Here is a 57,222-nt window from a genome sequence, read left to right as displayed (position 1 = left end):
CGCTGATGAGGCCAACGCCCGTGACGAGCTGGCCGCCGCCTGCGAGAACAACGTTCTGAACGACGCAGACATCATTGTCTTCCTGCTTACTACAGGTCTTGTACCAGCCGAGACGCGGGGCGCCGGCAGCAGTAGCCGGGTCGGCGGAGGCCGCTGCATCCTGCGCGAAGGACGATACGGGAGCTGCTGCAGCACCGAGCATCACTGCCAGAACGGACAGGGCTGCCCGCGTTTTGTTTTCAGCCTTGAACATCATAACGAATTCCGTCTCCTGAAATCCCTTAGGGACGACAACGGTGCCATCCTCACCAACAGGGTTGTTCGCAATCCACCTCTTAGAACAATGAGGCAAATGCATGACCCCCCGACTTCGGGTTCCCCTGTTACATTGCGTCGGGCCAGATATCCAGTATTTCTTTGACCTTTTCGGGGTCATCCGAAAGAATTCGGCGCGGATGGTGAACTGCGGTGGCTGCATGATAGTCTTGCGCCGAATCGTGCCGTTCCCTGAAAGGACCTCAACGATGCTTCGGATCGTTCTTCCCGTCATTTTTACACTCGTTGGCAGCGCGGCTCTCGCTGAGCCGGTGCATGGCATCGCGATGCATGGCGTGCCGGCCCTGCCCGCCGATTTCAAGCACTTTCCTTACGTCAATCCCGATGTGAAAAAGGGTGGGAAGATCAGTTATGGCGTCGTCGGGACCTTCGACAGCCTCAATCCCTTCATCTTGAAAAGCATGCGCACGACGGCGCGCGGCATGTGGGATCCGGAGTACGGAAATCTCGTTTTCGAGACGCTGATGCTGCGCTCGCGCGATGAACCCTTCACCCTCTACGGGCTGCTGGCAGAGTCCGTCGAATGGGACGAAGACCGGACGTTTATCCAGTTCAATCTCAATCCAGCCGCCAAATGGTCGGACGGGCAGCCGGTGACGCCCGATGATGTGATTTTCACTCTCAATCTGCTCAAGGAAAAGGGGCGCGTTCCCTTCAGCACGCGATTGAATGCGGTCGAGAAGATGGAGAAGGTGGGCGACCACAGCGTTCGTTTCACCTTCAACGACAAGGCTGATCGCGAATTCCCGATGATTTTGGCCGGCTCCACGCCGATCCTGCCGAAACATGCCATCGATCCAGAGACATTCGATCGTTCGACGCTCACACCTCCCGTGGGATCTGGTCCTTACAAGATCAAGTCTTTGAAGCCCGGCGAGAGCATCACCTTCGAACGCGATCCCAATTACTGGGGCAAGGACATTCCGGCCAAGGTTGGGCTCGACAACTACGATCAGATAACGGTGCAGTATTTCCTGCAGGACACGACCCTGTTCGAGTCTTTCAAGAAGGGTGACATCGATATCTATCCGGACGGAAGTCCCGGCCATTGGGCAAGTGCTTACAATTTCCCGGCAGTGACCTCAGGCAACGTCGTCAAGGATACGTTCGAACCCAAGCTGCCGAGCGGCATGTTCGGCTTCGTCTTCAACACCCGGCGGCCGGTCTTTGCCAACGCGAAGCTTCGCGAGGGGCTGTCGCTGGTCTTCGATTTCGAATGGGCGAACAAGAACCTCTTCTCGAACGCTTATATCCGCACTGAGAGTTTCTGGCAGAACTCGGATCTGTCGAGTTTCGGGGTGCCGGCTGACGAACGCGAGCTGAAGCTTCTCGGCCCGATCAAGGATCGAATCGATCCAGCGATCCTGGATGGCAGCTACAAGCTCCCAGTCACCGACGGATCGGGCCGCGATCGCAATGTCCTGAAGCAGGCAGCCGCGCTCCTCAAGGAAGCAGGGTATACGATCAAGAATGGCAAGATGAGCGACGCCGACGGACGTCCGCTTGCTTTCGAGATCATGACGCAGAACACCGACCAGGAGAAGCTCGCAGTCTCCTATCAGCGTTCACTGCAACTGCTCGGCATTGCCGCGACCATCCGCACGGTGGACGATTCCCAATATCAGAGCCGCACGAGCAGCTTCGACTATGACGTGATCATCAAGTCCTATACGTCGTCCCTCTCGCCGGGCATCGAACAGCTCGGACGTTGGTCTTCCGCGGCCAAGGAGCGCGAAGGCACAGACAATTTCGCCGGAGTTTCCGACCCTGACATCGATACGCTGATCCAGCACATCCTTATGGCCCGGTCGGCTGAAGACTTTACCGCGGCGGTGCGTTCTCATGATCGGATGTTGCTGTCGGGGCACTATGTCCTGCCGCTTTACCATGTTGATCAGCAGTGGGTTGCGCGCAGCAAGCGCATCGCTCATCCGGACTCCGTGCCGCTCTATGGCTACCAGTTGCCGGCATGGTGGGATCAGAGCGTCCAATAGCAGGTTCCTTTTTTCTGCCTGGTTGAAGTCGCCCGCGGCAGGGACTAGATGGCGGGAAGGTTTCGATTTGAGAAAGAAGGAAAAGCCCATGGAACGCATTACCATCGACGTTGTCTCCGACGTCGTCTGCCCGTGGTGCTATCTCGGTAAGGCCCGGCTCGAGCTTGCGATCGCTGAAGTTCAGGACGAGGTCGGCGTGGATATCAACTGGCGCCCCTACCGCCTCAACCCCGATTATCCGCCTGATGGCGTCAACCAGAAGAAGGCGCTGGAGGAGAAGCTTGGCGGTGCCGAGCGCGTTGCCCAAGGACACAAGATGCTGACTGAGCTTGGTCGTGAAGTCGGCATCAAGTTCGATTTTGACGCGATCAAGATCGGCCCGAATACGCTGGATGCTCATCGCCTGATCCATTGGGCAATGGTTGAGGACCGCGACAAGGCGGACAAGGTCGTCAACGGCCTGTTCAAGGCGAACTTCGAGGAAGGCCGTAATGTCGGCGATCATGCCGTGCTGCTCGACGTTGCCGAGAAGGCAGGCCTTGACCGCAGGGTCACTGCGTCGCTGCTCGCCTCCGATGCCGATAAGGTCCTGGTGGTCGAAGAGATCGAGGCGGCGCAGAAGATGGGCGTGAACGGTGTGCCGTTCTTTATCTTCGATCAGCAATACGCCGTCAGCGGCGCTCAGACGCCGGACGTTCTGGCAGGCGCGCTTCGCGACATCGCCAAGGCGAAGGCGGAAGCGCGCGCCGGCATGAACTGAGCCCTTACCCCTTCGCCATTTCCGCAAGCTGCGTCATGATAACGGCTGCGCCCTGCAGCCGCTTTTCCGGCGTCGGCAGATCGCGTGTGAGGAAGACGCTCTGGTCCGGCCGAATCTTTGCCATGGTCCCCTGCTTGGCGATGTAGCCAACCAGGTTCGCTGGATGCGGAAACTCCTTATTGCGGAACTGGATGACCACCCCCTTGGGACCTGCATCCAGCTTCTCCACGTTGGCGACCCGGCAGAGCGATTTCACATACACGATCTTTAGAAGGTGCTGGACCTCGATCGGCATGGGGCCGAAGCGATCGATCATTTCTGCGCCGAAGGCATCGATTTCCTTCAGTTCCGTGATCTCGCCGAGGCGGCGATAGAGTGCCATGCGCAGATGCAGGTCCGGCACGTAACCGTCGGGGATCATCACCGACGTGCCCACAGAGATCTGCGGCGACCAGCCGGTATCCTGGATTTCGTCGACGCCCTTCACCTCGGCCACCGCCTCTTCCAGCATCTGTTGGTAGAGCTCGAAGCCGACCTCCTTAATGTGGCCGGACTGCTCTTCGCCGAGCAGGTTTCCTGCGCCGCGGATGTCGAGATCGTGGCTGGCCAACTGGAAGCCGGCGCCGAGCGTGTCGAGCGACTGCAGCACCTTGAGGCGCCGTTCCGCCGTCGCGGTCAGCACCTTGTTGACCGGTAGCGTGAAGAGCGCAAAGGCGCGCACCTTCGAACGTCCGACGCGACCACGCAGCTGGTAAAGCTGCGCCAGGCCGAACATGTCGGCGCGGTGCACGATCAGCGTATTGGCCGTTGGCACGTCGAGACCCGATTCCACGATCGTCGTCGACAACAGCACGTCATAGCGGCCCTCGTAGAAGGCGTTCATGATGTCCTCAAGCTCGCCGGCGGGCATCTGGCCGTGCGCGACCGCGACCTTCAGCTCCGGTACATCCGACCGCAGGAAGGCATGCACATCCTCCAGATCGGCAAGCCGCGGGCAGACATAGAAGCTTTGGCCACCGCGATAGTGCTCGCGCATCAGCGTTTCGCGGATGACAAGCGAATCGAAGGGCGAAATGAAGGTGCGAACCGCCATGCGGTCGACCGGCGGCGTCGTGATCAGCGACAGCTCGCGCACCCCAGTCATCGCGAGCTGCAGCGTGCGCGGGATCGGCGTCGCCGAGAGCGTCAGCACATGGACATCGCTTTTCAGTTCCTTCAAGCGTTCCTTGTGCTTGACGCCGAAATGCTGCTCTTCGTCGATGATCAGCAGCCCGAGATTGGCAAACTTGATCCCGGCACCAAGAAGCGCATGGGTGCCGACGACGATATCCGTCTTGCCCTCTGCTACTTCCTTCTTCGTTAACGCCAATTCCTTCGACCCGACGAGGCGTGAGGCTTGCTGGATGCGAACCGGCAGGCCGCGGAACCGCTCGGCGAAGGTCTTGAAGTGCTGGCGCGCTAGCAGAGTGGTCGGCACGACGACGGCAACCTGTATGCCGTTCATCGCCGCAACGAAGGCAGCACGAAGCGCCACCTCAGTCTTGCCGAAACCGACGTCGCCGCAAACGAGGCGATCCATCGGCCGACCGGCTCCAAGGTCGGAGCGCACAGCCTCGATGGCATTATCCTGATCCTCCGTCTCGTCGTAAGGGAAGCGAGCGGCAAACTCGTCGTAAAGCCCTTCCGGCGTCGTTAGCACGGGCGCATGCCGCGTCAGTCGCTCAGCTGCGATACGGATCAGCGCATCCGCCATATCGAGCAGCCGCTTCTTGAGCTTGGCCTTGCGCATCTGCCATGCGCCGCCGCCGAGCTTGTCGAGTTGCGCTTCCGTCCCCTCTCCGCCATAGCGCGACAGAAGGTCGATGTTCTCGACCGGCAGGAACAGCTTCGCGTCGTCTGCGTATTGCAGTTCGAGGCAGGCATGCGGTGCGCCCGCCGCTTCGATCGTTCTCAGGCCGACAAACCGACCGATACCGTGCTGTGCGTGGACGACGACCGAACCTTCGTCGAGCCCGGCAACTTCGGAGATGAAATCGGCGGCGCGCTTGCGTCGCTTCGAACGCCGCACCATGCGGTCGCCGAGAATGTCCTGTTCGCCGATGACGACGAGATTGCCGACTTCAAATCCCGATTCGAGGCTGAGCACGCCGGCAGCCGCCTCGCCTTTGGCAAGGCCATCCATCTCCTTCAGCGCGCCGACCGGCTTCACGCGCTCGAGCCCGTGTTCGCTCAGCACCTGCAGCAGACGCTCCAGCGAACCTTCCGTCCAGGCGGAAATCAGAACCTTCGCGCCAGCCGAGCGCTTGTCGGCAATATGCTTCACGACAGCGTCGAACACATTGATCCGCTCGGCATTGCCGCCACCCTCGGCATTCGAGCGTGCCCAGCGCTCGCCTTGCCGCGCGTCGAGATTGATCACACGCCGCGCCTCTCCCTCATGCTCGTTAAAGGGCGAGATTCGCATCGCGTTGAACGCGTCGAGCGTGCTGGCGAACGTCTTTCCGTCCAGGTAGAGTTGGCTGGGCGTCACGGGCTTGTAGGGTGTCCCTTGCGCCATCTGTCCCTTGCTGGGCTGCCCGGAACTGAGGCGGGCGTCATAGTAGTCGAAGACGAGCTTGGACCGTTCCTCGGCGGCCTGGCGCACAGTATGATCGGTGACCATCCGGAAGTCTTTGAGATAGTCGAATACCGTCTCCAGCTTCTCGTAGAAAAGCGGCAGCCAATGCTCCATGCCTGGGTAGCGTCGGCCCTCCGATATGGCGAGATAAAGCGCATCGTCGCGTGTCGCCGCGCCGAAGGAAGAGAGGTAATTCTTCCGGAAACGGCTGATCGTATCGGGCGTCAGTGTGACCTCGCTCATCGGGTTGAGGTCGAGGGAGCGCACCTGCCCTGTGGTGCGCTGACTTGCCGGGTCAAAGCTTCGGATGCTTTCCAGCGTGTCGCCGAAGAAATCGAGGCGAACAGGCTCCTCGGAGCCCGGCACGAAGACGTCGAGAATACCGCCGCGCACCGCATATTCGCCGACCTCGCGAACCGTTGCGACGCGGTCGAAGCCGTTGCGTTCAAGGCGCCCGGCAACATCGTCCATGCGCACCGTATTTCCGGGGCGAGCTGAGAAGGCAAGGCTTTCGATAATCTCTTGTGGGGCGACTTTCTGCAGCATTGCATTGACTGTCACCAGCACGATCGCGGCATGTGGCTTCTTGTGATGCGCGATCAGGCCGCCCAGCGCCGCGAGACGGCGTGCCGACGTATCGGCGCTCGGGGAAACGCGGTCGTAAGGAAGGCAGTCCCAGGCCGGCAAGGTCAGAACCGGGATCTCCGGCACAACGAAGCCCAGCATCTGTTCAAGGTCCACCATCCGCTGGCCGTCGGAAAGCACGTAAGCGACCGGCTCTCCGGCGCGCGCCAGATCGGCCAGCAACAAAGCTTCCATACCTGTCGGCACATTGCCGATTGTCAGCGGCTCGGCGACGGCTGACAGCTTCCTTACGTCAAAACCTGAGGTCATTAGGCATTCCTGGGCAGGGCGTCGGCTGGATATTCGAAATCGGGCTTGTAAGCGGCAAGGCGCGCAAACATCGGCGACTGGAAACGCTCAGGCACCGGCCATGTTCCCATGATCCAGCGCACGAGATCGTTGTCCTCTTCGGCCATGATGGTTTCGAACTCGTCGAGTTCGGTATCGGACAGGGTGGCGATCTCCTTCTCGGCGAACTGCCCGAAGACCAGATCCATTTCGCGGATGCCGCGATGCCAGCAGCGAAAGAGGATTCGGCGGCGGCGCGGATCAAGATCGGCGCTCGAGAGTGACACACCCGTCATGGCTTTACCTTCCTGTTGATGCGCCTCTATAGACCCTCGAAAGCAGCTTGTCAGCCTTGCCAAGGCCGCATTGTTCATCGCATTTTGCGGCCATGCGCCCAGCCATTCTCGATCCGCTGTTTTCGCCCGTTTCCGCCCTGCCCGGCGTCGGCCCAAAGATCGCCGAATTGCTGGTGAAGCTGCTTGGGCGCGAGACGCCCGAAGATACGCGCGTCGTCGATCTGCTGTTTCATGCGCCGCACTCGCTGATCGACCGTCGAAACCAACCGGGTATCGCCCGCGCCCCGCAAGGTGCAATCGTCACCGTCACGGCGCGGGTCGATCGTCACCAGGCGCCGCCGCGCGGCAAGAGCAACATTCCGTATCGCGTCACGCTGCACGACGAAACCGGCGAACTGACCCTTGTCTTCTTTCGCGGCCAGGCGGCTTGGCTGGAAAAGCAGCTGCCGTTGGACAAGGAGGTAACCGTCAGCGGCAAGATCGACTGGTTCAACGGTCGCGCGTCGATGGTCCATCCCGACTACATTGTGAAGGCCAGCGAAGCCGAGAACCTGCCCCTCGTCGAGCCGATCTATCCGCTCACAGCTGGTCTTTCGCCGAAGACATTGCGCAAGATCATCGAAGCGGCGCTGCCGCGCGCGCCGGAACTGCCGGAATGGATCGACTTCGCTCTTGCGCAGAAGCAGGGTCTGCCCTCGATATCAGACGCTTTCCATGGACTACACGAACCGCGCGATCCCTCGGATATCGATGCGCAAGCCCCTGCCCGCCGCCGGCTCGCCTATGACGAATTTCTCGCGGGCCAACTATCGCTGAGCCTCGTTCGCCAACGATTGCGCAAGCTTGCCGGCCAGCCCGTACACGCCACCGGTCAAGTCAGCAGGCAGATCCTGCAGGCTCTGCCGTTTTCGCCGACGAACAGCCAGAATGCGGCGGTCGCCGACATCCTGAAGGATATGGCCGGCGAGGACCGCATGCTCCGCCTTCTTCAAGGCGACGTTGGCTCCGGTAAGACCCTGGTTGCCCTCATGTCGATGGCAGCCGTGATTGAAAGTGGCGGTCAGGCCGTCCTCATGGCGCCGACGGAAATTCTAGCCCGCCAGCACCATGCGACGATCTTCAAATTTGCCGCTTCCGCAGGCCTCGGAATCGAGGTTCTTACCGGCCGCACCAAGGGCCGCGAACGTGAGGATATTCTCGAGAGGATCGCATCCGGAGAGGCGCAGATCGTCATCGGCACCCACGCCCTCTTCCAGGACAGCGTCAACTACCGCAACCTCATGTTGGCTGTCGTCGACGAGCAGCACCGCTTCGGCGTCCACCAGCGCCTGCGGCTGACGGCGAAGGGCATCACACCTCATATGCTCGTCATGACCGCGACGCCGATACCGCGCACACTGGTGTTGGCTGCCTTCGGCGACATGGACGTCTCCAAGCTGACGGAGAAGCCGGCCGGACGGAAGCCGATCCAGACGATCACAGTGCCGACCGAACGTATCGGCGAGATCGTCGGGCGCCTTAAGAGCGCCTTGGCGGAGGGCAAGAAGGCTTATTGGATATGCCCGCTTGTAGAGGAGTCCGAGGAGAGCGACCTGATGTCGGTCGAGGAGCGTCATGCAACGCTCGTTTCGTCGCTCGGCGGCGCCATCGGCCTGATCCACGGCCGCATGAGCGGCCCGGAGAAGGATGCCGTAATGATGGCGTTCAAGAACAGCGAAATCCGCCTCCTAGTCGCAACAACAGTGGTGGAAGTCGGCGTCGATGTTCCCGATGCGACGATCATGGTGATCGAGCATGCCGAGCGCTTCGGCTTGGCGCAGCTTCACCAGCTTCGCGGACGCGTAGGGCGCGGTGACGAGGCTTCGACCTGCATCCTGCTCTACAAGGGGCCACTGGGCGAAGCTGGTCATGCGCGCCTGTCGATCATGCGTGAAACGGAAGACGGATTTCGCATCGCTGAGGAAGACCTGAAACTGCGCGGCGAAGGCGAATTGCTCGGCACGCGCCAGTCGGGAACCCCAGGCTTTCGCATCGCGAGCCTCGAGGCACATGCCGACCTACTGGAAATCGCCCGCCGCGATGCGGCCTACCTGATCGAGCACGACCCCGATCTCACCAGCGAGCGTGGCAAGGCAGTACGCTCCCTGCTCTACCTTTTCCGCCGCGACGAGGCGATCCGCTTCCTGCATGCAGGGTGAGCCGAGCCCGGCCCACAGCGCGCCGAAGCCGTCTTACAGCGTCCGGAACATCACGAGAGCGTCAACGTAGCCTTTTGTCGGGTGCTCGAAGGCGCCGGGCAAGCGGCCGACCGTCTCAAAGCCCAATGTTTCCCAGAGACGAACGGCGCGTTCGTTGACGCTGACGACGAAGTTGAACTGCATCGCCCGGAAACCACGCTCGCGGGCGCGGACGAGCGAGTGCTCGTGCATCTGTCGCGCTACGCCCTTGCCCGCCGCGGCAGCAGCGGTCATGTAGCCACAATTGCAGACATGTGCACCACCGCCCGCCTGGTTGGCGCGGAGGTAATAAGTACCGAGGATCTCGCCACTTTCGTCTTCGGCGACGAAGGTCTCTTTGTCCGGCCCCAGCCAGTAAGTGAGGGCATCGGTCTGGCTCATGTCGCGATCGAGCGTGTAGGTCTCCCCCGCGCGGATCGTCGGCTCGATGATGGTCCATATGGAGGAACGGTCTTCCGCGGTGGCTGGTCTGATAAGCATTGCGTATGTCATCCTTCAACCGCCATCGCATGGCAACATGGCGGAACCAACAGACGTGATCTCGCGTACGGGCCAAGCACGAGCGGAAGTTACATTTCGATCGGCGCCGGCAGCGGCTTGCGTGTCCGCTCCTGTTTTTTCATGCGCCCGGCAAGCTCTTCGGGCGTGACGAGACCACCGGAGATTAGGAGCTTCGCCGCGTCCTCCGGTGACATGTCGAGCGGCACAATCTTTTCGCGCGGCGTGAAGATCAGAAATCCGGCCGTCGGCACCGGGGTCGGCGGCAGGAACACGCAGACCATGTCCTGACCCATCGCCTTGAACTTTGTCGCGATCTCGCCTTTGGCATCCGTCGAAATGAAAACGAGCGCCCAGAGGCCGGGGCTGGGATATTCGATGAGGCCGACCTTCTTGAAGGAGTTCGTCTTGTCCTTCAGCACCGTCTCGAAAATCTGCTTCACGCTCTGATAGATGCTCCGCACCAGCGGCACGCGTCGAACAAGCGATTCGCTGAACTGAACGATGCTCTGGCCGATGAGGTTCTTGCCGAGGAATCCGATAAGCGTGATCGCGACGAGTGCTATCAGCAGGCCGGACCCTGGCACCGCAAAGTTAAGGTAGTTATCCGGGTCATAGCGCGCCGGTAGGTAGGGTTTGACCCAGCTATCCGCCCACCGCACGACCGACCACGTCAGCCAAAGCGTAATCGCGACCGGCGCACAAATAATCAGTCCCGCCAGGAAGTCGTTCCTAAGGCGAGTGGCTATAGGCAATCGGGGCAGTTTTTCCTTCATCGCGTACTGATAACTCCGTTGAGCAGGCCGGCTATCAGAAATCAGCTCCCCCGTGCTTTCCTATCAGAAAGCTGCCAGAAACTACCAAGCCATACAAGCCTCCTGGAGGCGAACAAGCGGTCACTCCACCGTGACCGACTTCGCCAGATTGCGCGGCTGATCGACGTCCGTGCCCATGAAAACGGCCGTATGATAGGCAAGCAGCTGGATCGGCAGGGAGAAGATCATCGGCGCGATGATCTCGTTGACATCGGGAAGCGCGATCGTCGCCATAGTCGGCAACTTCGATGCCGCCGCGCCCGCCTCGTCGGTTATGAAGATGATGCGTCCGCCGCGTGCGGCAACTTCCTGCATATTCGAGACAGTCTTGTCGAAGAAGCGGTCAAACGGCGCAATCACGATAACAGGCATGTTTTCGTCGATCAGCGCAATCGGTCCGTGCTTGAGTTCGCCTGCGGCGTAACCTTCGGCATGGATATAGGAGATTTCCTTGAGCTTAAGCGCCCCTTCCATCGCAAGCGGGAAGCTCGTGCCGCGACCGAGATAGAGGACATCCCGGCATTTCGAAAGTTCGCGCGACAGGCTCTCCATCTGCGGCTGGACGAGGTTCAGCACGCGGCTCATGATGCGCGGCATTTCGGCGAGATGGCGGACCAGCTCCCTTTCCTGCTCTGCGCCGATCGTTCCCCTCGCCTTGCCTGCGCCGAGTGCGAGCGCGGCAAGGACGGCCAACTGGCAGGTGAAGGCTTTGGTCGAGGCAACGCCGATCTCCGGGCCTGCCATGATTGGGAAGACTGCATCCGACTCACGGGCAATGGTCGATTCCTTGACGTTGACCACTGCGCCAATCTTCAGCCCGCTCTCCCTGCAGTAACGAAGCGACGCCAGCGTGTCCGCCGTCTCGCCTGACTGCGAGATGAAAAGCGCAGCCTGCGAAGGCGACAGAGGCATCTCGCGATAACGAAACTCGGAGGCGACGTCGATCTCGACGGGCAGACGGGCGTAACGCTCGAACCAGTATTTGCCTACAAGCCCCGCGAGATATGCGGTTCCGCACGCGGAGATCGCCAGGCTGGTGGTAGCCTTGAAATCGATCGCATTGATGCTGTCGCTGATCGTGTTGCTGGAAAAGTCTACGTAGTGGCTGAGGGCATGCGAGATGACCTCGGGCTGCTCATAGATTTCCTTTTCCATGAAGTGGCGGTGATTGCCCTTGTCCACCACATAGGCGGTCGTCTGTGATATCTGACGGGCGCGCTTTACCTCGTTACCTGCGAAGTCGAGGATTGTCGCGCCGTTTCGCGTAAGCACGGCCCAATCGCCATCGACGAGATAGGTGATCTCGTTGGTGAAGGGGGAAAGCGCAATCGCATCGGAGCCGAGGAACATTTCGCCGGAGCCATAACCCACGGCAAGCGGCGGGCCGGACCGTGCCGCCATGAGCGTGCCCGGATCGCTTTGGAGCATGATCGCAAGAGCATATGCGCCTGTTACCCGGTTCAGCATCTTTAGCATCGCGGCGCGCGGCTCGAGGCCGTCACGGAGATACTTCGCCATAAGATGGGCGACGACTTCCGTGTCGGTCTGCGTCCCGAAGACGGCCCCTTCAGCGATCAGCTCTTCACGCAGTTCGGAGAAGTTCTCGATGATGCCGTTATGGACGACCGCGACGCCCTCGACGAAATGCGGGTGAGCGTTGGTCTCGTTGGGAATGCCATGCGTAGCCCAGCGCGTGTGCGCAATGCCGATCGTTCCCGGCAGAGGGTCACCGTCCAGGCGCTTCTCGAGATTGAAGAGTTTACCCTCGGCGCGACGACGAGCCATCTCGCCGTTATGTATCGTCGCAACGCCCGCAGAGTCATAGCCGCGGTACTCGAGCCGCTTCAACGCATCCACGAGACGCCCCGCAACCGGGCTGCTGCCAACGATTCCAACAATACCGCACATAAACACCCCCAAAGCCTTCTGTTCAGAGGCCACTCGTAACGATTTTGTCTTTTTTCTCAATGGCCTCGGCGGTCACTTTCGGTTTCCACGCGTTACGCGGAAGCCTATGGTTTGGCCTTCTTTGCAGCCTTAATCGCGAATGCGCGTTCGCGGAGCACGGCAGCCCTGCCCGGCTTCAGCTCCTGGTGCGCCCGGCCAAGGGCCAACGCATCGGCAGGAACATCCGCAGTGATGACACTGCCAGCGGCTATGTAGGCACTGTCGCCAATGCTGACGGGCGCCACAAGCGAGGAGTTTGATCCAATAAAGGTGTTCGCGCCGATCAGCGTCTGATGTTTGTTTACGCCATCATAGTTGCAGGTGATCGTGCCTGCACCGATATTCGCGCCAGCTCCGACCTTCGCGTCGCCGATGTAGGTCAGGTGATTGACCTTGGCGCCCTCACCGATCTTCCCATTCTTGACTTCGCAGAAGTTGCCGACTTTCGAGCCGTTGGCGAGGTCGGCGCCGGGCCGCAAGCGGGCGAAGGGACCAACGATTGCGCCGGCACTGACATGCGCGCCTTCGATATGTGAGAAGGCATGAATGATTGCGCCGCCGTCGATCGTCGCGCCGGGACCGAATACCACATTCGGCTCGATCAGCGCGTCCTGCCCGATGGTTGTATCGTAGGAAAGAAACACAGTCTCCGGCGCGATCATCGTCACGCCTGATATCATCATCTCGTCGCGTCGGCGTTCTTGCCAGAGCCGCTCAATCACGGCGAGCTCCGCGCGATTGTTGCAGCCAGTCATCTCAATTTCAGGAGCATCGACAGCCGCAACGCGGCCCCCAATGGAGTGAGCGATTTCCACCAAGTCGGTCAGATAGTATTCGCCCTTGGCATTGGCGTTGCCGATGCGAGACAGGAGCTCGAGCGCCTTACGGCCGTTGATCGCCATCAGGCCGCTGTTGCACCATTTCACGGCACGCTCGGCATCGGCGGCATCTCGTTCCTCACGGATGGCGATCAGTTCGCTGTCCTTGACGAGCAGCCGGCCGTAGCCGGTCGGCTTGTCGGTGTGGAAACCGATGACTACGACATCGCTGCCCTCGGCAAGGCCCTGACGTGCTGCCTTGAGTGGCCCTTCGGTCTGCAACGGCACGTCGCCGTAGGTCACGATGATATCGTCATATCCGCGAGCAATAGCGTCGTGCGCTGCCAACACCGCATGACCGGTGCCGAGCCGCTCCTTCTGCAGATAGGTCTCGATTTTGACACCTTCGACCTGGGCCGCCATCGCCACTTCGTCGGCATCACGCCCAACGACCAGCGCGACCGATGAGATGTCGCTTTTTGCCACGGCATCCACGACATGGGCGATCATCGGGCGGTTCGCGATTGGATGCAGCACTTTCGATTTCGACGACTTCATTCGCGTGCTGTCACCCGCAGCGAGAATGATGGCGAGGCAAGTGCGTTCCATGATGTGCTCCGAGAATCCGTTATTTGCGGCCTTTGCTGCCTCATAGCAGCAAGACAAAGGCAGGACAAAGATCAAAAATGGGTCAGGCGGATTCCCTGCTCATCGCCGCATAGGCCTCGCGGACGTGATCCCGGCCGTCGACAATCACGGCCTCCATCGCTTTTCGAGCGCCATCGATGTCGCCGGCAACGATCGCCTCCACGATGCGCATATGCGTGTCCGCAATATCTGAGAAGCCGTTCTGCGAGGGGGGCGTACTGATACGAAACATCCCAACCAACGCAGCTTCGATCAAGCTCCCTAGTGTTCGCATGAACGGGTTGTGAGAGGCATCGGCGATGGCGAGGTGGAAATGCAGATCGGCCAAGGCGAGGCTTTCGCTGGTATGACCCGGGGCTGCCATCTCCGTCGCTAGCGCGCGCAGATTTTCAATATCCTCCTTGCTCGCCCGCTCCGCTACGAGACCGGCGGCAAATGGCTCGAAGGCCATCCGAATGTCGTAAAGCTGCAACAGGAATTCTTCCGTCACGCCACAGTCGAAATGCCAAGCTATGATCTCGCTGTCGAACATGTTCCAGAAGTTTTTCTTCGTCACGCGTGTTCCGACACGGGCCTTGGCGATGATCATGCCTTTTGCGGCAAGCGTCTTCATCGTTTCCCGAAGGACCGTCCGCGAGACCTTGAAGTGTTGCGCGAGTTCGGCATCGCCCGGCAGAATGCTTCCGACAGGATAGGTTCCGGCAACAATCGCCCTGCCAAGGCCATCCACGACCTGGGCGTGGCTCGTTCGCGATTTGCGCGCTGTTCTTCCGGTCTCAAGCAATCTGTTACGCAACGAATACCTCCGCGTTCAGGCATACCTCTTATTCATACTGGAAAGGAAGAGAATAACCTTCTGCATTAGAATAAATGCAAAAAGCAATAGGCCGATCAAGATCTTCGTCCACCAGCTCGACAGCGTCCCGTCGAAGGTGATGTAGGTCTGAATGAGGCCTTGTATCAGGATACCGATGAAGGTACCCGCTACGAATCCCGCCCCTCCGGTCAACAGCGTCCCCCCAATGACAACTGCTGCGATCGCATCCAGCTCAACGCCGACTGCTGCCAGAGAATAACCGGCTGACGTATAGAGCGAAAAAACGATTCCGGATAGGCCAGCAAGAAAGCCGGATAATGCGTAGATCTGTATCGTGGTACGGCCCACGGGGACGCCCATGAGTTGCGCTGTTTGCGAACCGCCGCCTAGTGCGTAGACATTGGTCCCGAAGCGGGTGCGGTGCGCCAGGAATATGCCGCCGACAAAGACCAGAAGCATGATGCCGCCGATCAGCGTCAAACGCCCCCCACCTGGCAGCTTGTAATAGAGGCTCGTCAACGTGGTGTAATAGTCGTGATTGATCGGAATGCTGTCGATCGACAGAACGAAAGCCATGCCACGCGCAAGAAACATGCCTGCGAGCGTCACGATAAAGGCCGGCATTTCCAGATAGTGAATGATAGCACCCATTACGGCGCCGAACACGGTCGTGATGATCAGGACCAATGCGAACGCGACGAGCGGATGGATGGTCGTGTTCTGGAGGACGACTGCCAGGAACACACCGGTAAACGCAATGACAGAGCCAATCGACAGGTCGATGCCGCCGGAGATAATGACAAAGGTCATGCCGACTGCTGCAATCCCGAGAAAGGCGTTGTCGGTCAAAAGATTGCCGATTACGCGGGTCGACAGAATATTGGGATACTGCAGCGTGCAGATCGCATAAGAGAGAACGAAGATCACGACCGTTGCCAGAAGCGGCAGATATTTCGAGTTCATTGAACCTGCCCTTCCGTGACGCGGCTCGATCGCCGGCTCAGGACCACGGCGGCCGATTGGACCGCAGGCGACTGAATGACGAGGATCACGATGACGATCACCGCCTTGATGATCAGGTTGAACTCAGGCGGGAAGCCCGAGAGCAGAATGCCAGTATTGACCGCCTGAATGATCATTGCACCGATCAGAGAACCCAGAATGCTGAAACGCCCTCCAAGCAACGAGTTGCCTCCGACCACGACCGCCAGGATCGCGTCGAGTTCCAGCCAGAGACCGGCATTGTTCGCATCTGCGCCCTTGATATCGGCTGCGACAATAATCCCGGCAATCGAGGCGCAAAGGCCGCTCAACATATAAACGGCCATCAGCAGCACAGGCGTGCGCACACCCGACAACGTGCTTGCACGTCGATTGATACCGGTTGCTTCAATCAGCATGCCAAGCGCTGTGCGTCTCACGAGGAGGATCACCAAGGCCCCCATGACCAGCCAGATGATAACGGGCATGGGTAGGAAAGCAAATGCGCCGCTGCCGAGTGCGATCAGCCCTTCATCGTTGAAGGTCATGATTACACCCTCGGTGACGAGCTGCGCGATCCCGCGTCCAGCGACCATCAGCACAAGCGTGGCGATGATCGGCTGGATGTTGAGCAACGCGACCAGGAATCCGTTCCATACACCGCAAAGCAGTCCGACGCCGATCGTTACCAGCAGCGTCGAAGCAAGCGAATGGCCGGACACGATGGATGATGCGGCAACCGCGCCGCAGATCGCGATCACGGCACCGACCGAGAGGTCAATCCCCTTCGTAGCAATCACGAGGGTCATGCCGATTGCCAACAAAGCGACCGGCGCGCCGCGGTTCAGTACGTCGATCAGGCTGCCGTAAAGCCGGCCATTCTGAACAACAACATTAAAAAACTGCGGGAACATAATGAAATTCAATAGGAGAATGACCACAAGCGCGATAATTTGCGGCGCTAGCCGGGTCAACAAGGCATTGAGTGACGACTTCATGCGTCCTCCGTCTCTTTCTGGGCTGCGGCGATGGCGTCGACGATGCGCGCGGTGCTGACATTGTCACCTGTCAGCTCAGCGACATGTTCGCGGTCACGAAGCACCAAAATACGTGAGCTATAGGCAATAAGCTCTTCCAATTCCGAAGAAATCACGATCAGCGACATGCCATTCGCGCACAGATCTTCGATCAAGCGGATGATCTCGGCATGCGCTCCGACGTCGATGCCGCGGGTCGGCTCGTCGAGAATGAGAAAGTCGGGATTGGTGGCCAACCAGCGTGCAAGGATCGCTTTCTGCTGATTGCCGCCTGACAGCAGACGGATGGGCTTTTCCCTGTCCGTCGTACGGATGTCGAGTGCGCTGATGTAGCGGTCGGCCAAGGCGTTCTGATCGGCGCGAGAAATCGGTCGGGCCCAGCCTCTACGCGCCTGCAGCGCCAACGCAATGTTCTCGCGAATGGACAGGTCGCCGATGATCCCGTCCGTCTTGCGATCCTCCGGACAAAAGCCGAAGCCGTTGCGGATCGCAGCACGCGGGTTCGACAAACTAACCTGCCTACCGTCGACCTTAGCGGTTCCGCTGTCGGCATGCTCGATCCCGAACAGCAATTCGGCGGTCTCCGTGCGTCCCGATCCGAGCAAGCCGGCAACGCCCACCACCTCGCCGACACGGACCTCGAGATCGAACGGCTTCACCTTGCCGCGCTTGCCATAACCCTCGAAGCTGTATTTCACGGGACCGGCAGCAACGGAGTGCGCCCGGGCGGTGGCCTCGGCCTTTGCCAGTTCATGGCCGAGCATCATTGATATCAGGCTCTGGCGAGACAGCTCGGATGTCTCACGGGTGCCGACGAGCTTTCCGTTTCGAAGGACCGTGATGCGGTCACTGACCTCGTAAACCTGTTCGAGAAAATGTGTAATGAAGACAATGCCAAGGCCGCGGTCTTTCAAGTCACGCATGATGCGAAAGAGCATCGCGACTTCTTGCGTGTCGAGGCTTGCGGTTGGCTCGTCGAGGATGAGAACTTTGCCGGATAAATCGACAGCCCGCGCGATCGCCACGACCTGCTGCACGGCGACCGAAAACCGATCGAGTTGGGCGGTCACATCGATGTCCATCCCATACTGATCAAGCAGCGCCCGCGCCTGTCGGTTCATCGCACGCACATCGATCATGCCGAAACGCTTCGGCTGGCGGCCGAGATAGAGGTTCTCAGCGACGCTCAGATTGGAGAGGAGATTGACCTCCTGATAGACAGTCCCGATGCCCAGTTTCTGAGCCGCGAGCGTATCGGACGGATTGATTTCAGCGCCGTCGAGAACGAGCCGGCCTTGGTCGCGGTGGTAGGCACCGGTGATGCATTTGATCAGCGTCGACTTTCCTGCGCCGTTTTCGCCGAGAAGCGCATGCACCTCGCCCTTACGCAGCGAGAAGTCGACCTTATCGAGCGCAATGGCACCCGGGAAGAATTTCGAAATACCGGAAGCGGCTAGAACGGTCTCAAAATCGTGAATCATGAGTGCGGCTTTTCCTGATATAGACCTTGCGGTGCCGCGGCATTGAAGGACATGAGGTCCTGATTGGCAGGCGGCAGTTCCGCACCGGTCCATGATGGACCGGTGCGGTTCCAGCGTCAAAAATCAGTAGCCGAGGTTCTTCTTCGACTCGTAGACCTTCGTCGGGTCGTCAGCCGGCGTGTAGAGCTTGGATTCCGTCTGGATCCACTTCGCCGGAGCCTTCTTGTCCTTCAGGTATGCGTCGAGGACGTCGAATGCGGGACCAGCCATGTTCGGCGTGAGTTCCACGGTCGCATTTGCTTCGCCGGCTGCCATAGCCTTGAAGATATCAGGCACGGCGTCGATCGAGACGACCAGAATGTCCTTGCCCGGCTTCAGACCGGCTTCCTTGATCGCCTGGATGCCGCCCACGGCCATGTCGTCGTTGTGAGCATAGAGGGCGCAGATATCCTTGCCGCCGTTTTCGGCCTTCAGGAAGCTTTCCATGACTTCCTTGCCCTTGGTGCGGGTGAAGTCACCGGTCTGGCTGCGAGCGATCTTGAAGTTTGCCTTGCCGGCGATGGCTTCTTCGAAGCCCTTCTTACGAGCGATGGCGGGGGAAGAGCCGGTCGTTCCCTGGAGTTCGACGATCTTGCAAGCCTTGTCGCCGACGGTCTTTACCAGCCAGTCGCCGGCAACCTTGCCCTCATGAACCTGATCCGAAGTGACAGCGGTCAGGTAGAGGTCTTCAGGCGCCTTGATCGTCCGGTCGAGCAGGATTACGGGGATTTCAGCTTCCTTTGCTTCCTTCAGAACAGCGTCCCAGCCGGTCTCGACGACGGGCGCCAGGAAGATAGCGTTGACGCCCTGGGCGATGAAGGAGCGGATCGCCTTGATCTGGTTTTCCTGCTTCTGCTGAGCGTCAGCAAATTTCAGGTCAACGCCACGCTTCTTGGCTTCTTCCTTCGTGACGGTGGTTTCAGCAGCGCGCCAACCCGATTCAGAACCGATCTGCGAAAAGCCGACGACCAGATCCGCAGCCGATGCAGAACCGAACATGCAGGCAGCCAGAATCGTAGCACTCAAGAGTGCAGTCTTCAATTTCATTATGTCCTCCCAAAGCCGCCTCCACGCGGCACACCGAGAAAAAATCATATAGTATTACTTTTGTAAATGCACTTTCTGGTATGCGGTGCAAATAAAAAAAGGCGCTCAAAACGAGCGCCTTTTCGCACGTGCTAATTGCCTGACGAAATCACTTGGGCAGCTTGTCGTCGACGCCTTCGACGTAGAAGTTCATGCCGAGCAGCGTGCCGTCGTCAGCCTTTTCGCCAGCCTTCAGCCACGGGGTGCCGTCCTGCTTGTTGATCGGGCCGGTGAAGGGGTGAAGCTCGCCCGACTTGATCTTGGCTTCGGTATCCTGAGCCATCTTCTTCACGTCGTCAGGCATGTTGGTGTAGTCGGCCATCTTGAGGATGCCGTCTTTCAGGCCGTCCCAGCTCTGCTCGGACTTCCAGGTGCCGTCGAGCAGCGCGTGAACGCGCTTGGAGTAGTAGTTACCCCAGGTGTCGACGATTGCCGTCAGCTGAGCCTTCGGGCCGGCTGCGATCATGTCGGAGGCTTGGCCGAACGCATGAATGCCGCGTTCCTCGGCAACCTGCATCGGAGCAGTGGTATCCGTGTGCTGCGTCAACACGTCGACGCCCTGGTCGACCATGGCCTTTGCTGCATCGGCTTCCTTGCCCGGGTCGAACCAGGTGTTCACCCAGATGACCTTCAGCTTGAAGTCCGGATCGATGGAGCGGGCACCCTGTTCGAAGGCGTTGATGCCCATGACCACTTCCGGGATCGGGAATGAGGCGATGTAAGCAGCACCGTGGTTCTTCGACGTCTTGGCTGCGATCTGGCCGAGGATGTAGCGCCCTTCGTAGAAGCGCGAGTTATAGGTCGCGAGGTTCGGGCCGGACTTATAGCCGGTCCCGTGTTCGAACTTCACGTTCGGGAACTTTGCGGCGACCTTCACGGTGGCATCCATAAAGCCGAAGGACGTCGTGAAGATCAGCTTGCAGCCCGAACGCGCCAGACGCTCGATCGCACGCTCGGCGTCGGGGCCTTCCGGTACGTTTTCGAGGTAAGGCGTGTCGATCTTATCGCCGAATTCCTTCTGGATCTGCTGGCGACCGAGATCGTGAGCCTGGGAATAACCACCGTCCGTGTGTGACCCAACGTAGACGAAGCAGACCTTGGTCTTGTCAGCGGCCTGCGCGGACGAACCCACGCTCAGGACCGCAGCAGCTGATGCGGCAAATGCAAATGCGAGTTTTTTCATGATAACCCCTTTTAGTTTGTAATTTCCGGAAGCGCGTCTCATTCTTCTGTTTAGCGCTCCGGCACGAACGGTTTTCCCAGCGACGCAGGCGTGTTGATCAACGTCGTACGGCGATTATGAGAAATGATGACAAGGACCACAATAGTGGCAGCATAAGGGAGCATCGACAGAAATTGGGCCGGAATTCCAACGCCAAAAGCCTGTGCATGAAGCTGCAGGATCGTGACCGCGCCGAAGAGGTAGCCACCGGCAAAAACCCGCCATGGACGCCAGGATGCGAAGACGACGAGGGCGAGTGTGATCCAGCCACGGCCGGAAGACATGTTCTCCACCCATTGCGGCGTATAAACGAGGGAAAGCTGCGCTCCGGCGAGCCCCGCGCAGGCACCACCGAACATCACGGCGAGGTAGCGCGTGCGGATGACCCTGATGCCGAGAGCGTGCGCTGAACCGTGACTGTCGCCGATCGCGCGCAGCTTCAGGCCGGTGCGGCTGCGGAACAGGAACCAGCTCACGCCGAAGAGCAAAGCCAGCGACAGGTAGAATGTCAGATCCTGCCTGAACAGGACGGATCCGATGAGCGGAATGTCAGAGAGGTAAGGAATGACGATCGGCGCGAGGCGAACGCCCGGTACGCCAACATAGCCCTCACCCAGCATTCCCGACACCCCAAGGCCGAGGATCGTCAACGCCAGGCCAGTCGCCACCTGGTTTGCGACCAGCGTGAGGGTAAGGAAACCGAACAGCAGTGAAAACAGTGCGCCGGCGACGATGCCGCCCAGCAGCCCGATATAGGGAGACCCCGAAATCTGAGCGCTGGCGAAGGCCGCGACGGCCCCCATGATCATCATGCCCTCGACGCCGAGGTTTAGAACACCGGATCGTTCGGCGACGAGTTCGCCCAAGGCTGCAATAACGAGAGGTGTGGACGCTGTGATGACGGTCAGCAGAATAGCTTCGAAGATGCTCACGCGACGCCTCCCCGGACCCGCAACCAGACGATACGGATCTTGTAGTAGATGAGCGTGTCGCAGGAGAGCACGAAGAAGAGCAGCAAGCCCTGGAAGACGCGGGTGACCTTGTCGGATACGCCGAGCGAAAGCTGCGCCGCCTCGCCGCCGAGGTAAGTCAGCGCGAGCACAAGGCCGGATGCGATGATGCCGAGTGGGTTCAGGCGTCCGAGAAACGCGACAATGATCGCCGTGAAGCCGTAGCCTGGAGAAATCGCAGGCTGCAGGTGTCCGATCGATCCCGATACTTCGGAGATGCCGGCAAGTCCTGCAAGTGCCCCCGAGAACAGAAAGCTGAACCAGATCATCTTCTTGGACGAAAAGCCGGCGAAGCGCCCTGCCCGCTCGGACTGGCCGAGCACCACGATCTCGAATCCTCTCAGCGTGTATTTCAGCATGAACCAGACGAGAAGCGCTGCGACAATCGCGAACACGAATGCCCAATGGGCGCGGCCGGACTCTTCCCAGATCGCCGGCAGTGTGGCTTCGGGTGGAAACGGCACGCTTTCGGGAAAGTTGAAGCCTTGCGGATTGCGCCAGGCGCCGCGGATCAGCCAATCCAGAAACAGCTGCGCAATATAGACAAGCATTAGGCTCGTCAGGATTTCGTTGGTATTGAAATGCGCCTTCAGCAGCGCTGGAATGGCCGCAAACAACGCACCGCCGATCGCACCCATGACAAGCATCAAGGGCAGCACGAGAGGCGAGTGCCATTCTGTAAACACGATCGGCAGGATCGAGCCAGTAATCGCGCCGATCGTAAATTGACCCTCGGCGCCGATATTCCAGTTATTGGAACGATAGCAGACCGCCAACCCGACGCCGATCATGATCAGGGGCGCTGCCTTAACGGCAAGCTCATGCAGCGACCAGACTTCCAGCAAGGGTTCGAGGAAGAAGGCATCCAGCGCTTCGACGGGGTTCTTGCCCAAAATGGCGAACATGATCCCGCCGGCAATCAGCGTCAGCACCAATGCCAGTAACGGTGAGACGAAACCATAGAGCTTCGACGCTTGCGGCCGCTTCTCGAGCTCAATGCGCATTGGCCGTCTCCGACGCGGTCTTGCCTTCGTGCAGGCCGCCCATCAGAAGGCCAATCTTCTCTCGAGACAGTTCTCCCGCCGGGAAGGGTTGCGAAAGTCGCCCCTCAGAAATCACGGCAATCTCCGTTGCGACTTCAAATATTTCGTCAAGATCCTGGCTGATGACGACGACTGCCGAGCCGTTGCGCGCCAGATCGACGAGGGCCTGACGAATGCGACTCGCGGCTCCCGCGTCGACGCCCCACGTCGGCTGATTAACAACGAGAACCGCCGGTTGTCGGTCGAGTTCACGCCCAACGATGAACTTTTGCAGGTTTCCGCCAGAAAGCGATCCTGCCGCAGGGTCCTCTCCGCTCTTGCGCACGTCCATCGCGTCGGCAATCCGCTTTGTCGCGGACTTGACGGCACCGCGACGGATCACTTTGAGAAAAGAACAACCGAGGAAGGCCCTGCGGTCGGATTGGCTTCGCGCCAGCACAAGGTTGTCGGAAAGCTTCATGGCGGAGACGGCCGCATGGCCATGGCGTTCTTCCGGCACGAACCCGGCGCCAAGCAGACGCCGTGCCGTGATACCCTGGGTGCCCACCGCCTTCTTGCGGATGGTGATCGCATCCGGCGAGCTCACTGGATACTCTCCAGAGAGCGCATCGAAAAGTTCGCCCTGGCCGTTGCCGGCGACACCCGCAATCGCCAGGATCTCGCCCGACCGAACCGTCAGGGATACGTCCTTGAGGGGCATGGCAAAGGGCGTGCGGGCGGAGACGGAAAGATTGCTGACGGAAAGCTGCACGTCGCCCTTGTTGCCCCGATCGGGATGAGTGACGGTTGCGACGTCGCTGCCAACCATCATGCGGGCAAGCGAGGCAGGCGTTTCCTGGCGTGGATCACAGGCGCCGGTGACGCTTCCGTTGCGCAACACGGTCGCCCGGTCGCAGATGCGCTGAACCTCCTCGAGCCGATGACTGATGTAGAGGACCGATTTGCCCTCCGCCTTCAGCTTGAAGAGTGTTTCGAAAAGCTTGTCGGCCTCCTGCGGCGTCAGCACCGAAGTCGGCTCATCGAGGATAATGAGTTTGGGGTTTTGCAGCAGCGCACGCACGATCTCGATGCGCTGGCGTTCGCCGACAGAAAGATCGGCGACGTGGGCATGAGGGTCGAGCGGCAATCCATAGGCGCGCGAGAGCGCCCTTGCTTCTTCCGCAATCCTGCCGATCGGAATGCTGTCATCAAGGGAAAGCGCGATGTTTTCAGCAACCGTCAACGCCTCGAAGAGCGAGAAGTGTTGAAAGACCATGCCGATGCCGAGCTTGCGGGCATCACCCGGCGAACCGATCGAAACCGGCTGGCCCTCCCACAGGATATGGCCCTCGGTCGGTTCGAGTACGCCGAACAGCATCTTGACGAGCGTCGATTTTCCGGCGCCGTTTTCACCAAGGAGAGCATGGATTTCGCCGTGGGCGATATCGAGGTCGATGTGGTTGCAGGCAGCAAAGCTGCCGAAGAGTTTCGTCAGTTGCTGGACAGACAATAACGCGCCGGAACCCGGCACATCAGATAACGACACGTTCCCCTCATTTCTCTCTGCCGACCCTGCCCATTCGGGTCATTATGGGATCAGCAGCGTAGTTCCGGTAGTTCTTCTGGACTCCAGATCCATGTGAGCCCGTCCGACTTCACGCAATGGATAGGTTTGGTTGATATTGATACGCACTTTGTTGCTCAAAACAACATCAAATAACGCGTTTGCACAATTGGTTAGCTCTTCGCGTGTTGCGATGTAGGCGAAAAGCGTGGGCCGTGTTGCAAAGAGCGATCCCTTCTGCGCGAGCATGGCAAGGGTGAAGTTCTCGATCGGTCCTGAGGATTGGCCGAACGAGACGAACATGCCGAACCGTCGCAGGCAGTCGAGCGATTGCGGAAACGTGTCGCGGCCAAGCGAGTCGTAGGCGACGTGGACCCCTGCCCCACCGGTGATCTCGCGCACGCTCTCTACAAAATTCTCGGTGTTATAGTTGATAACGTAGTCGTAGCCATGCTCGAGTGCCAAACGCACCTTGCTATCTGACCCCGCGGTGCCGATCACCGTTGCCCCGAGCGCCTTGGCCCATTGGCCTGCGATGAGGCCTACGCCACCGGCGGCGGCGTGAAACAGGATCGTCGTATCCGGGCCAACCTTGTATGTCCGGTTGAGCAGGTATTCCGCAGTCATTCCCTTCAACATCATCGAGGCTGCGGTTTCCAGGGGAATTCCATCCGGCACCTTTACGAGGTGCTTGGTCTCGACGTTCCGCTCGACGCTGTATGCGCCATCCGCACCGGCATAGGCGACCCGATCGCCAATTTTGAAATCCTCTACATCAGGCCCGACAGCGATGACAGTGCCAGCCGCCTCCTTGCCCGTCACGAAAGGCATATGCGGCGCCTTGTAGAGACCTGTCCGGAAGTAGACGTCTATGAAGTTAAGGCCGATGGCTGCATGCTTGATCTGCACTTCGCCTGCGCCGGGCGGCGGCAGGTCGATATCGACATATTCAAGAACCTCGGGTCCACCGGTCCTGCTGAATGAGACCGCCTGCGTCTTCGCCATCGTCTTCTCCTAGGTTCTACGTCCAAGCGCCGGGAAGAACTGCAGCACGGCGCCGACGCAGTAGAGGTAGATACCGCTAAGGATAAAGAGGACAAGCGCCCACTGCGGGATCACGAAATGCGTCAGAAGCGCATACATTCCGAGCGCCGACCATAGGAAGAAAACACCGAGGTTGAGCGGACGCAGGCGCTGGACGCGGACAGGATGGAGAAAATTGATCGGCAGGAAGGTCAGGATGACGGAAACGATGACGACGACAAGTGCTGTGATCGCGCTGGCATCGATGACGAAAAGCGTAAAGACGATCATGTTCCAGACTACTGGGAAGCCGGAGAAGAAGTACTCGTCCGTCTTCATTCCGGTATCCGCGTAGTAGATTGCACTCGATACGACGATCATGCCTGCCGCCACGAAGGACCATGGTTCGCCGATCATGCCACTCTGGTAGAGGGCAAAGGCCGGCAATAGAACGTAGGTGACATAGTCAATGATATTGTCGAGCGTATCGCCCGACCAGTTTGGCAGCACCTCCTTGACGCTCACCTTGCGAGCAATCGGTCCGTCGATACCGTCAACTAGAAGCGCAAGGCCGAGCCACCAGAACATGTCGATGAACCGGTGCTCGGCAGCAGCGACCACGCCGAGGAACGCGAGAAAAGATCCGGATGCCGTCAGAATATGGACGGAAAATGCGCGCATCTCCGCGTAAGGTACGCGCTTGTAATTGAAAATCTTCATGTTTCCCCGAGCAGCCTATGGCGTCCGCGCATGGCAGACGCGGTTTTTGGCTTAATATGCATCCTTTGCTTCGCTTCGCCAGCGCAAAAGCGACGAAGCGACGCAAGGGGCAGGAATCCTGACGATGACACGCATATTTCGTTCAAGTCGCATGAGAAAGAATGGAATACCTTTAATCCCGACACTATTTGTAATATCTCGCTGGCATCGATAACATTGTGCGATGAATACGGGATCCGATACCGAAATGAACGCCCCTGCAAAGACCGAAGACTTCGCCTCCCCGATTCCGGCCGGAGTCTATGCCGAAACCGTGCTTAGCGTGACGCATTATACGGACCGCTTGTTCCGGTTCACGATGACGCGCCCGCAGGGTTTCCGTTTCCGGTCCGGCGAATTCGCGATGATCGGGCTGATGGTCGAAGGCAAGCCGATTTTCCGCGCCTATTCGATCGCAAGCCCCGCCTGGGCGGAGGAGCTGGAGTTTTTCTCGATCAAGGTCCCGGATGGTCCGCTGACCTCGCATCTGCAGGCGATCAAGCCAGGCGACCAGGTTCTGATGCGCAAGAAGCCGACGGGCACGCTGGTGCTTGACGCGCTGACACCCGGCCGTCGTCTCTATATGTTTTCGACCGGCACCGGTATCGCCCCCTTCGCGAGCCTGATCCGCGATCCAGAAACCTACGAGAAGTACGAGGAAGTCATCCTCACGCACACGACCCGCGACGTAGCGGAACTGAAGTACGGCTTCGATCTCGTCGAGGAAATCAAGAACGACGAACTTCTGCAGGAGATAGTCGGCGACAAGCTGCGCCACTACGCGACGGTCACCCGTGAAGACTTCGCCTATCGCGGCCGCATCACGGATTTGATCTCGGCGGGCAAGCTTTTCACCGATCTCGGCGTTCCGCCGCTCGATCCATCAATCGATCGCGGTATGATCTGCGGGTCCTCGGCGATGCTGAAAGATACCAAGGAACTGCTGGAAAAGGCTGGCCTCAACGAGGGCGCAAACAGCAAGCCGGCGGAGTTCGTTATCGAGCGGGCATTCGTCGGCTAAATCAGCCAAGATAGAAGCGTTCACGGCCCCGGAATGGGGCCGTTTTCAATTGTGGCTACTGAGATACTTGATGAGGGCGCCCATCGTCCGGTTGGCGTCCTGGGATCTGCCCTGCTGAATGGCCCGTACGACCTCGACGTGCAGAGAGATGGATTGATCCATCCTGTCGGGACTGCTGGATGCAGACCAGAGCCGACGGGAATGGGTCTGAACCGGTCCGAGCGCCGATGTTATGAAACTGTTCGGGCAGGCTTCTTCCAGGATTTCGTCAAAGGTCTTGTCCGCGGCGAAGAATGCCGCCAAATCGCCGGTCGTGGCGGACATTTCCATCGTCTGGGCACATTCACCCAGTTCCCTGCGCTGCTCTGATGTCGCAAAGTCGGCTGCCAGGGCGGCAGCGATCGGCTCGAGCTCGCGGCGAACCTGCATGACGTTCTCATGGTCCGTCGGCTTGATTTCGGCCACCTGCAGCCCGACACGCGGCTTCACCACGATGAGCCCTTGCCACGCCAGCTTCTGGATCGCTTCGCGCACCGGCGTGCGTCCGTGACCGGCAAGGTCGATCAGATGCTTCTCGGTAACCAAGGCGCCCGGCTGCAACGTCAGCGTCACGATCGCATGTTCCAGGGTGAGATAGGCACGGTGGCTGAGTGAGTTCTGCATCCGCGTATTCGGCTCCAGAAAATGTGTGCGTGTTGTGAAGCGACTGTAACGCTAATGATATATCAGCGTTCTTTCGAACGGCAAGCCGCGGGAGCGCCTGGATCTTCCGGCGATGCGTCTTCTCAATCACGGTGAAATGGCAAGTGGCCTTGCAGCGTGTGGTGACGCAAGAGCGCTGGCCAGCGCCTCGCGCCTAACCCGATGAGGCATGCAGAGCAGCGGCCCGGCCGAAACCAGGTGCCTCCGCTCACTCGTGCCTCAATGCGTCGATCGGGTTGAGCTGCGCCGCACGGCGAGCGGGGAAGTAACCGAAGACCATCCCTATCGCGGCGGAGAACGCGAACGCCACAGCGATCATCGTGGGGCTGACCACGAACGGCACCTTCAGCACGGTCACTGCTCCATAACCAAGGCTGACCCCCAGCAAAATCCCTGCGATCCCACCAAATACGGAGAGTGCCACCGCCTCGACAAGGAACTGCAGCAGCACCTGGCTTTCCAGTGCGCCGATCGCCAGGCGTATGCCGATCTCGCGGGTGCGCTCGGTCACTGACACCAGCATGATGTTCATGATCCCGATCCCGCCAACAAGCAGGCTGATCGCGGCGACCGCTCCGAGCAAGCTGGTCAACAGTGTCGTGGTACCGGTCATTGCGTCAGCAATCTGCGTCATGTCATTGACGCTGAAGTCATCGTCACGCCCCGGCACGATCTTGCGCCGCTCCCGAAGCAGGTTTTCGGTTTCGGTCTGAACTTTCGATGTCGACACCCCGTCGCGCGCCGAGATCACGATCATCTGGACATTGGCGTTCGCTTTGCCGCCGACCCGGCGTTGATAGACCTTGACGGGCATGACGACGACGTCGTCCTGATCGTTGCCCATGCCGGACTGCCCGCGCTTGGCAAGGACACCGATGATGCTGCAGGAAACTTTGCCGACGCGAATCTGCTGCCCTGTGGGATCGGCGGCGCCGAAGAGTTGCGAGCGTACCGTTTCTCCGAGGATGCAGCGCGGGCGTCCGCGTTCTTCCGCCGCGTCAAAGGTGCGGCCGATCGCCATGTCCCAGTCCTGCGCGATGAAGTAGTCGTTGTTCGTCCCCATCACGGTCGTAGAGTGGCTCTGCCCGCCGTAGATGACGGTCGCGGTCGTCTGATTGAGCGGCGCCACGGCGCGCAGGCCATTGACCTGATCGCGGATGGCGTCGACGTCCTTGATCGTGAATCGGCGTGCTTCCGAACTTGGGCGACCGGGACCGAACTGACCCGGACGCGCGAACAGCATGTTGGTGCCGAGCCGTGAAAGCTCGGCCGAGACCTGGGCGGTCGTACCGTTGCCGATCGTCACCAATGCGATGACGGCCGCCACGCCGATGACGACGCCGAGCACGGTGAGGAACGAGCGAAGCATGTTCCTGCCGATTGCTCGCAGCGCAAGTTTCAGCGTCTCAAAGAACATGATCCGCCCTCCCGCGATGCTCGAGCTCGGTCTCGAGCTTGCCGTCTATGAAACGCAGCAGGCGCTGAGTGTAGGCAGCAATATCGGGCTCGTGCGTGACCATGACGATCGTGATGCCCTGTTCGCGGTTCAGTCGCGTCATCAGGTCCATGATCTCGACGCTGGTCTTCGTGTCCAGATTGCCGGTTGGCTCGTCCGCGAGAAGCAGAGAGGGCTCGGTCACGATCGCCCGGGCAATCGCGACACGTTGCTGCTGGCCGCCGGACAGTTCCTGCGTCTTGTGATGCTCACGCCCGAAAAGCCCCACAAGCCCGAGCGCCTCCTTGGCCTTGCGGTGGCGCTCGCTCGCATGCATGCCGCGATAGATCAGCGGCAACTCGACATTCTCCAACGCCGAGGTGCGCGGCAGCAGGTTGAACCCCTGGAATACGAAGCCGAGCATATGACGGCGCAGCAATGTCAGCTGGCTGCGGTCGAAACCCTGTGTCGATACGCCTTGGAAAAGGTAGTCACCGGCGCTCGGCACATCGAGACAACCAAGAATGTTCATGGCCGTCGACTTGCCCGAGCCGGAAGGTCCCATGATGGCGACGAATTCGTGTTCGCGGATCGACAGATCCACCCGGTCGAGGGCGCGGATGGCCGCCTCTCCTTGACCATAGATCTTCGAGACCTGTTTGAATTCGATGAGTGGCGGGCTCTGCATCGTGAGCCTCGCCTACTTCGCCTGAGTAGCGTCGGTAATCACGGCATCGCTTTCCTTCAGGTCACTGGAAACGATCTGAGTGAATTGCCCGTCGGAAGACCCCACCTGGATGATCACTGGTGCCGGCTTGCCTGCTTTCAGCACCCATACGCGCCGCTTTGCTCCGGTCAGGGCTTCGCCCTGGTTGCCGCTCCGTGGGCCCATGCGCGGTGGTCGGAGCAGGCCGAAGATGCCGCGGCCGCGGGGAGACTCTGCGGCCGGGGGGGCATAGCGAAGGGCCGAATTTGGAATCATCAGGGTATTCTCGACCGCCTCAACGGTGACGTCAGCGGTGGCGGTCATGCCAGGACGCAGCAGCAGGTCAGCATTGTCGACCGACAGGATCGCCTTGTAGGTCACGACGTTGTTCGTGGTCTCGGATGCAAACCGAATCTGCTTGATCTCGGCTGGAAAGGTCCGGTTGGGATAGGCATCAACCGTGAACGTCGCCTTCTGGCCGACGGCAATCTGACCGACATCGGCCTCGTCGACATCGACCTGCAGTTCCATCTTCCGCAGATCGCCGGCGATGACGAACAGCACCGGCGCGGACAAGGACGCTGCGACCGTTGCACCGGGATCAACCGAACGCGTGAGAATCACGCCGTTGATCGGCGAGACGATCTTCGCCTTGGCGAGGTTGACTTCGGCCAGCCGCAAATCAGCCTCAGCAGAAAGCACGGCAGCGACGTTGATGTCCTTTGCGGCGACCGCGGAATCGAACTTATAGCGCGCATCTTCGAGGCTCTGCTGCGTAGACACGTTGCTCTGAACGAGGTTGCGGGCTCGTTGGAACGAGCTCTGGGCCGACTCGAGGTCGGCGGTGGCCTTCACGACGTTTGCTTTCGCCGAATCGAGTTTCGCCCGCGAACTCTTGACGTCCGCCTCAAGCTTGTTCGTATCGAGAGCGCCAAGGACCTCGCCGGCCTTGACCTCGCTGTTGTAGTCGACGTTCACCTCGCGAACCGTACCCGACAGCTCGCTTGATATATCCACTTGCTCAGTCGGCTGCACGGATCCGGTTGCCGTAACCAGCACGGTCAGGTCGCCGCGTTTGATAGGTTGAGTGGCGTAGCTGTATTGGTTGCCTTCTTGCCGCACATAGAAATAGGCCGCCCCGCCGGCCGCAAGAATCAGCAGAAGCAATACCAATAGGTGACCACGCCAACGGCCCTTCGACTGTTTGCGTGAAGCCGCAAGGACGGTCGCCAGGTCGGCGCTCGCCTTGGTCGGCTTGGTTTCGTGCATACTCTTGACGTCGTTCATTCCGGCCTCGATCAACATGCTGCCAACGCAGCCGCCAGCAAGATGATCATGTCGCAGCTGAACGGCAGATTAGCATCGGCCCGGATTGGCACGAAATGACGGTCGAATGAAATGAAATCTTGGTAATGAAAGTTCAGTTTCCGTAGGCTGAAATGGGACCGAGAAGATTCGCTTTGTATTGGCCGTCGCTCTTTAGCTGGGCCTTCGACCTCTTCGATCTGCAGCCGCTGAAACGGCAGAACCGTCGTGGAGAGCTGCAGCCCGGACTGACCGAGCGATGGCCACACCGCAACGGCGACAAAAGCGAATCCACTCGATTTGTTGCAGTCCTTATGCGTTTGATAGAACCATTAGTGAACCGGTAGACGCCGCTTAGCGGCCATGAGCAGATCGAGTTCCGTGGCCGATGGCCCGAATTTGTCATAGAGCCGCTTTGCCTCGGTTTCCTCTAGTCTATACTTCCTGGCAAACTCACCGAGGCTGTAAGGTCGCCCGCGCAACACTTTTCGGGTTGTCGTTGTGGGGGTGGTCACGCTGGTCATCGCAGTCTCCTTGTCTGTACAAGGAGCTAGCTAGAGCGTCATGTGACTTTGTGAAGGTATCGACCAGCCTCGGAAAGGATTGATTCGATTAAATCTTTTTCGGTGGAACCTTCTGATCCGTCGCGCATTTATATGCTGAGATTGTGAGCCGAGCCAAGCGGACTCGGCGGCGCGAGAGTATACCCGGATTTTTCCGCTTTCTCCGGGTCGTCAACACTATTCGAACTTTCGTCCGTCCGGTTCATGACCTCGTTTCCCCCAACTTTTACAAAGCGCCCTCGGGCGCTTTTCTTTTTGGCCGTTTCCAGGGGGTCGCCTTTTCAGGCCCAGTCGCAAGAAATGTGCCTAATGCACAGGGAACGGTGATTTTTTGGTTGACCGCAATGGGGCACCTGCATATGTTCCGCGCACTTCCAGCCGGACGCACCGCTCGGCTTCAGGGAGAGCGTAGCTCAGCCGGTAGAGCAACTGACTTTTAATCAGTAGGTCATGGGTTCGAACCCCATCGCTCTCACCATGAAATCAAAGACTTAGTATAGTTTGGGACGGCGACTGCCTTGCGTCCTCGCACCACGTCCGTGTCTAATAGCTGCACGGGCGGCCGTTACTAGGTCTGAACCCATCTGCACAGGCTGGATTTACATAGCGATCGCGTAGATAGGCCGATGACGACCCGATTGATGAGGTCTGATCAGGGCTTGTGGTGCAGGCTGAGCTGATTGTGGAAAGGCCGATCAGCGCCACGGCCGCCAGAAATGTGAGAAATCTGTGCATCCGCGCTCCTCCGGAGGGCCATTGCTCACCACCGCGCGCAATCGCAAGCCCGGGCGAGACGGCACAGTTCATGAATCCGCTACCGCCGGCGAGTTCCAGATCCTCTTGGGCATCGCTATGCGGCGTGAGGCACGATGAAGCGAAACTCACCTGACATTATCCGACAGGTCACAGATTTTCCTCCTGTAGTGGGGTTGAACTCCACTCCGTGATGTCATCACTTTACTGGCGTGCTGGAAACGCTATTCACTACCCCGGCGCCGCGATGCCTGGATGTGCGGAGGTCTTTCCTGCGGGCAAATGCTGCTGCCTTGCCCGCAGATCTGGTGTCGTCGTCCTCGCCCCATTAGCAATATGACGCCTATCAATGTGACGTCGCCTTCCTGCTGGCCAACAACAGAATGTAGTCATCCGCTGCATCCGCTATTGCCATCGCCACTTCCGCCGGCGCCCACCCCTTTAGTTGCGCATCGCGGATGATCTGATGGAGCGCGGGTTCAACATCGGCGCGGCAATCGAGCAGGCGTTGATCATGAGTAGTGTCATTACGAACCGATTGAAGATTAATCATAGCTAGAACCCCTCTCATGTGAGGAAGCTACCATGACATAGATTGCAGGTTGAGCAAGCAAATGCTTAAGGAAACGCGCGATTTCGTTGAGAATGAGCTTTTTCGATGACACAAGCGGGGTCGGCAAAGCGATTCTCGGTATAATCAGCCATCTGAAACCACCACGGAAGCGTGATGGGTTTTGCGGGCGCCATCCGACGAGAGAGCTCCGGGCTCGTCTTCCGGAACAAAACTGATCGCATATTGGTATTATTCCTACGCGACTGATATACCGGAAAGTACGACGATTGGTATGCATTTCCGACGTTGTCGTCAAAACGTGATGACCCCGTGATACGCTGTTTTGTTCGCGACTTGGCAGCTGACGAATTTGTGCCTGCCTAGCGGAACCATTCAGCATCTCTCAAGGCGCACTCGACACCACGTCGAGTGTTTTGCAAATGGACGTCCAGTGGTTGTGGTTGCGTTAAGGGGGTGGCCGTCGAAAATTGTTCGGAAAGTGTGTTTGAAGGGATGTGAGGTCGATCGCACAGACTTTGCTGCCGTTGTCCTCGTTTTAGAGCGAACACATTTGCGTTGCGCAACCAAACGGATCGCCTATCTTTTCTCTCGGGGGAATTGAGTCTCACTGCCGGCATTGGACATTTGCGCAGCCTTTGCGTTCGACCTGCCTTACGCTGCCAAAAGCATACCTCTTCTGCCATGCACTGCCCCGGCCGTTACAGAGGCCTCAATTTCTGCCTCAAGCGTTGACTTCGTAGTTTCTCTGGAAGGAAAATCATATGGAAGACGCAGGCGTAGGTTGGGTAGCGGCTATCATTATCGGCGGCATTGCCGGGTGGCTGGCGGAAAAGTTCATGAACAGCAACATGGGCCTGTTGATGAACATCATTCTTGGCATTGTGGGCGCGATCGTTGCGAACGCCATCCTCTCTGGGCTGGGCATCGCGCTTGCCGGCTGGCTCGGGTATTTGATTGCTGGCTTCGTCGGCGCGTGCCTGCTCATTGCCGTTGGGCGAGTTATTCGTCGCTAGTTAAAAACCAAAAGCCGGGCGTCAACACGCCCGGCCCTTGCCTGGTCAAACGCCGTTCGATCTATCGACGGCTCATCAATCCGAAAAGGTAAGCGACGCCGGCTGTCACGGCGAGCGCGAAGATAGGTTCCTCCCTTACCTTGTCGCGCAGCCGTTCCGTCATGACCGATGCCTCATCGGCGACGGCGGTCTTGGCGCCGTGTCCAAGCGCCACAACGCTTTCGGACAGGCGTGCAAGGTCTTCGCGCAATGCGGCGACCTGTGCGGAAAGATCGTCTGCCGCGATCTCCGCCTTCACACGCGCGGTTGCGGACTGGGCGGAGGCGGTTTTCATATCGGCCATGGTCTGCTCCTCTTTTTCCGGATGCTCTTCAACGAATTGGTGCTGGGAAAGGTTCCGATGTCCGGTCTCTTTTGCGGCGCCAGGCGCTCCAGTATGACTGCAGATATAGCGCAGATGTTTTCGTGCGATAACCCTTCATTTCCTGCTGGCTTTGTTCTAAGGAACGTCAAAAGCTTTGCCCGTGAACGGGCGAATATAATGCGAGGTTTGCGTTTCGATGTTCGATCTTCTGCGAAGAGCTGCTCACACCTGGGTTGCCAAGCTCCTTATGCTGCTACTTGTCGCCTCTTTTGGTATTTGGGGCGTGTCGCGCTCACTGATATCGGGCGGCACGAGCACGACGGTTGTCAGCGTCGGAGACCAGCACGTCGACGTCAACGAGTTTCGCCTCGCCTACCAGCGGCAGGTCGTAAATCTCAGCCAGCAGTTCGGCATGCGCCTGACGCCCGAGCAGGCGCGCGCCTTCGGTGTGGAGCAGCAGGTTCTGGCACAGTTGGTCGCCGGCGCATCGCTCGATCAGTTGGCGGAAGACATGAACCTTGGCCTGTCGCAGGATCGGCTTGCGCAGCTGATCGGCGACGATCCAGCCTTCAAGGCGGTCAATGGTCAGTTCGATCGTACCCTCTTTACGTCGCGCCTGCGCAATGCCGGCATTCGTGAAGATGATTACATCAAGGAACGCAGCAAGGTCGCCGTTCGGAGCCAGATCGTCGACGCGGTATCGAACGGCTTCACGGCGCCGAAAACGCTCGTCGATGCGCTCAAGCTTTACCGCCAGGAAAGCCGCGGTATCGATTACCTGCTCCTAACCAACGCCAATATCGAGCCGATCAAGGCGCCTGCAGAAGACGTGCTCGCCAAGTGGTTTGAAGGCGCCAAGACGCGCTTCCGGGCGCCGGAATATCGCAAGATCGCGTTCCTGAAGCTGCAGCCGGAAGACATCGCCGATGCCGCCTCCGTTACGGACGACCAGATCCGCGAGGATTTCGAAAAGCGCAAGGAGAGCTTCCGCACGCCAGAGGCCCGTACGATCGAGCAGCTGACCTTCCAGAACAAGGATCTTGCCAATGCCGCGCTGGCCGCGCTGAAGACCGGCACGACGTTCGATCAGCTGGTGACCGATCAGGGCAAGACGGCAGCGGACGTGTTCCTCGGCGAGTTCTCCAAGGACAAGGTTCCGGATCAGGCGATCGCGGACGCGGCCTTCGCCGTCTCGAAGGATGGCGGAACGACGCCTGTTGTGGATGGTACGTTCGGTCCGGTCATCGTCCGTGTCAGCAACATCAAGCCTGAGAGCGTCAAGACCCTTGACGAGGTCAAGGAAGAGATCCGCAAGCAATTGGCCGTTTCCAACGCCTCGCAGGAGCTCATCAACGTTCACGATCAGATCGAGGATCTGCGCGGGTCGGGCTCGACGCTGGAACAGATCGCAGAGCAGCTCAAGCTCAAGGCGGTCGTGATCGACGCCGTCGATGCGACCGGTCTCGATAAGGACGGCAACGAGGTCAAGGATATTCCGGCCAAGCAGCAGGTTCTTGGGGCTGCCTTCAAGACTGAGGCTGGGGCAGACGCTCCTTCCCTCTCGATCGGCACCGACGGCTATCTTTGGTTCGACGTCCGCGACATCACGCCGGAGCGTGATCGGCCGCTCAGCGAAGTGAAGGATAAGGCAATCGCCGACTGGACCGCCGAACAGCAGAAGCTCGAACTCGCCAAAAAAGCCGAAGAGCTGAAGCAGCAGGCGCAGAAGGGAGCATCGCTGGCCGATATCGCGGCGCCGCTCGGCATTACGGTTGAAAGCAAGAGTGGTATCACCCGCGGCACCGACGATGCCGTTCTCGGCAGAGCTGGTGTCATTGCCGCGTTCTCGGGCCCGATCGACACCATTGCCAGCGCTGTTGGCGGCGATCCGACTACCCAGATCCTGCTCAAGGTCACTGAAGTCAACACGGAACCGACGGGTGACGTTCTCAACAACCAGGACCAACAGATCACCGCAACGGCAAACGCAGCCGGCGACGACATTCTCGATCAGATGGTCAACCTGCTGCAGACGCAGTACGGCGCATCGGTCAATCAACCTCTCGCCGAACAGGCGGCAGTCCGCTAAGGGGAACATAAGCGCATGACCGATCTGAAGCCGCTTTTGGCGAAGGCTGCAAGCCGCGAGCCTCTGACACGTGAGGAGGCCCGCGAGGCCTTCGACATTCTGATGTCGGGTCAGGCGACCCCTTCGCAGATCGGTGGCTTCCTGATGGCATTGCGCGTCCGCGGTGAGACGGTCGACGAGATTGTCGGCGCCGTGACGACGATGCGCTCCAAGATGCTGACCGTCGATGCCCCGGCTGATGCAATCGACATCGTCGGGACCGGCGGTGACGCAAGCGGGACCTACAATATCTCGACGCTGGCTGCCCTTATCGTGGCCGGTGCGGGTGTACCTGTCGCAAAGCATGGTAACCGGGCACTGAGTTCGAAATCGGGTGCGGCTGACAGCCTCGCCGCACTTGGTGTCAAGCTGGATGTAACGCCCGAGGTGATCTCGCGCTGCATTCGCGAAGCTGGCGTGGGCTTCATGTTTGCCCAGCAGCATCACTCTGCGATGCGTCACGTTGGGCCTACGCGTGTTGAACTCGGCACGCGCACCATCTTCAATCTACTTGGCCCCCTCTCCAATCCGGCCGGTGTCCGCCGCCAGTTGCTTGGCGTGTACGCGCCGCAGTGGGTCGTTCCGATTGCCGAGGTCATGCGCGATCTCGGCTCGGAAAGCGTGTGGGTTGTCCACGGCAACGGCCTCGACGAAATCACCACGACCGGACAGACGAGCGTCGCGGCACTCGAGGGCGGTAAGATCCGCACCTTCGAACTGTCTCCCGCGGATTTCGGCGTGGAGCCCTGCCAGCTGGAAGCCATCAAGGGTGGAGACGGTGTGGTGAATGCGGCGGCTCTGCGCGACGTCCTGAGCGGCGCAAAGAACGCGTACCGCGATATCGCACTCGCCAACGCAGCGGCCTCGCTGGTGATCTCCGGTAAGGCTGAGATGCTGAAGGATGGCATGCGGCTTGCTGCGCAATCGCTGGATAGCGGTGCGACGGCGGCAGCCCTCGATAAACTCGTCGCCGTGTCGAACGACATCGACTAGGATAGAGCCATGACCGACATCCTGAAGAAAATCGAACTATACAAGCGGGAAGAGATCGCCGCCGCAAAGGCGAAAGTGTCGCTGGCCGATCTGAAGGCGATGCAGGCGGATCAATCGCGGCCGCGCGGTTTCCACCGCTCGCTCGTTGCAAAACGTGAGGCCGACCAGTACGGCCTGATCGCCGAGATCAAGAAGGCCAGTCCTTCCAAAGGACTGATCAGGCCCGACTTCGACCCGCCGTCGCTGGCCAAGGCCTATGAACTCGGAGGCGCGGCATGTCTTTCGGTGTTGACGGACACGCCGAGTTTCCTGGGCGCGCCGGAATTTCTGATGGCGGCACGTGCCGCGTGTTCGCTGCCGGCGCTGCGCAAGGATTTCATGTTCGAGACCTACCAGGTCCAGGAAGCCCGTGCCTGGGGCGCCGATTGCATTCTCCTGATCATGGCGTCGCTTTCGGATGACGATGCAAAGCGCCTCGAGAATGAGGCTTTCGGGCTCGGCATGGATGTACTGGTGGAAGTCCACGACGCCGAGGAGATGGAGCGTGCGCTGAAACTCTCTTCCCCGCTCGTTGGCATCAACAACCGCAATCTGCGGACATTCGAAGTCAACCTCGAAGTCAGCGAAAAGCTGGCGCCGATGGTTCCAGAGGATCGCCTGTTGGTTGGCGAAAGCGGCATATTCACGAACGCGGATTGCAAGCGCCTGCAGGCGGTAGGCATCAACACGTTCCTGGTTGGCGAGAGCCTGATGCGCAAAGAAGATGTTACGGCGGCGACGCGCGCGCTCCTGTTCGCCGAAGCCGCTCAGGCGGTCGAGTGATATGAGCGGCCAATCCGGTCTCACCCACATTGATGCCTCCGGCGAGGCGCATATGGTCGATGTCGGCGATAAGGCCGAAACCACAAGGATCGCGACCGCCGAAGGCCACGTGCGGATGGCGCCTGCAACGCTTGATCTCATTCGCGCGGGCAACGCGAAAAAGGGCGACGTGATCGGCACGGCGCGCCTTGCCGGCATCATGGCTGCCAAGCAGACGAGCAACCTCATCCCGCTCTGCCATCCCCTGATGTTGACGAAAGTCTCGGTCGACATCGCGGAGGATGCCGATCTCCCTGGCTTGCGCGTAACCGCAACGGCGAAGCTGACGGGCAAGACGGGCGTCGAAATGGAAGCCCTGACAGCCGTTTCCGTCGCCTGCCTGACGATCTACGACATGGCCAAGGCCACCGATAAGGCCATGGAAATCGGGTCCATCCGGCTACTCGAAAAATCTGGCGGCAAGTCAGGAGACTTTCGTCATCCGGAGCACGGCAAATGAGCTTGCTGCCGGTTGCTGAGGCGCAGGAACGCCTGCTGTCGCGTGCTGAGCCAATCGAGACCCTTGAAACAGTCCCCTTGCCGGAGGCCGACGGTCGCGTGCTGGCGACCGATGTTGCGGCTAGGCTGACCCAGCCGCCTTTCGACGCATCTGCGATGGATGGGTATGCCTTGCGCGGTGACGAGGCCCCGGAGCCCGGCACCGAGCTGAAGCTCATAGGGATGTCGTCCGCCGGGCACGGGTTTGAGGGTGTTGTCGACAAGGGCGAGACCGTCCGTATATTCACCGGCGCCCCGGTTCCGTCCGGTGCGGATAGCGTGTTGCTGCAGGAGGATGCGGAGAAAATCGAGGGGGGCATCCGCACGACCTTTGCAGTTCGTCCCGGCCAGCACGTCCGGCCTCGCGGCCAGGACTTTGTCGAAGGCGAAGCGGTGCTGAAGGCCGGCACTGTATTGGACTTCTCTCGCCTGACTGTGGCGGCCGGAATGAACCACGCAACACTCGATGTCTGGCGTAAGCCCGTCGTTGCGTTGCTCGCGACCGGTGACGAATTGTTGCCACCTGGAAGCTCGCCCGCTCCCGCGCAGATCATTGCGTCTAGCACCTTTGGCATCGCTGCCATGGCCCGCAAGGCGGGAGCCGAGGTTCTTGACCTCGGAATCGTCCCCGACGACAAAGCCGCGATTTCGGCAGCGGTCGAGCGCGCAAGGCGGGCCGACGTCGACGTCATCGTTACGCTCGGTGGAGCATCGGTGGGCGACCATGATCTGGTGCAGGCAACGCTGCTCGCATCGGGCATGAAGCTCGATTTCTGGCGGATTGCCATGCGCCCGGGCAAACCCTTGATGGTCGGCAGCCTCGGCGAAACCCATGTGATTGGCCTGCCTGGTAATCCGGTGTCGAGCCTGGTCTGCGGGATCCTGTTCCTTGAACCGTTGATCCGTAAACTGGCCTCGCTGCCACCAGTCAGACGCGACGCGACCGTAGAGGCGGCTGCGACGCTTCGTGCCAACGACCAGCGGCAGGACTATGTCCGAGCCACGCTGTCGCGATCGTCATCCGGCGCGCTGGCGACAAGGCCGTTCACCAAGCAGGACTCGTCCATGATGAAGATCTTCGCCGAGGCCGACTGCTTGATCGTTCGTCCACCGCATGCACCGGAACTGCCCGCCGGAAGTCCCTGCCCAGTGATAATGCTGAGGCCGGACCTTCTGGGCTGAGGCCGTCCAGCCTGCCTTGGTTACTTCCTGGGAATAGAAAGCAGGATTGAGATGACGAAGCAGTCTGTCAAAGACACGCAGGCAATGCTGTCAGGCATGACGCCTGTGCTGGTGGCAGGTGAATTCGTATTCTGCGTGACCTCAGACGAGGATGTGGCTCGGCTTGCGGGTCCCGATGCATTGGCATGGTTTCGGGAGCAAGAAGGGATCTCCCTGATCCTCTCGAGAGGCCGAGCTGCGGAACTCGGCTTTAATTGCGATGCGCCGATGCGGCGTATCGTTCTTGAAGTCTTTTCGTCGCTGGAAGGTGTCGGCCTGACGGCCGCGGTTGCTTCTGCGTTGGCAGCCCGCTCAATCCCGTGCAACATGGTAGCGGCCTACCATCACGATCATGTCTTCGTTCCAGTCGCCATGGCGGATTTGGCGCTCGAGATCTTGCTTAAACTACAAGAAACGTCGTCGGCCTAGGCGTCGTCTTTGATCAGCCGGCGTCCGCCAGAGTGAACACGCCGCCGATCGCCCCCTGCCCGGTCGAACCGTCGCCGAAATCGGGCACAGCGTATTCAGCGACCAGCTTTAGGGCTGCGAGTGGCAGCGACTGCCTGCGCGGATCTCCAATGAGGACATCGACGCCTGCCTTGCGACTGGCCGCAAGGAACGGCAAAACCCTCTCTGCAAGCTGGGGATTGTAGAAGACGTCCCCAGCGAGGATGACATCGACATCCGGCGGGGAGCCGGCAAGCACGTCAGCGCTCGTCACTTCGATCGCGACGCCGTTCGCCGCCGCGTTGAGGCCAATCGCCGCGATCGCGTTCGTGTCGATCTCGGCTGCGATCACGAGGGATGCTCCGCATTTTCGGGCCACGATCCCGACGATGCCGGACCCTGCGCCGAGATCGAGGACGCGGCGGCCGCCAACGATGTCCGGATAATTCAGAATATGCCGAGCGAGCAGCGTTCCACCAGCCCAGTTGTAGGCCCAGTACGGCGGCGCATCCTCCGCGTCGCTGGTTCTGAGGCGCGACAGCCCACTGCCGGGATGAGCCGTGTAGAGAACTATCTCCTGCAGGCCGGGTGCGGGTTTCAGGTGAAGGTTTTCGACGATAAAGGCGCGGACATCCCGCGGAGAGAAAGCATCGCGATTTGGTTCAGCCTCAGGATGGCGGTGTCCGCTCATTCCGCTCGGCCGGATCAATAATTCTTCATCGCCAGATGCGGTATGCCGCCATCAGGGAATTCGTCGCCGAAGGCGGCAAATCCGAAGCGTTCGTAGAGTGCTATTTTATCGCTTTGTGCCGTCAGATAAAACCGGTTCTCACGGGCAGATCGGTGCTCGTTCATCGCATAGGTCAACATCGCGCTTGCGACACCATGTCCGCGCCATGCCTTGCCGACGGCGACACGGCCGATCTTCACATGCTCGTTCGCATGGATGATCCGGAGCGTCCCGCAGACCTCACCGCCTGCAACCGCGACGACATGATGCGCAGTAAGATCAAGCGCATCGAATTCTTCATCGGCGGGTACATTCTGTTCGGCTACAAAGACCGCGCGCCGGAGCTTGAACGCCTCATTGCAAAGGGTACTGAAAACAGGAACCGTTAAAACGATGGTATCTGCCATTGTCCTCTCCGCGGGTTCAAGCGGCGACGCAAGGCTGCGCCGCCGGTGGGATCATTATGCCTACTTTTTCGAGAACTTGGGCTTAGGGCCGCTGCCGCCCTTGCCCTCGAACTTCGGCTTGCCCGGCTTCTTGCCCCAAGGCTTCGAGTCGCGTCGCTCGTCGCTCCCGCCCTCGCCGCGGGCTTCCTTGCGGAAATTGCCTTTGGGGCGCTCATCCGTGAATTCACGACGCTCGCCAAAGGTCTTCTTGCCGGCATAGGGTTTTGCGGCGGTAAGTTTGCTGAAATCAGGCGTGCCGTTCAGCGGCGTCACGCGGATGCCGCGCTCCATCGTCTTGTTTGGACCGATCGACTGCAGGAAGCTGTCGGCGCTGGCCGCGGAAATCTCGACGTAGGTTTCCTCGGGCTGCATCTTGATCGCGCCGATCTCGCGCTTGGTCAGATTGCCATTCCGGCAAAGCATCGGGATCAACCATCGCGGCTCTGCATTCTGCTTGCGACCGACCGAAATCGAAAACCAGACGCTCGCGCCGAAGTCGTCGCGCGGACCTTTCTGATAAGGCTCCCGTAAACCCTCGGCATGCTCGCGGCGCTTGCCGCCACGGCTGTCCTGAACCGCGACCTCGATCAGATCCTCCGGCGCGGACTGGTTCGAACGATAGAGGTTGACGAAGGCTGTGGCGAGCTTTTCGGCGCCATGCGTATCGAGAAGCCGCTTGACCAAGTCCTGGGTTTCCTCGCTAGGGGCTTCATCAAAGATGGGGTCGGCAAGCAGACGGGCTTCATCACGTGCTATGACCTCTTCCGCTGACGGCGGACGAGCCCAGGCGGCCGAGATGCCGGCGTTGTCAAGAAGACGCTCTGCCTTGCGGCGGACGTTCAGCGGCACTATCAGCGCGCTGACGCCCTTGCGACCGGCGCGACCCGTGCGGCCGCTGCGATGAAGCAGGGTTTCGGGATTGGTCGGCAGGTCGGCATGAATGACAAGGTCGAGACCCGGCAGGTCGATACCACGGGCAGCAACGTCCGTTGCGATGCAGACGCGGGCGCGTCCATCCCGCATTGCCTGCAGCGCATGGCTGCGCTCGTTCTGCGTCAGTTCGCCCGACAGGGCGACGACGTTGAAGTTGCGATTGTGAAAGCGGGCTGTCAGATGGTTCACCGCCGCGCGCGTCGAACAGAATACGATGGCGTTGGTCGCTTCATAGTAGCGCAGGACATTGATGATCGCGTTCTCGCGGTCGCTCGGCGACACGACAAGAGCCCGGTATTCGATGTCGCCGTGCTGCTTTTCCTCGGTAGCCGTCGCGATCCGCACCGCGTTCTTCTGATAGCTCTTCGCCAGTTTCGCGATGGCTGCCGGCACCGTCGCCGAGAACATCAGCGTGCGACGGTCATCGGGGGAAGAATCCAGAATGAACTCCAGATCTTCGCGGAAGCCGAGATCAAGCATTTCATCGGCTTCATCAAGTACAACAGCCTTGAGGCCGGAAATGTCGAGCGCATTGCGCCTGATATGATCGCAGAGACGACCGGGAGTACCGACAACGATATGGGAGCCACGCTCCAGCGCACGGCGCTCGCTGCGGATGTCCATGCCGCCGACGCAGCTGACAATCAGCGCGCCCGTCGCTTCATAAAGCCATTCGAGTTCGCGCTTGACTTGCAGCGCGAGTTCGCGCGTCGGTGCGATCACAAGAGCCAGCGGTTCCGCTGCAGGGCCAAAGCGTTCCGCGTCCTCGAGCAGCGTCGGCGCCAGCGCGAGGCCGAAGGCTACGGTCTTGCCGGAGCCAGTCTGGGCCGAAACGAGGGCGTCCGACGCGGCGAGTGCAGGGTCGAGCATGGACTTTTGGACCGGCGTCAGCTCGGTGTAACCGCGCTTCACCAACGCCTTGGCGATCGCCGGAACGACGCCGTTAAAATCTGTCATGTTGTCTATCTTTCGGAAGTCTCACGCGCATGTTGCGCCCTAGCCGGCAATTGCCGGTGAAGAAGTTGGCCGTTCCTACTTGGTCAGGCGGCAAATGTCAAAGCGGATGTCCCTGCCATAGCCACACGTCGATGCCTTCGCTTCTGCCACGAATGCGTGCTTTTGCAGGGCCCTCGAGCCGGCCGGCGCGAAGCGGCGCGCTATCGGCGCCTGCCGCTTTCATCAGTGCGGCGCTCAACGCCAGTTCGACACCACGTTCTGCCGCGACCTCCATCAGGCGGCTGGCGACATTCACGGTGTCACCCGTTGCGGTAATCTGCTGGCGGCTGCCGGTTCCTAGGCGCGAGGCAACGACCGGACCGCAATGAGCTCCAACCTTGAAACCAGTCTTTCGGCCGCTCAGCGCGGGATGTATTGCAAGCCAGGGACGCATTCGCCCGCACAGGCGCACGGCGCACGCGGCGGCTCGCGCGGCGTCGTCATCGGCCGGTTGCGGCAGGCCGAAAAGAATCATCGCGCCATCGCCCATGAAGCTGGTGACCGCGCCGCCGTGCGAGCGTGCCTCCTCGTCGACCAGTTCGAAGAAATCGCTGAGAACTTCGCGGACATTCGTCGCGCCGATTGCTTCGCTCAAGCCGGTGAAGCCGGAGAGGTCGATGAAGACGACTGCGGCGTCTTGCCGGACCGGCTTTGCGAGAAAGTTGGGATCGCGGGCGAGCCACTCTCCCAGGCCCGGGGCCTCGATGCGCTGCAGGAGGTCGCTTTGCGCCGCAAAGTGTGCGGCCTGGCGACGATCCATCCAGATCTCGGCCGCGCCGAAAAGCAGCACGGGCGGCAGCGCCGCAGCGATTGGCAATGCCGCACTGAACCAATAGCCGTGCGCGAAGGCGACAACGTTCAGGGCGGCCCATGCAAGCGCCGCCGACGCAATGATAGCGTAGCCGATGGCGCTGCGTCGCCACGCAAGCAGGCTGATCAACAGCACCGGCAGACCCACCGCGATCAGCGAATCGAGCAGGCGCACATTGCGGTCCCTGATGATGCCGTCGCCGGCAATCAGATGCGTCGCTGCCGTCGCCATCACCTCGACGCCCGGCAATACCGGATCGAATGGAGTTGGGAAGACGTCGCCACCGCCCGTCACCGTGGAGCCGATCACGACGATCTTGTCCTCTATTGCCTTGGCGGGGAGGTTGCCGGCCAGCACATCCGCCGCGCTGAAAGTCGGAATGGTCCCGCGTGGACCATAGAAGGTGATCGGCAGGCGCTGCCCGTTGTCGGTCGGCAGATGCCGGTCGCCGAGCGCAAGCCCGCCAGGCGAGAATGCCGGATTGATACCCAGTGCCAGTGACGCCACCCGCAACGGAAATGATGCATCGACTCGTGCGCCGCCACGCGAGATCAGCGGAATGAAACGCGGTGTGCCTGACTCGTCGGTGGCGACGTTGACGACGCCAATGGCAGCAACGTCGGAAAAGCGACTCAGAGGCAACAGCATCTGGCTGGCTGCCGGTATCGCTGCCAGCGGATCATTGGCGTCGTGATCGACCGCCTGTGTGTCTTTCGGGAAGACGCCGGCGGCGGCGATAACGCTGGGGCTCTGATGGAGCGCCACGGCAAGCGCCGCATCTCCCTCTTCTGGTCCGGGATCAACCAGCAAAAGATCAAGTGCGATGACCTTCGGCTTGAAAGCGCTGACGGCGGCAACCACGCGGGCAAGCGTTGCCCGATTGAGAGGATAGCCGTTGTCGACGGCAGTCTGGTCGTCAATCGCAACAATGCTGGTAACCGGCGGAGGCTCCTTTGCGCCGATCACCGTGCTTCGCACGTCAGTAATGGAAGCTTCGAGGCGGTCGAGGAAACTCATGCTTCCCGAAAGATGCATATAGCCGAGGAGTCCGCCCCAGAGCGCGGATAGCAGCAGAGCAATCGTGACCAGGAGCCGTCTGCCCTGCATTGGCGTTATTGGCCGAGGCGGGCGAGCAGGGCCGCGCTACGGGCCGGCGGCCAGCGGCGGACGGTGAGTGGTGCGCTGCCAGGCGCGACATCAACACCCTCGCCTTCATTCAGAACGACGCGTGCTGCTGCTCCTGCCGAAGGACGGCCGACCGCTACGCGTCCGCGTACGACTAAGACAGAGGTCGTGCCGTTCTTGACATCGACAGCCCAACGTGTGCCGCGGACGGCGGCAATTGCCTGTGGTGTGACGACCTCGAATCCGTCCGGGTGCCGAGCCCGGTCGACATCGACGAGCACGGCCTTGTTGCGCAACGACACCGCATCCGGTCGCCCGTTGCGATTGCGGTCGACGGCGTTGAAGCGGGCCCCAGCCTCGGCGATGATCGTCACGCCATCCGCGCACCGCATGATCTGTCGCGCCGTTCCCGCCACGCGCGCCATCGTGCATCCGTTCGCTTGCGCAAGTGCCGGATCTGAGCTGAGCAGACAGGCAGCGCTTGCCCACGCGGCCAGCACCAGGAGCATTCTGGAGTTCACAAGCATATTCGTCCCCTACCTGAATGCATGGCCGGACAGCCCGGGCGTGCGACGGCATCATACGCTGATAGCTGCAGCACGCATGTCAAAACGTCAACGCCTATCCGACATTGTCTATCTTAAGCGGTCTTTCGATTGCCGGTCCAGTATAGCGCGCCCTCGGCCGAATAAGGCGGCCGCTCTCGATCTGCTCCATGGCATGAGCGAGCCACCCGACGGTTCGCGCGAGCGCGAAAATCACGAGGGGCGCATCATCGGGAAGATCGAAGGCGGCGCTCATGGCTGTCAGCGCGAAATCGATGTTGACGCCTTCCCCCACGATCTCTTGTCCCGCGGTCGCCAGTTCGGCGTAGCTCGGCGGCAAGTCGAACTGAGCCATCAGCGCCTTTGCCCTGATGTCTCCATCCGGATACAGAGGATGGCCGAACGCCGGCAGCGGTCTTCCCTGTGTCAACGCCTGCCGTATTGCTTGACTGGCATCGAGCGCGTCGACCTCTGCGATCAACGAGGCGACGCCATGCCAGGCGCCACCGTGGAGCGGTCCGCTCAAGGTCGATAGGCCCGACAGGACCGCGGCCGACAGCGTTGCGCCTGAAGAAGCAGCCACTCGCGAGGCAAAGGTCGACGCGTTGAGTTCGTGATCGGCAAGGAGCACAAGCGCGCGCCTGATGCAATCGGCGGCTTCTGGCCTGGACCAGCTGGTGGCGAGGCGCAGATGCAATGGTGAAGCTGCCGCATCTGGAGCAAGGACACTGGCCACGATCGAAAGAATACTTTCTGCTTCGGCTTGCAGTACGGTTGGCGCTCTGCCGAGAGTCGGTAAGTCGCGGGTCACGCGCTGTGCGAGCAAAACAAATGCCCGCTCTATCGACGGTCCCGTTTCAGAAGACTCGCTTGCTGCGGCTGTAATCGGTCCGGACTTCCACAGAAGTGCCGCGGTCTCCTCGAGCGTCGCATGTTCCGCCCATGTCGCCACATCACGGCCGCGATAGTAGAGTCGGCCATCCAGAATGGTGGAAATGGCAGATGGCAACACGGGATCGCCCCATTGGATGGCGTCTGCCGCAACTGTCTCGGTCTTTCGTCGGCCAGCGTGACGTGCGGCAAGCCGCATGACGTCGACCGCATTGTAAAGACTTCGCCGTGGATCGCTGGCATCTGCTTTGGCCCGGATACGGCCGCGACTTACATTGGCGTACAGCGTTTGTGGCTTGGTTCCGAGTTTCTCGAGCGCCTGCTCGGCTGTCAGCCAAAGCATTTTGTCCTCTTTACATTGATCATTTGCATCAAGATTGACGTCAATCAATCTAAGCTTGATCCTGTTGCACGTAAAGGAGAAAACACCATGAAAAACGGTTTGGAAGATGTTATCGCAGCGGAAACGCAGCTCTCCGATGTCAACGGCGAAGCGGGCCGCCTGATCATCCGTGGCGTGTCGCTCGATCATCTCGTATCGACAGCAACCTATGAAAGTGTTGCCGCGCTGTTGCTCGACGGCCTGACGGAACGGCATTTTGGTCCTGCAGAACTCCGCGATTGGTTGGGTGAAATGCGGGTGCGCCTATTTGCCCATGTGGCGGCCCTCCAATCGGACCTGCTGGCCTTGCCGCCAGTGGACGCGATGCGCGCTCTCATCGCTCGCCTGCCAGATGGCGAGGACTTCGAAGCGGCGCTTCGATTGCTGGCAGCGCCCGCAGTTTTCCTGCCGGCGATACTCCGTCTGCAGGCCGGCAACGAACCCGTGGCCCCGGACGCTTCGCTACCCCAGGCAGCCGACATCCTGCGCATGCTCACAGGCAGGATGCCGAGTGCGGAGCAGAAGGCTGCTCTCGACGCCTATCTTGTGACCATTTCCGACCATGGCTTGAACGCCTCGACCTTCGCTTCGCGCGTCATCGCCTCGACGCGGGCCGGCCTCACTTCATCAGTGCTCGCGGCGATAAGTGCGCTTAAAGGACCTTTGCATGGCGGCGCGCCGGGGCCTGTGCTCGATATGTTCGATGAGATCGGAGCCAGCGAGAATGCGCGCGGGTGGCTCGGTCGAGCATTGGATCGCGGCGAACGCCTGATGGGCTTCGGTCACCGCATTTACCGGGTGCGTGATCCGCGCGCCGATGCATTGAAGAAGGCGCTGCGACCGCTCGTCTTGGTTGGGCAGGTCGATCGCCAGCGCGTGGAGCTTGCGGAAGCCGTCGAACGTGCGGCGCTTGCTGTCCTGAGGGAGCGCAAGCCAGACCGGCCGCTGGACGTCAATGTCGAGTTCTACACCGCCTTATTGCTCGATGCGCTGGGCTTTCCGCGCGAATCATTCACCGGCGTATTCGCGATCGGCCGGACCGTGGGGTGGATCGCGCATGCGCGCGAGCAGGCGCTGCAAGGCAGATTGATCCGTCCTCGGTCGATCTATGTCGGGCCGGTGCCGCAGGCGGCGTGAGCATCGACAATAAGAAGAACCGGCGGTCCCAGCCGCCGGCATATCGTTTATAGTGGGTCTCGGTGCGGGGAAGCCTCTAACCGCTGAGATAGGCCGCAAATTGCTAAGTGTCTCTCGGCAATTAAAAAGGCCGCCTCGTTGAGGCGGCCTCTTGAAGGTCAGACCAGGCGGCTCTGTTCGGTTGCGGCTTCGATGAAGCTTGCGAAGAGCGGATGCGGGTCTAGAGGACGGCTCTTCAGTTCCGGATGGTACTGAACGCCGATGAACCAGGGATGCTCAGCATACTCGATCGTCTCGGGCAGTACACCGTCCGGTGACATTCCCGAAAAGATGAGACCGCAGTCTTCCAAACGGTCCTTGTAGTCGATGTTGACTTCGTAGCGATGGCGATGGCGCTCGGAAATATCGGTCGAACCGTAGATCTCCGAGATCTTCGTATCCTTCTTCAACGCAGCCTTGTAGGCGCCGAGGCGCATCGTGCCGCCGAGATCGCCCGCTTCCGTGCGCTTCTGCAGCTCATTGCCCTTCACCCATTCGGTCATCAGGCCGACAACGGGCTCCTTCGTCGGGCCGAACTCGGTCGACGAGGCGCTTTCCACGCCGGCAAGGTTGCGGGCGGCTTCAATAACGGCCATCTGCATGCCAAAGCAGATCCCGAAATAAGGTACCTTCCGTTCGCGTGCGAAGCGGGCCGCATGGATCTTGCCTTCCGAGCCGCGCTCGCCGAACCCGCCGGGAACGAGGATGCCATGGACCTTCTCGAGATACGGCGCCGGGTCTTCCTTTTCGAAGACCTCGGATTCGATCCATTCCAGGTTGACCTTGACGCGATTGGCAATGCCGCCGTGATGCAGCGCTTCGATCAGCGACTTGTAGGCATCCTTGAGGCCGGTGTACTTGCCGACGATGGCAATCGTGACCTCGCCCTCAGGCGTGCGGATGCGGTTGCAGACCTCTTCCCATTGGTCAAGGCGGGGCTTAGGTGCCGGCTCGATGCCGAAGGCTGCCAGCACTTCGTTGTCGAGCCCTTCCTTGTGGTAGGCCATCGGGACGTCGTAGATGTTGGCGACGTCGAGCGCCTGGATCACCGCGGACGGACGGACGTTGCAGAAGAGCGACAGCTTGCGGCGTTCCGCTTCCGGAATTTCGCGGTCGGCGCGCACCAGCAGGATGTCCGGATGAATGCCGAGCGCCTGCAGTTCCTTGACGGAGTGCTGGGTTGGCTTGGTCTTCAGTTCGCCGGCAGCCGGAATATACGGCATCAGCGTCAGGTGGACGTAGATCGCAGTGCCGCGCGGCAGATCGTTGCCGAGCTGGCGGATCGCTTCCATGAACGGCATCGCCTCGATATCGCCGACCGTGCCGCCGATCTCGCAGATGACGAAGTCGTAGTCGCCGTTGCCTTCGGTGACGAAGTCCTTGATCTCGTTGGTGACGTGCGGAATGACCTGAACGGTCGCGCCGAGATAGTCGCCGCGGCGTTCCTTGTCGATGATGTTCTTGTAGATGCGTCCGGTGGTGATGTTGTCGGTCTTGGTCGCCGAACGCCCGGTAAAGCGCTCGTAGTGGCCGAGATCTAGATCCGTTTCGGCACCGTCATCGGTGACGAAGACTTCGCCGTGCTGGGTCGGGCTCATGGTGCCCGGGTCCACGTTCAGATAGGGGTCGAGTTTGCGAAGCCGCACCCGATAACCACGGGCCTGCAGCAACGCTCCGAGAGCCGCGGCCGCAATTCCTTTACCGAGAGAGGAAACCACGCCGCCAGTGATAAATACGTATCGCGCCATGGGAGTCACCGGATACCTTTTCAAAAACGATTCCACCAGCCCAAAAATTCTTTTCCAGAACTTTTGGTGCCAGCGCGGAATTTGAACAAAAGAAAACCGGCAGACCCGAGGGCCTGCCGGCGGTTGATGCTGTGTGCCGCTTACTGTCCGCTTGGGACGGTGGCGGGCGCCGGAGCGGAAGGCGTAGTCGCCTGCGGTGCTGCCGGAGCAGTTTGAGTAGACGGAGCCGTTTCGGCAGGTGCCGGTGCGGCCGGAGCAGTTGCTGCCGGAGCCGCCGGCGCGGTTGCTGCCGGAGCCGGAGCGGTCTCACCGCCGGTCGGGACGCCGTTGTTGTTCTGCGCGGCCGGTGCAGCCGGAGCGGCATTGCCGTTCTGGCCGCCGAGCGAATCGAGAATACCCTTGCCCTCACCGCTCGTCGCCGGAATACGATTCAGAATATCCGTCGGACGGCTTTCATAGCGGTTGAGAATGCCGAGGCCGAGCGACGTGATGAAGAACAGCGTCGCCAGGATCGCGGTCGTGCGCGTCAGCGCATTGGCCGTGCCACGGGCAGACATGAAGCCCGAGCCGCCGCCGATGCCGAGGCCGCCGCCTTCCGAGCGCTGAATGAGCACGACGCCGACAAGCGCCAGCACGATCATGAGATGGATGACAATCAAAACGGTCTGCATGGGTCCAGTCCTGCCCACGCGCGCGGCGGGCATAAAGTAAAATTCTGGCGCTCTTTACATGAGGTGATCCGCTATTCCAAGCCCTTAGGCTCGGAATATACACGGCTCTAAGCAAGCAGCGCTTCGTATGCGCCGTAGATGGCGAGGAAATCGGCCGCTTTCAAGCTTGCACCGCCGATCAGTGCGCCATCGACATTCGCGACGCCCATCAACTCCCTTGCATTGCTTGGCTTGACCGAGCCGCCATAGAGGATGCGGATCTTCTTGCCAGCCGCCCCGAAGCGGGCGACGAGCTCGGAACGCATGAAGGCGTGCGCCTTCTCTACGTCTTCCACGGTTGGGGTAACGCCGGTGCCGATCGCCCAGACGGGCTCGTAGGCAATGACGGCATTCTCCGGCGTCGCGCTATCCGGCACCGAAGCGGAAAGCTGACGCTTGATGATGTCGAGGGTCTGGCCTGCCTTGCGTTCGTCCGCCGTTTCGCCGATGCACACGATTGCCGTCAGGTCGGCCGCGAACGCAGCCTCCGCCTTGGCGCGAACAAGATGGTCGGTCTCGGCATGGTCGGTGCGACGCTCCGAGTGTCCGACGATCACGTAAGTGCCGAAGCAGTCTGCGATCATTTCGGCCGAAATATCGCCGGTGTGGGCGCCCGAGGGCTTCTGGTGGCAGTCCTGTGCGCCGATCGCCAGCGGGCTGTCGGTGCAGAGCGCAGTGGCGACATAAAGCAACGTTGCCGGAGGGCAGATCAGCGCCTCCACCTTATCGGAAAGTGGCCCCTGAACACCTTCGGCAATTGCCTTGATTTGGTCGAGGGAGGCACGCGTGCCGTTCATTTTCCAGTTTCCCGCCACAAGCGGACGCACGTCAGGTGTCATGCCAGCCTTCCCATCTTCCACGTATCGTGGGGCCTTAGCAAAAGCGGGGATCAATGAAAAGGTTTGGGCACCTTCCCTAAGGGAAATAACGGCCTTTTGTCGCGCAAATGCTTAAAATTTGGAGCCCATGTTGCTGAAAATGATAGACCAGGCGGCCGCCATGACGCTCGCCCGGCGGTCAGGCGACTTAGGTTGTCGTCACGAACCCAACATCCAGTTCAGCGTGCGGCGCCAGTCGATCATCCGGATCGGTGTTCCGTGATTTCCCGTCTGATAGAGCGTGAAATGTGCAGGGTAATCCCCCTTCATCAGGTTTTCGAAGAGTGCCTGCTGGTCTGTCGCTGCATAGACCGGATCCCGGCTGCCATGCGCGAACCAAAGCGGCAGTTTGGCCTTGAAGAACGGGCTCTTGCCGAAATCCGGATCGGTAACGCCGCTGAGGATCACCATTCCCTTGAGGGCTTTCACGCTGGCGGGGTCACGGCTCAAGCCCCAGCAGACCTGGCTGCCCATCGACGCACATGCCAGAATGACCGGCTTGCCGGGCGACTGCTGGGAAGCGTAGCGGATCAGCCCTTTGATCGCGGCGACGCCATCGCTGTCGAAGCTCTTGACCGTCGGCGAATAATAGACACCGCCATTACCGGCGACCAGGTTCTTCAGGCGATTGAAGTTGCCCCCGAAACTGTAGTCGTTCACGCCGAGGCGCCGGTCGCCGTTACGACCGTGAATGAAAATGACCGTAAATGCCGCTCCCGAGCTTTGTCCCACCCTGGTGACGTCGAGTCTTTGCGAACCAAGCTGCAAGGTCTCGTCCGACTGCTGCCTTTTGACGCCGAGAGACACGTATTTTTGTTGGGCGCGCTTTTGGGGTATCTGATCGCGGCCGTTGATGTCCCGCATCTCGTCGTATTCGATGACGTCAAGGGCGCCATTATCGCTCGTCCGCAGCACATTTTGTGTAGAGAAGAGCTCGTCCTTAAAGGGCGGCAGGCTCTCGGCCGCTCGGCCGCTTGCCGTCGTCGTCAGGAAAAAGGCCGCAATTGCGGTAATAATGGTGCAATGACTTGTGGACATTCGCATGAGCATGGTTCCCTGAGCCTTCTGGCCGCTTGCCATTCCACGCCCGCCAACGCAAACCACTTCCTAAGGAAGTCCGCCTGATCGGGCGGCGTCGCGTAACGAGGCGCTTTCTGGCAGAATCTGCCTGATTCGCAAACGTGACATCAAATGCGGTGATTTTGGGTCAGGCTTGGCGTAAGGCCCCTGCCCGACAGGATAAAGATCTGAACGGCCCCATGGACGATAGCAACGACCTCTTTTCCGGACTGCCCCTGACACCGAAGCAGGAGGAAGCTCCAAAGTCTGCCGAGCCACAAAAGGCCGCACCCGCTAAGGCTGCTGCCCCCGCCCTGCGTCCGGCGCCCGTGAACTCGACGTCGGAAGACTACGGCGCGTCCTCGATCCGCGTTCTCGAGGGTCTTGAACCCGTCCGCATGCGGCCGGGCATGTATATCGGCGGCACCGACGAAAAGGCTCTTCACCATCTCTTCGCCGAAGTCATCGACAATTCGATGGACGAAGCTGTCGCCGGCCACGCGAACTTCATTGAGGTTCACCTTGACCTGCAGGGCTACTTGACGGTCAGCGACAATGGCCGTGGTATCCCCGTCGAGAATCACCCGCAAGTTCCCGGGAAGTCGACCCTTGAAGTGATTATGACGAAGCTGCACGCGGGCGGCAAGTTTGACGGCAAGGCATATGAGACGTCAGGTGGTCTGCACGGCGTCGGCGTTTCCGTCGTCAACGCGCTTTCCGACGTGCTGGAAGTCGAGGTTGCGCGCAATCGGAAGCTATATCGTCAGCGCTTTTCCCGCGGTTTGCCCCAGGGCGAACTGGAAGAACTCGGCGACGTCCACAATCGTCGTGGCACGCGAGTCCGCTTTCACCCCGATCCGCAGATCTTTGGCGAGCACGCGAAGTTCGATGCCGGGCGTGTGTTCCGTATGGCACGCTCCAAGGCTTACCTCTTTGGCGGCGTCGAAATCCGCTGGAGTTGCGAGGAAGGCGTTCTGCCGCAAGGCTCGGAGATACCTGACAAGGCGGTCTTCCACTTCCCCGGCGGCCTGAAGGATTACCTGCAGGCGACGATGGGCAAGGAATTCACCGTTACCCGCGAGATATTCGCAGGGAAAACCGAGAAGACCAGTGGTCATGGCTCCCTGGAGTGGGCGATCACCTGGTACGGCGGCGATCCCCAGGTCCACTCCTACTGCAACACGATCCCGACGCCCGAAGGCGGCACGCACGAGGCGGGCCTGCGCATCGCGCTGACCAAGGGCCTGAAGAATTACGCCGAACTGACGCAGAACAAGCGCGCTGCCCAGATCACCACCGATGACGTGATGATCTCCGCCGTCGGCATGCTCTCGGTCTTCATTCGCGAGCCGGAATTCGTCGGCCAGACGAAGGACAAGCTCGCCACGGTCGAAGCCCAGCGGATCGTTGAAAACGCACTCCGCGACCCCTTTGACCACTACCTTGCCGACAATCCGAACGAGGCAGCCAAGCTGCTCGACTGGGTTATAGAGCGTGCGGAAGAACGCCTGCGCCGTCGCAAGGAAAAGGAAGTCAACCGCAAGACCGCCGTGCGCAAGCTGCGCCTGCCCGGCAAGCTAGCCGATTGCGCACAGAACACCGCCCAGGGTGCCGAACTCTTCATCGTCGAAGGTGACTCGGCAGGCGGCTCGGCCAAGCAGGCTCGCAATCGTGCCAACCAGGCGATCCTCCCCCTGCGCGGCAAAATCCTCAACGTCGCCAGTGCCGGTCGCGAAAAGCTTGGCGCCAACCAGCAGCTCGCTGATCTCGTTCAGGCGCTCGGTTGCGGTACGCGCTCGAAGTATCGTGAGGAAGACCTTCGCTACGAACGCATCATCGTCATGACCGATGCCGACGTCGACGGTGCCCACATTGCCTCGCTGCTGATCACGTTCTTCTATCAGGAAATGCCGGAGCTGGTCCGTGGCGGTCACCTCTTCCTGGCCGTGCCGCCGCTCTACAAGATCACCCAGGGCGCGAAGTCCGCTTACGCCCGCGACGATGCGCACCGCGCCGAGCTGATGGAGACCGAGTTCAAGGGCAAGGCGAAAGTCGAAATCAGCCGCTTCAAAGGCCTCGGCGAAATGCTGCCGGCGCAGCTCAAAGAAACCACCATGGACCCAGGCAAGCGCACGCTGTTGCGCGTGATTATCGACGAGGTGGATTTCGAGGGTACGCGCACGGCGGTCGACGACCTGATGGGAACGAAGCCGGAAGCGCGCTTCCGGTTCATTCAGGATCGCGCCGCCTTTGCGGAAAACCTCGATATCTGAACCGGCTAGTCGAGGCGCACCGTAATTTCCGTCTTCACGGAGTTGGCAAGAAAGCACAACTCGTGCGCTTCGTGGTGGAGTTTCTGTTCGATCTCTCGGTTCGGCCTGTCGCCGGCATAGGTAACCTGCGGTCGAAGCTCCACGCGGCTCACCATTGTCCTGCCCTGCACAGTTTCCATAAGGCCGGTTGCCGCATCGATATAGCTATCGACCAGGATGCGCTTCTTTGAGGCCAGCCAGAGATAGAAGAGCATGTGGCAGCTCGACAGTGCTGCAACGTATGCCTCTTCCGGATCAACATTCTCGGCAAGCGCATACGGCAACGGCACATTGTGCGGCGAAGCGGAGGCAGCGACGGTGGCGCCGCCATCAAAGCTCCATCTGTGCCCGCGGCTATAGCGTCCGTCGATAAAACTTGCCGCGCCCCGCTCCCATGCGACCTCCGCGGAAAAAGTCGTCATCTCTCATTCTCCCTTGCGCGCCAGGCGCGCTGTTGTCATCTGCAGGTGGCCCGACAGGGCCTTCAGTGCCTCAGCCTCGTCGCGACGCGCGCACGCGTCTATGATGGCGCGATGCTCGGCGTGGAGGATCACACGCTCGTTGGAGCCCTTTGGCTGCCTCAGATAGGCACGACGCGATTCACGCCGCAGTTCGTCGATCATGGACAGAAGGCGGCGATTGCCACATCGCCCGTAGAGCGTTCGATGAAAGGCGACATCCAGCTCCTCCAGCGCGGCCGGATCATCCTCTTCGATCAGATCTTCATTGAGACGGCGCGCCTTGCGCAGGTCACTGTCGCCGAGCAGCGGCAGCGCAGCGCGCAGCGCCATGCTCTCCAAGGCTGCGCGGATCTCGGCGAGTTCACGTGCTTGCTCTTCCGTCAAACCGGCGACGGCCAGGCTTCGGTCAGGCCGCCGGTCGAGCAGGCCTGACGCCAGCAACCGATCTAGCGCCTGGCGTACCGGCTGGCGGCTCACGCCAAACCGCTCTGCCAGGAGCTCTTGTTTCAGGACGGTCCCTGGCGGCAGGCTCCCGCCTTCTATTTCGCGCCGCAGCGCCGTTGCAATCAGGTTTGTATCCATGGATCCAAAGTAAACGCGCAAGTGTATTTTGGCAACGCTGTGGCATGATTTCTGTCATATTGATTGCGAAGAATAGCGTTAGGGAGCGTAGTATGGATCGCCGGTGGTCTCACGGGCGCCAGTCGATGACAGAATCGGTCATTGTGCTTGCGCCCGAGGGGCGCATGGCCCATATCCATAGCCAAAACAGGGGAAAAGAACGACGTGAGCCTTCCGAACAACAACATCCAGCGAGAGCCGCGATGGCTCGGCCCCTCAGGCCCAGCCCGCACGCCGTTAATTCCCTCGATCTCCGCGGCGCGCTGGCTGCTCGTGCTTGTTGTCGCTGCTGGCGTCTACTTCTTCTACGGCTTTGCCGTCCCGGTTCTCGCCGCCCTTGTCATCGGTTTTGCAAGCTGGCCGCTGTATCGCCGGCTTCTCAGCCGTGTCGGTGGAAACACAACGGTCGCCGCCACCATCGCGATTCTGATGATCGTGACGTTTCTCGTGTTGCCGATCTTTTTCGCCGTCACCTATACGACAGGTGAGGTGCGCGAATGGGTGGCCTGGGCCGTGCACGCAAACAGGTCCGGTGCGCCAACCCCGCAGTGGATCATCGCCCTGCCTTTTGCCGGTCCGTATCTCGATGAACTGTGGACCAGATATATCGGCAGCCCCGGTGCCATGGGTGAGCTAATCCAGGCTGTGAGCGGCGCCCATATCGGCAACATCTATCGGGCGATTCTGGCAGCTGGCGGTGGCGCCTTCCACCTGCTCCTCACGCTGCTCTTCATGTTGATCGCGCTGTTCTTCGTCTACCGCGATGGTTCCTCCTTCTCGCAGCAGATCGATATGCTCGGCGAACGCATTCTTCCGAACCGCTGGGAGCGAATTTCCCGCGTCGTTCCGGCAACCATCAGCTCGACTGTCATGGGCATGACACTGATCGCGATCG

The 57,222-nt window shown here is 60.2% G+C and carries 51 protein-coding genes and 1 tRNA gene (2 of these 52 only partly in view); 15 read left to right on the top strand and 37 right to left on the bottom strand.

Going from position 1 to position 57,222, the window contains the following annotated elements:
- Positions 1-256: the 5' portion of an invasion associated locus B family protein gene (locus AS026_RS18675; RefSeq protein WP_018855032.1), read on the bottom strand. Its footprint begins 401 nt before the window's first position; only the first 256 of its 657 coding nucleotides appear in the window; it begins with the start codon at positions 254-256; the stop codon falls past the left edge of the window.
- A 268-nt stretch (positions 257-524) separates the two neighbouring features.
- On the opposite strand from AS026_RS18675, the gene AS026_RS18670 reads away from it, so the two are divergent.
- Together AS026_RS18670 and AS026_RS18665 are read left to right on the top strand one after the other, a co-directional pair.
- Positions 525-2,330: an extracellular solute-binding protein gene (locus AS026_RS18670; RefSeq protein WP_062370970.1), complete on the top strand. Its 1,806-nt coding sequence runs from the start codon at positions 525-527 to the stop codon at positions 2,328-2,330.
- A gap of 88 nt (positions 2,331-2,418) precedes the next feature.
- Positions 2,419-3,090, top strand: a complete 672-nt coding sequence (locus AS026_RS18665) for a DsbA family oxidoreductase (protein WP_062370968.1) — start codon at positions 2,419-2,421, stop codon at positions 3,088-3,090.
- Between the two features lie 4 nt (positions 3,091-3,094).
- Here the strand turns inward: AS026_RS18665 and mfd are convergent, their stop codons facing one another.
- A complete protein-coding gene (gene mfd / locus AS026_RS18660) occupies positions 3,095-6,601 on the bottom strand; it encodes a transcription-repair coupling factor (RefSeq protein ID WP_062370963.1) in 3,507 nt (1,168 codons plus the stop codon).
- Entirely contained in the window at positions 6,601-6,915 is a 315-nt protein-coding gene (locus AS026_RS18655; protein WP_062370960.1) for an FAD assembly factor SdhE, read from the bottom strand. The genes mfd and AS026_RS18655 overlap by 1 nt, the downstream gene beginning before the upstream one ends.
- A gap of 92 nt (positions 6,916-7,007) precedes the next feature.
- On the opposite strand from AS026_RS18655, the gene recG reads away from it, so the two are divergent.
- Positions 7,008-9,113, top strand: coding sequence for an ATP-dependent DNA helicase RecG (recG, locus tag AS026_RS18650; protein WP_062370958.1), 2,106 nt, complete (start codon positions 7,008-7,010; stop codon positions 9,111-9,113).
- A 33-nt stretch (positions 9,114-9,146) separates the two neighbouring features.
- Here recG and AS026_RS18645 read toward each other — a convergent pair whose 3' ends face one another.
- The 15 genes from AS026_RS18645 to pcsA form a co-directional block, all read right to left on the bottom strand.
- Entirely contained in the window at positions 9,147-9,632 is a 486-nt protein-coding gene (locus AS026_RS18645; RefSeq protein ID WP_062371024.1) for a GNAT family N-acetyltransferase, read from the bottom strand.
- 89 nt (positions 9,633-9,721) lie between these two features.
- The gene (locus tag AS026_RS18640) at positions 9,722-10,426 is read right to left on the bottom strand and encodes a DUF502 domain-containing protein (protein ID WP_018855025.1); all 705 of its coding nucleotides are present in this window, start codon (positions 10,424-10,426) and stop codon (positions 9,722-9,724) included.
- 120 nt (positions 10,427-10,546) lie between these two features.
- The gene (gene glmS / locus AS026_RS18635; RefSeq protein ID WP_062370956.1) at positions 10,547-12,373 is read right to left on the bottom strand and encodes a glutamine--fructose-6-phosphate transaminase (isomerizing); all 1,827 of its coding nucleotides are present in this window, start codon (positions 12,371-12,373) and stop codon (positions 10,547-10,549) included.
- A gap of 104 nt (positions 12,374-12,477) precedes the next feature.
- Positions 12,478-13,839, bottom strand: coding sequence for a bifunctional UDP-N-acetylglucosamine diphosphorylase/glucosamine-1-phosphate N-acetyltransferase GlmU (glmU, locus tag AS026_RS18630; RefSeq protein WP_062370953.1), 1,362 nt, complete (start codon positions 13,837-13,839; stop codon positions 12,478-12,480).
- An 82-nt stretch (positions 13,840-13,921) separates the two neighbouring features.
- Positions 13,922-14,674, bottom strand: coding sequence for a FadR/GntR family transcriptional regulator (locus tag AS026_RS18625; RefSeq protein WP_025660978.1), 753 nt, complete (start codon positions 14,672-14,674; stop codon positions 13,922-13,924).
- Positions 14,675-14,689: 15 nt separating this feature from the next.
- The gene (yjfF, locus tag AS026_RS18620; protein ID WP_062370951.1) at positions 14,690-15,658 is read right to left on the bottom strand and encodes a galactofuranose ABC transporter, permease protein YjfF; all 969 of its coding nucleotides are present in this window, start codon (positions 15,656-15,658) and stop codon (positions 14,690-14,692) included.
- On the bottom strand, positions 15,655-16,674 hold the full coding sequence (locus tag AS026_RS18615; protein WP_062370950.1) for an ABC transporter permease: 1,020 nt from the start codon (positions 16,672-16,674) through the stop codon (positions 15,655-15,657). Before AS026_RS18615 ends, yjfF begins: the two co-directional genes overlap by 4 nt.
- Complete coding sequence (ytfR, locus tag AS026_RS18610) at positions 16,671-18,194, bottom strand: galactofuranose ABC transporter, ATP-binding protein YtfR (protein ID WP_062370948.1); 1,524 nt, start codon at positions 18,192-18,194, stop codon at positions 16,671-16,673. The genes AS026_RS18615 and ytfR overlap by 4 nt, the downstream gene beginning before the upstream one ends.
- A 123-nt stretch (positions 18,195-18,317) precedes the next feature.
- The gene (gene ytfQ / locus AS026_RS18605) at positions 18,318-19,280 is read right to left on the bottom strand and encodes a galactofuranose ABC transporter, galactofuranose-binding protein YtfQ (protein ID WP_062370946.1); all 963 of its coding nucleotides are present in this window, start codon (positions 19,278-19,280) and stop codon (positions 18,318-18,320) included.
- Between the two features lie 148 nt (positions 19,281-19,428).
- A complete protein-coding gene (locus AS026_RS18600; protein ID WP_018855017.1) occupies positions 19,429-20,502 on the bottom strand; it encodes a BMP family ABC transporter substrate-binding protein in 1,074 nt (357 codons plus the stop codon).
- A 50-nt stretch (positions 20,503-20,552) separates the two neighbouring features.
- Complete coding sequence (locus AS026_RS18595) at positions 20,553-21,473, bottom strand: ABC transporter permease (RefSeq protein ID WP_018855016.1); 921 nt, start codon at positions 21,471-21,473, stop codon at positions 20,553-20,555.
- On the bottom strand, positions 21,470-22,555 hold the full coding sequence (locus AS026_RS18590) for an ABC transporter permease (protein ID WP_025660975.1): 1,086 nt from the start codon (positions 22,553-22,555) through the stop codon (positions 21,470-21,472). Before AS026_RS18590 ends, AS026_RS18595 begins: the two co-directional genes overlap by 4 nt.
- Positions 22,545-24,119 (bottom strand): ABC transporter ATP-binding protein, encoded by a 1,575-nt coding sequence (locus tag AS026_RS18585; protein ID WP_062370944.1) that lies wholly within the window; start codon positions 24,117-24,119, stop codon positions 22,545-22,547. Before AS026_RS18585 ends, AS026_RS18590 begins: the two co-directional genes overlap by 11 nt.
- A gap of 42 nt (positions 24,120-24,161) precedes the next feature.
- Entirely contained in the window at positions 24,162-25,142 is a 981-nt protein-coding gene (locus AS026_RS18580; RefSeq protein ID WP_062370942.1) for a quinone oxidoreductase family protein, read from the bottom strand.
- Between the two features lie 9 nt (positions 25,143-25,151).
- Positions 25,152-25,880 carry a phosphatidylcholine synthase gene (gene pcsA, locus AS026_RS18575; RefSeq protein ID WP_025660973.1) on the bottom strand — a complete coding sequence of 243 codons (729 nt, stop codon included), beginning with the start codon at positions 25,878-25,880 and terminating at the stop codon, positions 25,152-25,154.
- 247 nt (positions 25,881-26,127) lie between these two features.
- On the opposite strand from pcsA, the gene AS026_RS18570 reads away from it, so the two are divergent.
- The gene (locus AS026_RS18570) at positions 26,128-26,940 is read left to right on the top strand and encodes a ferredoxin--NADP reductase (RefSeq protein WP_025660972.1); all 813 of its coding nucleotides are present in this window, start codon (positions 26,128-26,130) and stop codon (positions 26,938-26,940) included.
- Between the two features lie 45 nt (positions 26,941-26,985).
- Here AS026_RS18570 and AS026_RS18565 read toward each other — a convergent pair whose 3' ends face one another.
- The 5 genes from AS026_RS18565 to AS026_RS18545 form a co-directional block, all read right to left on the bottom strand.
- Positions 26,986-27,603: a GntR family transcriptional regulator gene (locus tag AS026_RS18565; protein WP_062370940.1), complete on the bottom strand. Its 618-nt coding sequence runs from the start codon at positions 27,601-27,603 to the stop codon at positions 26,986-26,988.
- 247 nt (positions 27,604-27,850) lie between these two features.
- A complete protein-coding gene (locus AS026_RS18560; protein WP_062370938.1) occupies positions 27,851-29,059 on the bottom strand; it encodes an ABC transporter permease in 1,209 nt (402 codons plus the stop codon).
- Positions 29,049-29,765, bottom strand: a complete 717-nt coding sequence (locus tag AS026_RS18555; RefSeq protein ID WP_062370936.1) for an ABC transporter ATP-binding protein — start codon at positions 29,763-29,765, stop codon at positions 29,049-29,051. Before AS026_RS18555 ends, AS026_RS18560 begins: the two co-directional genes overlap by 11 nt.
- A gap of 12 nt (positions 29,766-29,777) precedes the next feature.
- Complete coding sequence (locus tag AS026_RS18550; RefSeq protein WP_062371022.1) at positions 29,778-31,070, bottom strand: efflux RND transporter periplasmic adaptor subunit; 1,293 nt, start codon at positions 31,068-31,070, stop codon at positions 29,778-29,780.
- A gap of 350 nt (positions 31,071-31,420) precedes the next feature.
- Complete coding sequence (locus AS026_RS18545; protein ID WP_062370934.1) at positions 31,421-31,612, bottom strand: hypothetical protein; 192 nt, start codon at positions 31,610-31,612, stop codon at positions 31,421-31,423.
- 441 nt (positions 31,613-32,053) lie between these two features.
- Between AS026_RS18545 and AS026_RS18540 the strand changes: the two genes are divergently transcribed.
- Positions 32,054-32,129 (top strand) — tRNA-Lys (locus AS026_RS18540).
- A 621-nt stretch (positions 32,130-32,750) separates the two neighbouring features.
- On the opposite strand, the gene AS026_RS18535 is transcribed toward AS026_RS18540, so the two are convergent.
- A complete protein-coding gene (locus AS026_RS18535) occupies positions 32,751-32,957 on the bottom strand; it encodes a hypothetical protein (protein WP_018855004.1) in 207 nt (68 codons plus the stop codon).
- Between the two features lie 782 nt (positions 32,958-33,739).
- Between AS026_RS18535 and AS026_RS18530 the strand changes: the two genes are divergently transcribed.
- Positions 33,740-33,991, top strand: coding sequence for a GlsB/YeaQ/YmgE family stress response membrane protein (locus AS026_RS18530; RefSeq protein WP_025660968.1), 252 nt, complete (start codon positions 33,740-33,742; stop codon positions 33,989-33,991).
- 61 nt (positions 33,992-34,052) lie between these two features.
- On the opposite strand, the gene AS026_RS18525 is transcribed toward AS026_RS18530, so the two are convergent.
- The gene (locus AS026_RS18525) at positions 34,053-34,334 is read right to left on the bottom strand and encodes a hypothetical protein (protein WP_007793703.1); all 282 of its coding nucleotides are present in this window, start codon (positions 34,332-34,334) and stop codon (positions 34,053-34,055) included.
- A 217-nt stretch (positions 34,335-34,551) separates the two neighbouring features.
- On the opposite strand from AS026_RS18525, the gene AS026_RS18520 reads away from it, so the two are divergent.
- The 6 genes from AS026_RS18520 to AS026_RS18495 are packed head-to-tail and all read left to right on the top strand — an operon-like array spanning position 34,552 to position 40,485.
- The gene (locus AS026_RS18520) at positions 34,552-36,444 is read left to right on the top strand and encodes a peptidylprolyl isomerase (RefSeq protein ID WP_062370932.1); all 1,893 of its coding nucleotides are present in this window, start codon (positions 34,552-34,554) and stop codon (positions 36,442-36,444) included.
- 15 nt (positions 36,445-36,459) lie between these two features.
- Positions 36,460-37,476 carry an anthranilate phosphoribosyltransferase gene (trpD, locus tag AS026_RS18515; protein WP_062370929.1) on the top strand — a complete coding sequence of 339 codons (1,017 nt, stop codon included), beginning with the start codon at positions 36,460-36,462 and terminating at the stop codon, positions 37,474-37,476.
- Positions 37,477-37,485: 9 nt separating this feature from the next.
- A complete protein-coding gene (trpC, locus tag AS026_RS18510; RefSeq protein WP_062370927.1) occupies positions 37,486-38,298 on the top strand; it encodes an indole-3-glycerol phosphate synthase TrpC in 813 nt (270 codons plus the stop codon).
- Position 38,299: 1 nt separating this feature from the next.
- A complete protein-coding gene (gene moaC / locus AS026_RS18505; RefSeq protein ID WP_062370925.1) occupies positions 38,300-38,797 on the top strand; it encodes a cyclic pyranopterin monophosphate synthase MoaC in 498 nt (165 codons plus the stop codon).
- Complete coding sequence (locus AS026_RS18500; RefSeq protein WP_062370923.1) at positions 38,794-40,017, top strand: molybdopterin molybdotransferase MoeA; 1,224 nt, start codon at positions 38,794-38,796, stop codon at positions 40,015-40,017. Before moaC ends, AS026_RS18500 begins: the two co-directional genes overlap by 4 nt.
- Positions 40,018-40,068: 51 nt before the next feature.
- On the top strand, positions 40,069-40,485 hold the full coding sequence (locus AS026_RS18495) for an ACT domain-containing protein (RefSeq protein WP_062370921.1): 417 nt from the start codon (positions 40,069-40,071) through the stop codon (positions 40,483-40,485).
- Positions 40,486-40,498: 13 nt separating this feature from the next.
- Here AS026_RS18495 and AS026_RS18490 read toward each other — a convergent pair whose 3' ends face one another.
- From AS026_RS18490 to AS026_RS18465, 6 genes are all read right to left on the bottom strand, one after another.
- A complete protein-coding gene (locus AS026_RS18490; protein WP_062370919.1) occupies positions 40,499-41,194 on the bottom strand; it encodes a class I SAM-dependent methyltransferase in 696 nt (231 codons plus the stop codon).
- Between the two features lie 14 nt (positions 41,195-41,208).
- The gene (locus tag AS026_RS18485) at positions 41,209-41,640 is read right to left on the bottom strand and encodes a GNAT family N-acetyltransferase (RefSeq protein WP_062370917.1); all 432 of its coding nucleotides are present in this window, start codon (positions 41,638-41,640) and stop codon (positions 41,209-41,211) included.
- 60 nt (positions 41,641-41,700) lie between these two features.
- Positions 41,701-43,569: a DEAD/DEAH box helicase gene (locus AS026_RS18480; RefSeq protein ID WP_062370915.1), complete on the bottom strand. Its 1,869-nt coding sequence runs from the start codon at positions 43,567-43,569 to the stop codon at positions 41,701-41,703.
- 97 nt (positions 43,570-43,666) lie between these two features.
- Positions 43,667-45,526 carry a CHASE2 domain-containing protein gene (locus AS026_RS18475; protein WP_062370913.1) on the bottom strand — a complete coding sequence of 620 codons (1,860 nt, stop codon included), beginning with the start codon at positions 45,524-45,526 and terminating at the stop codon, positions 43,667-43,669.
- 5 nt (positions 45,527-45,531) lie between these two features.
- A complete protein-coding gene (locus AS026_RS18470) occupies positions 45,532-46,071 on the bottom strand; it encodes a FecR domain-containing protein (RefSeq protein WP_062370911.1) in 540 nt (179 codons plus the stop codon).
- Between the two features lie 94 nt (positions 46,072-46,165).
- Positions 46,166-47,323 carry a citrate synthase gene (locus AS026_RS18465; RefSeq protein ID WP_062370909.1) on the bottom strand — a complete coding sequence of 386 codons (1,158 nt, stop codon included), beginning with the start codon at positions 47,321-47,323 and terminating at the stop codon, positions 46,166-46,168.
- An 87-nt stretch (positions 47,324-47,410) separates the two neighbouring features.
- On the opposite strand from AS026_RS18465, the gene AS026_RS18460 reads away from it, so the two are divergent.
- A complete protein-coding gene (locus AS026_RS18460) occupies positions 47,411-48,499 on the top strand; it encodes a citrate synthase/methylcitrate synthase (RefSeq protein ID WP_062370907.1) in 1,089 nt (362 codons plus the stop codon).
- Between the two features lie 158 nt (positions 48,500-48,657).
- On the opposite strand, the gene AS026_RS18455 is transcribed toward AS026_RS18460, so the two are convergent.
- The 4 genes from AS026_RS18455 to AS026_RS18440 form a co-directional block, all read right to left on the bottom strand.
- Positions 48,658-50,286: a CTP synthase gene (locus AS026_RS18455; RefSeq protein WP_025660955.1), complete on the bottom strand. Its 1,629-nt coding sequence runs from the start codon at positions 50,284-50,286 to the stop codon at positions 48,658-48,660.
- Between the two features lie 140 nt (positions 50,287-50,426).
- Complete coding sequence (secG, locus tag AS026_RS18450; protein WP_025660954.1) at positions 50,427-50,957, bottom strand: preprotein translocase subunit SecG; 531 nt, start codon at positions 50,955-50,957, stop codon at positions 50,427-50,429.
- A 107-nt stretch (positions 50,958-51,064) separates the two neighbouring features.
- Positions 51,065-51,835: a triose-phosphate isomerase gene (gene tpiA / locus AS026_RS18445; RefSeq protein ID WP_062370905.1), complete on the bottom strand. Its 771-nt coding sequence runs from the start codon at positions 51,833-51,835 to the stop codon at positions 51,065-51,067.
- 198 nt (positions 51,836-52,033) lie between these two features.
- The gene (locus tag AS026_RS18440) at positions 52,034-52,918 is read right to left on the bottom strand and encodes an alpha/beta fold hydrolase domain-containing protein (protein ID WP_062371021.1); all 885 of its coding nucleotides are present in this window, start codon (positions 52,916-52,918) and stop codon (positions 52,034-52,036) included.
- Positions 52,919-53,133: 215 nt separating this feature from the next.
- Here AS026_RS18440 and parE point away from each other — a divergent pair, with 215 nt between their 5' ends.
- Positions 53,134-55,206, top strand: coding sequence for a DNA topoisomerase IV subunit B (parE, locus tag AS026_RS18435; RefSeq protein ID WP_062370902.1), 2,073 nt, complete (start codon positions 53,134-53,136; stop codon positions 55,204-55,206).
- Between the two features lie 5 nt (positions 55,207-55,211).
- Here the strand turns inward: parE and AS026_RS18430 are convergent, their stop codons facing one another.
- Positions 55,212-55,667 (bottom strand): OsmC family protein, encoded by a 456-nt coding sequence (locus tag AS026_RS18430; RefSeq protein ID WP_025660950.1) that lies wholly within the window; start codon positions 55,665-55,667, stop codon positions 55,212-55,214.
- A gap of 3 nt (positions 55,668-55,670) precedes the next feature.
- Entirely contained in the window at positions 55,671-56,288 is a 618-nt protein-coding gene (locus AS026_RS18425; RefSeq protein WP_062370900.1) for a GntR family transcriptional regulator, read from the bottom strand.
- A 204-nt stretch (positions 56,289-56,492) separates the two neighbouring features.
- Here AS026_RS18425 and AS026_RS18420 point away from each other — a divergent pair, with 204 nt between their 5' ends.
- Positions 56,493-57,222, top strand: partial view of an AI-2E family transporter gene (locus AS026_RS18420; RefSeq protein WP_025660948.1) — the 5' portion only. The gene runs 449 nt beyond the window's last position; only the first 730 of its 1,179 coding nucleotides appear in the window; the start codon lies at positions 56,493-56,495; the stop codon falls past the right edge of the window.

Origin of the sequence: Rhizobium altiplani, assembly GCF_001542405.1 — a bacterium.
Classification (GTDB): domain Bacteria; phylum Pseudomonadota; class Alphaproteobacteria; order Rhizobiales; family Rhizobiaceae; genus Rhizobium; species Rhizobium altiplani.
Note: the sequence above shows the minus strand (reverse complement) of the source record. Positions and strands in the feature narration are given on the sequence as shown.

What these genes read in the sequence shown, in the direction of transcription:
- AS026_RS18670 (WP_062370970.1), top strand. Translation starts at nt 525, where the DNA reads ATGCTTCGGATCGTTCTTCCCGTCATTTTTACACTCGTTGGCAGCGCG.
- AS026_RS18665 (WP_062370968.1), top strand. Translation starts at nt 2,419, where the DNA reads ATGGAACGCATTACCATCGACGTTGTCTCCGACGTCGTCTGCCCGTGG.
- mfd (WP_062370963.1), bottom strand. Translation starts at nt 6,601, where the DNA reads ATGACCTCAGGTTTTGACGTAAGGAAGCTGTCAGCCGTCGCCGAGCCG.
- AS026_RS18655 (WP_062370960.1), bottom strand. Translation starts at nt 6,915, where the DNA reads ATGACGGGTGTGTCACTCTCGAGCGCCGATCTTGATCCGCGCCGCCGC.
- recG (WP_062370958.1), top strand. Translation starts at nt 7,008, where the DNA reads ATGCGCCCAGCCATTCTCGATCCGCTGTTTTCGCCCGTTTCCGCCCTG.
- AS026_RS18645 (WP_062371024.1), bottom strand. Translation starts at nt 9,632, where the DNA reads ATGCTTATCAGACCAGCCACCGCGGAAGACCGTTCCTCCATATGGACC.
- AS026_RS18640 (WP_018855025.1), bottom strand. Translation starts at nt 10,426, where the DNA reads ATGAAGGAAAAACTGCCCCGATTGCCTATAGCCACTCGCCTTAGGAAC.
- glmS (WP_062370956.1), bottom strand. Translation starts at nt 12,373, where the DNA reads ATGTGCGGTATTGTTGGAATCGTTGGCAGCAGCCCGGTTGCGGGGCGT.
- glmU (WP_062370953.1), bottom strand. Translation starts at nt 13,839, where the DNA reads ATGGAACGCACTTGCCTCGCCATCATTCTCGCTGCGGGTGACAGCACG.
- yjfF (WP_062370951.1), bottom strand. Translation starts at nt 15,658, where the DNA reads ATGAACTCGAAATATCTGCCGCTTCTGGCAACGGTCGTGATCTTCGTT.
- AS026_RS18615 (WP_062370950.1), bottom strand. Translation starts at nt 16,674, where the DNA reads ATGAAGTCGTCACTCAATGCCTTGTTGACCCGGCTAGCGCCGCAAATT.
- ytfR (WP_062370948.1), bottom strand. Translation starts at nt 18,194, where the DNA reads ATGATTCACGATTTTGAGACCGTTCTAGCCGCTTCCGGTATTTCGAAA.
- ytfQ (WP_062370946.1), bottom strand. Translation starts at nt 19,280, where the DNA reads ATGAAATTGAAGACTGCACTCTTGAGTGCTACGATTCTGGCTGCCTGC.
- AS026_RS18600 (WP_018855017.1), bottom strand. Translation starts at nt 20,502, where the DNA reads ATGAAAAAACTCGCATTTGCATTTGCCGCATCAGCTGCTGCGGTCCTG.
- AS026_RS18590 (WP_025660975.1), bottom strand. Translation starts at nt 22,555, where the DNA reads ATGCGCATTGAGCTCGAGAAGCGGCCGCAAGCGTCGAAGCTCTATGGT.
- AS026_RS18580 (WP_062370942.1), bottom strand. Translation starts at nt 25,142, where the DNA reads ATGGCGAAGACGCAGGCGGTCTCATTCAGCAGGACCGGTGGACCCGAG.
- pcsA (WP_025660973.1), bottom strand. Translation starts at nt 25,880, where the DNA reads ATGAAGATTTTCAATTACAAGCGCGTACCTTACGCGGAGATGCGCGCA.
- AS026_RS18570 (WP_025660972.1), top strand. Translation starts at nt 26,128, where the DNA reads ATGAACGCCCCTGCAAAGACCGAAGACTTCGCCTCCCCGATTCCGGCC.
- AS026_RS18565 (WP_062370940.1), bottom strand. Translation starts at nt 27,603, where the DNA reads ATGCAGAACTCACTCAGCCACCGTGCCTATCTCACCCTGGAACATGCG.
- AS026_RS18560 (WP_062370938.1), bottom strand. Translation starts at nt 29,059, where the DNA reads ATGTTCTTTGAGACGCTGAAACTTGCGCTGCGAGCAATCGGCAGGAAC.
- AS026_RS18555 (WP_062370936.1), bottom strand. Translation starts at nt 29,765, where the DNA reads ATGCAGAGCCCGCCACTCATCGAATTCAAACAGGTCTCGAAGATCTAT.
- AS026_RS18550 (WP_062371022.1), bottom strand. Translation starts at nt 31,070, where the DNA reads ATGAACGACGTCAAGAGTATGCACGAAACCAAGCCGACCAAGGCGAGC.
- AS026_RS18545 (WP_062370934.1), bottom strand. Translation starts at nt 31,612, where the DNA reads ATGACCAGCGTGACCACCCCCACAACGACAACCCGAAAAGTGTTGCGC.
- AS026_RS18535 (WP_018855004.1), bottom strand. Translation starts at nt 32,957, where the DNA reads ATGATTAATCTTCAATCGGTTCGTAATGACACTACTCATGATCAACGC.
- AS026_RS18530 (WP_025660968.1), top strand. Translation starts at nt 33,740, where the DNA reads ATGGAAGACGCAGGCGTAGGTTGGGTAGCGGCTATCATTATCGGCGGC.
- AS026_RS18525 (WP_007793703.1), bottom strand. Translation starts at nt 34,334, where the DNA reads ATGGCCGATATGAAAACCGCCTCCGCCCAGTCCGCAACCGCGCGTGTG.
- AS026_RS18520 (WP_062370932.1), top strand. Translation starts at nt 34,552, where the DNA reads ATGTTCGATCTTCTGCGAAGAGCTGCTCACACCTGGGTTGCCAAGCTC.
- trpD (WP_062370929.1), top strand. Translation starts at nt 36,460, where the DNA reads ATGACCGATCTGAAGCCGCTTTTGGCGAAGGCTGCAAGCCGCGAGCCT.
- trpC (WP_062370927.1), top strand. Translation starts at nt 37,486, where the DNA reads ATGACCGACATCCTGAAGAAAATCGAACTATACAAGCGGGAAGAGATC.
- moaC (WP_062370925.1), top strand. Translation starts at nt 38,300, where the DNA reads ATGAGCGGCCAATCCGGTCTCACCCACATTGATGCCTCCGGCGAGGCG.
- AS026_RS18500 (WP_062370923.1), top strand. Translation starts at nt 38,794, where the DNA reads ATGAGCTTGCTGCCGGTTGCTGAGGCGCAGGAACGCCTGCTGTCGCGT.
- AS026_RS18495 (WP_062370921.1), top strand. Translation starts at nt 40,069, where the DNA reads ATGACGAAGCAGTCTGTCAAAGACACGCAGGCAATGCTGTCAGGCATG.
- AS026_RS18490 (WP_062370919.1), bottom strand. Translation starts at nt 41,194, where the DNA reads ATGAGCGGACACCGCCATCCTGAGGCTGAACCAAATCGCGATGCTTTC.
- AS026_RS18485 (WP_062370917.1), bottom strand. Translation starts at nt 41,640, where the DNA reads ATGGCAGATACCATCGTTTTAACGGTTCCTGTTTTCAGTACCCTTTGC.
- AS026_RS18480 (WP_062370915.1), bottom strand. Translation starts at nt 43,569, where the DNA reads ATGACAGATTTTAACGGCGTCGTTCCGGCGATCGCCAAGGCGTTGGTG.
- AS026_RS18475 (WP_062370913.1), bottom strand. Translation starts at nt 45,526, where the DNA reads ATGCAGGGCAGACGGCTCCTGGTCACGATTGCTCTGCTGCTATCCGCG.
- AS026_RS18470 (WP_062370911.1), bottom strand. Translation starts at nt 46,071, where the DNA reads ATGCTTGTGAACTCCAGAATGCTCCTGGTGCTGGCCGCGTGGGCAAGC.
- AS026_RS18465 (WP_062370909.1), bottom strand. Translation starts at nt 47,323, where the DNA reads ATGCTTTGGCTGACAGCCGAGCAGGCGCTCGAGAAACTCGGAACCAAG.
- AS026_RS18460 (WP_062370907.1), top strand. Translation starts at nt 47,411, where the DNA reads ATGAAAAACGGTTTGGAAGATGTTATCGCAGCGGAAACGCAGCTCTCC.
- AS026_RS18455 (WP_025660955.1), bottom strand. Translation starts at nt 50,286, where the DNA reads ATGGCGCGATACGTATTTATCACTGGCGGCGTGGTTTCCTCTCTCGGT.
- secG (WP_025660954.1), bottom strand. Translation starts at nt 50,957, where the DNA reads ATGCAGACCGTTTTGATTGTCATCCATCTCATGATCGTGCTGGCGCTT.
- tpiA (WP_062370905.1), bottom strand. Translation starts at nt 51,835, where the DNA reads ATGACACCTGACGTGCGTCCGCTTGTGGCGGGAAACTGGAAAATGAAC.
- AS026_RS18440 (WP_062371021.1), bottom strand. Translation starts at nt 52,918, where the DNA reads ATGCGAATGTCCACAAGTCATTGCACCATTATTACCGCAATTGCGGCC.
- parE (WP_062370902.1), top strand. Translation starts at nt 53,134, where the DNA reads ATGGACGATAGCAACGACCTCTTTTCCGGACTGCCCCTGACACCGAAG.
- AS026_RS18430 (WP_025660950.1), bottom strand. Translation starts at nt 55,667, where the DNA reads ATGACGACTTTTTCCGCGGAGGTCGCATGGGAGCGGGGCGCGGCAAGT.
- AS026_RS18425 (WP_062370900.1), bottom strand. Translation starts at nt 56,288, where the DNA reads ATGGATACAAACCTGATTGCAACGGCGCTGCGGCGCGAAATAGAAGGC.